Source organism: Halomonas sp. EF61 (assembly GCF_040147045.1).
GTDB lineage: Bacteria > Pseudomonadota > Gammaproteobacteria > Pseudomonadales > Halomonadaceae > Halomonas > Halomonas litopenaei.
In genome coordinates this window covers 1-57,168 of record NZ_JAMSHM010000002.1, presented here as the reverse complement: position 1 = coordinate 57,168, position 57,168 = coordinate 1, and the positions used below count along the sequence as shown (strand labels likewise).

The 57,168-nt window shown below is 64.9% G+C and carries 49 protein-coding genes (1 of these 49 only partly in view); 30 read left to right on the top strand and 19 right to left on the bottom strand.

From position 1 onward, the window contains the following. From NFI08_RS09300 to NFI08_RS09270, 7 genes are all read left to right on the top strand, one after another. A protein-coding gene (locus NFI08_RS09300) for a MotA/TolQ/ExbB proton channel family protein (RefSeq protein WP_222569344.1) crosses the window boundary here: on the top strand, positions 1–273 show its 3' portion. 267 nt of this gene lie to the left of the window's left edge; 273 of the gene's 540 nt are visible here — the last part of the coding sequence; its start codon lies beyond the left edge, outside the window; the stop codon is at positions 271–273. Beyond that, positions 266–676, top strand: coding sequence for an ExbD/TolR family protein (locus tag NFI08_RS09295; RefSeq protein ID WP_108132694.1), 411 nt, complete (start codon positions 266–268; stop codon positions 674–676). The genes NFI08_RS09300 and NFI08_RS09295 overlap by 8 nt, the downstream gene beginning before the upstream one ends. Next, on the top strand, positions 673–1,500 hold the full coding sequence (locus tag NFI08_RS09290) for an energy transducer TonB (protein ID WP_349588904.1): 828 nt from the start codon (positions 673–675) through the stop codon (positions 1,498–1,500). Before NFI08_RS09295 ends, NFI08_RS09290 begins: the two co-directional genes overlap by 4 nt. A gap of 45 nt (positions 1,501–1,545) precedes the next feature. Next, positions 1,546–2,760 (top strand): tetratricopeptide repeat protein, encoded by a 1,215-nt coding sequence (locus tag NFI08_RS09285; protein ID WP_222569346.1) that lies wholly within the window; start codon positions 1,546–1,548, stop codon positions 2,758–2,760. Between the two features lie 51 nt (positions 2,761–2,811). Beyond that, the gene (locus NFI08_RS09280) at positions 2,812–3,147 is read left to right on the top strand and encodes a hypothetical protein (protein WP_349588900.1); all 336 of its coding nucleotides are present in this window, start codon (positions 2,812–2,814) and stop codon (positions 3,145–3,147) included. A 100-nt stretch (positions 3,148–3,247) separates the two neighbouring features. Further along, positions 3,248–3,685 carry a copper chaperone PCu(A)C gene (locus tag NFI08_RS09275; RefSeq protein ID WP_349588897.1) on the top strand — a complete coding sequence of 146 codons (438 nt, stop codon included), beginning with the start codon at positions 3,248–3,250 and terminating at the stop codon, positions 3,683–3,685. A 137-nt stretch (positions 3,686–3,822) separates the two neighbouring features. Then, complete coding sequence (locus NFI08_RS09270) at positions 3,823–4,476, top strand: SCO family protein (RefSeq protein ID WP_349588894.1); 654 nt, start codon at positions 3,823–3,825, stop codon at positions 4,474–4,476. An 18-nt stretch (positions 4,477–4,494) separates the two neighbouring features. Here the strand turns inward: NFI08_RS09270 and NFI08_RS09265 are convergent, their stop codons facing one another. The 4 genes from NFI08_RS09265 to NFI08_RS09250 form a co-directional block, all read right to left on the bottom strand. Beyond that, the gene (locus NFI08_RS09265) at positions 4,495–4,743 is read right to left on the bottom strand and encodes a type II toxin-antitoxin system Phd/YefM family antitoxin (RefSeq protein WP_349588891.1); all 249 of its coding nucleotides are present in this window, start codon (positions 4,741–4,743) and stop codon (positions 4,495–4,497) included. A 115-nt stretch (positions 4,744–4,858) separates the two neighbouring features. After that, positions 4,859–5,104, bottom strand: coding sequence for an AbrB/MazE/SpoVT family DNA-binding domain-containing protein (locus NFI08_RS09260; RefSeq protein WP_213228654.1), 246 nt, complete (start codon positions 5,102–5,104; stop codon positions 4,859–4,861). A gap of 363 nt (positions 5,105–5,467) precedes the next feature. Continuing rightward, complete coding sequence (gene xthA, locus NFI08_RS09255) at positions 5,468–6,283, bottom strand: exodeoxyribonuclease III (protein ID WP_349588886.1); 816 nt, start codon at positions 6,281–6,283, stop codon at positions 5,468–5,470. After that, positions 6,283–6,546 (bottom strand): hypothetical protein, encoded by a 264-nt coding sequence (locus NFI08_RS09250; RefSeq protein ID WP_045993474.1) that lies wholly within the window; start codon positions 6,544–6,546, stop codon positions 6,283–6,285. Before NFI08_RS09250 ends, xthA begins: the two co-directional genes overlap by 1 nt. Positions 6,547–6,760: 214 nt before the next feature. Here NFI08_RS09250 and rhlB point away from each other — a divergent pair, with 214 nt between their 5' ends. Continuing rightward, on the top strand, positions 6,761–8,035 hold the full coding sequence (rhlB, locus tag NFI08_RS09245) for an ATP-dependent RNA helicase RhlB (protein WP_124804378.1): 1,275 nt from the start codon (positions 6,761–6,763) through the stop codon (positions 8,033–8,035). Between the two features lie 102 nt (positions 8,036–8,137). Further along, positions 8,138–10,285, top strand: coding sequence for an ATP-dependent DNA helicase DinG (dinG, locus tag NFI08_RS09240; RefSeq protein WP_108447691.1), 2,148 nt, complete (start codon positions 8,138–8,140; stop codon positions 10,283–10,285). Between the two features lie 181 nt (positions 10,286–10,466). Here the strand turns inward: dinG and NFI08_RS09235 are convergent, their stop codons facing one another. Beyond that, the gene (locus NFI08_RS09235; RefSeq protein WP_045993477.1) at positions 10,467–11,540 is read right to left on the bottom strand and encodes a 3-deoxy-7-phosphoheptulonate synthase; all 1,074 of its coding nucleotides are present in this window, start codon (positions 11,538–11,540) and stop codon (positions 10,467–10,469) included. Positions 11,541–11,841: 301 nt separating this feature from the next. Between NFI08_RS09235 and rpoE the strand changes: the two genes are divergently transcribed. From rpoE to acpS, 12 genes are all read left to right on the top strand, one after another. After that, positions 11,842–12,444 (top strand): RNA polymerase sigma factor RpoE, encoded by a 603-nt coding sequence (gene rpoE, locus NFI08_RS09230; protein WP_045993478.1) that lies wholly within the window; start codon positions 11,842–11,844, stop codon positions 12,442–12,444. A 276-nt stretch (positions 12,445–12,720) separates the two neighbouring features. Then, on the top strand, positions 12,721–13,461 hold the full coding sequence (locus tag NFI08_RS09225) for a sigma-E factor negative regulatory protein (RefSeq protein WP_253029485.1): 741 nt from the start codon (positions 12,721–12,723) through the stop codon (positions 13,459–13,461). 91 nt (positions 13,462–13,552) lie between these two features. Next, positions 13,553–14,656, top strand: a complete 1,104-nt coding sequence (locus NFI08_RS09220; RefSeq protein WP_162816352.1) for a MucB/RseB C-terminal domain-containing protein — start codon at positions 13,553–13,555, stop codon at positions 14,654–14,656. Continuing rightward, a complete protein-coding gene (locus tag NFI08_RS09215) occupies positions 14,653–15,078 on the top strand; it encodes a SoxR reducing system RseC family protein (RefSeq protein ID WP_349588879.1) in 426 nt (141 codons plus the stop codon). The genes NFI08_RS09220 and NFI08_RS09215 overlap by 4 nt, the downstream gene beginning before the upstream one ends. Positions 15,079–15,273: 195 nt before the next feature. Beyond that, positions 15,274–16,695 (top strand): DegQ family serine endoprotease, encoded by a 1,422-nt coding sequence (locus NFI08_RS09210; RefSeq protein ID WP_222516985.1) that lies wholly within the window; start codon positions 15,274–15,276, stop codon positions 16,693–16,695. Between the two features lie 206 nt (positions 16,696–16,901). Further along, positions 16,902–18,719 (top strand): translation elongation factor 4, encoded by a 1,818-nt coding sequence (lepA, locus tag NFI08_RS09205; RefSeq protein ID WP_286984907.1) that lies wholly within the window; start codon positions 16,902–16,904, stop codon positions 18,717–18,719. 93 nt (positions 18,720–18,812) lie between these two features. Beyond that, a complete protein-coding gene (gene lepB / locus NFI08_RS09200; protein ID WP_045993483.1) occupies positions 18,813–19,616 on the top strand; it encodes a signal peptidase I in 804 nt (267 codons plus the stop codon). A 57-nt stretch (positions 19,617–19,673) separates the two neighbouring features. Then, positions 19,674–20,363 carry a ribonuclease III gene (rnc, locus tag NFI08_RS09195; protein WP_045993484.1) on the top strand — a complete coding sequence of 230 codons (690 nt, stop codon included), beginning with the start codon at positions 19,674–19,676 and terminating at the stop codon, positions 20,361–20,363. Next, on the top strand, positions 20,360–21,259 hold the full coding sequence (gene era / locus NFI08_RS09190; protein ID WP_045993485.1) for a GTPase Era: 900 nt from the start codon (positions 20,360–20,362) through the stop codon (positions 21,257–21,259). Before rnc ends, era begins: the two co-directional genes overlap by 4 nt. Positions 21,260–21,338: 79 nt before the next feature. Further along, positions 21,339–22,037 carry a DNA repair protein RecO gene (recO, locus tag NFI08_RS09185; RefSeq protein ID WP_286984908.1) on the top strand — a complete coding sequence of 233 codons (699 nt, stop codon included), beginning with the start codon at positions 21,339–21,341 and terminating at the stop codon, positions 22,035–22,037. A 384-nt stretch (positions 22,038–22,421) separates the two neighbouring features. Further along, positions 22,422–23,225 carry a pyridoxine 5'-phosphate synthase gene (gene pdxJ, locus NFI08_RS09180; RefSeq protein ID WP_108132703.1) on the top strand — a complete coding sequence of 268 codons (804 nt, stop codon included), beginning with the start codon at positions 22,422–22,424 and terminating at the stop codon, positions 23,223–23,225. 84 nt (positions 23,226–23,309) lie between these two features. Then, a complete protein-coding gene (acpS, locus tag NFI08_RS09175; RefSeq protein WP_108132704.1) occupies positions 23,310–23,690 on the top strand; it encodes a holo-ACP synthase in 381 nt (126 codons plus the stop codon). A 29-nt stretch (positions 23,691–23,719) separates the two neighbouring features. On the opposite strand, the gene NFI08_RS09170 is transcribed toward acpS, so the two are convergent. Next, positions 23,720–26,638, bottom strand: a complete 2,919-nt coding sequence (locus tag NFI08_RS09170) for an ATP-binding protein (RefSeq protein WP_349588871.1) — start codon at positions 26,636–26,638, stop codon at positions 23,720–23,722. 149 nt (positions 26,639–26,787) lie between these two features. Here NFI08_RS09170 and cysM point away from each other — a divergent pair, with 149 nt between their 5' ends. The 5 genes from cysM (at position 26,788) to ppc (ending at position 35,007) form a co-directional block, all read left to right on the top strand. Beyond that, the gene (cysM, locus tag NFI08_RS09165; RefSeq protein ID WP_349588868.1) at positions 26,788–27,684 is read left to right on the top strand and encodes a cysteine synthase CysM; all 897 of its coding nucleotides are present in this window, start codon (positions 26,788–26,790) and stop codon (positions 27,682–27,684) included. Between the two features lies 1 nt (position 27,685). After that, positions 27,686–29,140 carry a TRAM domain-containing protein gene (locus tag NFI08_RS09160; protein WP_349588865.1) on the top strand — a complete coding sequence of 485 codons (1,455 nt, stop codon included), beginning with the start codon at positions 27,686–27,688 and terminating at the stop codon, positions 29,138–29,140. After that, entirely contained in the window at positions 29,133–31,391 is a 2,259-nt protein-coding gene (gene relA, locus NFI08_RS09155; protein ID WP_349588862.1) for a GTP diphosphokinase, read from the top strand. Before NFI08_RS09160 ends, relA begins: the two co-directional genes overlap by 8 nt. Continuing rightward, positions 31,388–32,278 (top strand): nucleoside triphosphate pyrophosphohydrolase, encoded by an 891-nt coding sequence (mazG, locus tag NFI08_RS09150; RefSeq protein ID WP_108447700.1) that lies wholly within the window; start codon positions 31,388–31,390, stop codon positions 32,276–32,278. The genes relA and mazG overlap by 4 nt, the downstream gene beginning before the upstream one ends. Positions 32,279–32,358: 80 nt before the next feature. Then, a complete protein-coding gene (ppc, locus tag NFI08_RS09145; RefSeq protein ID WP_045993191.1) occupies positions 32,359–35,007 on the top strand; it encodes a phosphoenolpyruvate carboxylase in 2,649 nt (882 codons plus the stop codon). 198 nt (positions 35,008–35,205) lie between these two features. Here ppc and NFI08_RS09140 read toward each other — a convergent pair whose 3' ends face one another. From NFI08_RS09140 to NFI08_RS09090, 12 genes are all read right to left on the bottom strand, one after another. After that, positions 35,206–36,441, bottom strand: coding sequence for a hypothetical protein (locus tag NFI08_RS09140; protein ID WP_162816354.1), 1,236 nt, complete (start codon positions 36,439–36,441; stop codon positions 35,206–35,208). Then, the gene (locus NFI08_RS09135; RefSeq protein ID WP_286985129.1) at positions 36,432–37,457 is read right to left on the bottom strand and encodes a hypothetical protein; all 1,026 of its coding nucleotides are present in this window, start codon (positions 37,455–37,457) and stop codon (positions 36,432–36,434) included. Before NFI08_RS09135 ends, NFI08_RS09140 begins: the two co-directional genes overlap by 10 nt. Further along, positions 37,454–40,195, bottom strand: coding sequence for a type VI secretion system Vgr family protein (locus NFI08_RS09130; RefSeq protein WP_108447703.1), 2,742 nt, complete (start codon positions 40,193–40,195; stop codon positions 37,454–37,456). The genes NFI08_RS09135 and NFI08_RS09130 overlap by 4 nt, the downstream gene beginning before the upstream one ends. 72 nt (positions 40,196–40,267) lie before the next feature. Continuing rightward, positions 40,268–41,335, bottom strand: coding sequence for a hypothetical protein (locus tag NFI08_RS09125; protein WP_162816355.1), 1,068 nt, complete (start codon positions 41,333–41,335; stop codon positions 40,268–40,270). Positions 41,336–41,344: 9 nt separating this feature from the next. After that, complete coding sequence (locus tag NFI08_RS22860) at positions 41,345–41,608, bottom strand: PAAR domain-containing protein (protein WP_108447704.1); 264 nt, start codon at positions 41,606–41,608, stop codon at positions 41,345–41,347. Between the two features lie 162 nt (positions 41,609–41,770). Further along, entirely contained in the window at positions 41,771–43,243 is a 1,473-nt protein-coding gene (locus tag NFI08_RS09120; RefSeq protein ID WP_108447705.1) for a sigma-54 interaction domain-containing protein, read from the bottom strand. A gap of 120 nt (positions 43,244–43,363) precedes the next feature. After that, the gene (locus tag NFI08_RS09115) at positions 43,364–44,956 is read right to left on the bottom strand and encodes a sodium:solute symporter family protein (RefSeq protein ID WP_108447706.1); all 1,593 of its coding nucleotides are present in this window, start codon (positions 44,954–44,956) and stop codon (positions 43,364–43,366) included. Continuing rightward, a complete protein-coding gene (locus NFI08_RS09110; protein ID WP_108447707.1) occupies positions 44,953–45,153 on the bottom strand; it encodes a hypothetical protein in 201 nt (66 codons plus the stop codon). Before NFI08_RS09110 ends, NFI08_RS09115 begins: the two co-directional genes overlap by 4 nt. Before the next feature lie 136 nt (positions 45,154–45,289). After that, positions 45,290–46,543 carry a M20 family metallo-hydrolase gene (locus NFI08_RS09105; protein WP_349588853.1) on the bottom strand — a complete coding sequence of 418 codons (1,254 nt, stop codon included), beginning with the start codon at positions 46,541–46,543 and terminating at the stop codon, positions 45,290–45,292. Positions 46,544–46,861: 318 nt separating this feature from the next. Then, positions 46,862–47,518: an outer membrane beta-barrel protein gene (locus tag NFI08_RS09100; protein WP_162816356.1), complete on the bottom strand. Its 657-nt coding sequence runs from the start codon at positions 47,516–47,518 to the stop codon at positions 46,862–46,864. Positions 47,519–47,895: 377 nt separating this feature from the next. Next, positions 47,896–48,909 (bottom strand): ketopantoate reductase family protein, encoded by a 1,014-nt coding sequence (locus tag NFI08_RS09095; RefSeq protein ID WP_108447710.1) that lies wholly within the window; start codon positions 48,907–48,909, stop codon positions 47,896–47,898. Next, on the bottom strand, positions 48,906–50,840 hold the full coding sequence (locus NFI08_RS09090; protein WP_222516997.1) for a DNA topoisomerase III: 1,935 nt from the start codon (positions 50,838–50,840) through the stop codon (positions 48,906–48,908). The genes NFI08_RS09095 and NFI08_RS09090 overlap by 4 nt, the downstream gene beginning before the upstream one ends. A gap of 206 nt (positions 50,841–51,046) precedes the next feature. On the opposite strand from NFI08_RS09090, the gene NFI08_RS09085 reads away from it, so the two are divergent. After that, positions 51,047–52,291, top strand: a complete 1,245-nt coding sequence (locus NFI08_RS09085) for an ABC1 kinase family protein (protein ID WP_349588847.1) — start codon at positions 51,047–51,049, stop codon at positions 52,289–52,291. A gap of 68 nt (positions 52,292–52,359) precedes the next feature. Further along, on the top strand, positions 52,360–54,201 hold the full coding sequence (locus tag NFI08_RS09080) for an SEC-C domain-containing protein (RefSeq protein WP_108447713.1): 1,842 nt from the start codon (positions 52,360–52,362) through the stop codon (positions 54,199–54,201). A gap of 218 nt (positions 54,202–54,419) precedes the next feature. On the opposite strand, the gene NFI08_RS09075 is transcribed toward NFI08_RS09080, so the two are convergent. Next, entirely contained in the window at positions 54,420–55,796 is a 1,377-nt protein-coding gene (locus tag NFI08_RS09075; protein ID WP_253556025.1) for an AmpG family muropeptide MFS transporter, read from the bottom strand. 215 nt (positions 55,797–56,011) lie between these two features. On the opposite strand from NFI08_RS09075, the gene rfaH reads away from it, so the two are divergent. Together rfaH and NFI08_RS09065 are read left to right on the top strand one after the other, a co-directional pair. Then, positions 56,012–56,554, top strand: coding sequence for a transcription/translation regulatory transformer protein RfaH (gene rfaH, locus NFI08_RS09070; protein WP_045994239.1), 543 nt, complete (start codon positions 56,012–56,014; stop codon positions 56,552–56,554). A 22-nt stretch (positions 56,555–56,576) separates the two neighbouring features. Then, entirely contained in the window at positions 56,577–57,083 is a 507-nt protein-coding gene (locus NFI08_RS09065) for an FKBP-type peptidyl-prolyl cis-trans isomerase (protein ID WP_349588841.1), read from the top strand. The last annotated feature ends 85 nt before the right edge of the window (positions 57,084–57,168 follow it).

The window sequence follows — 57,168 nt, the reverse complement described above, 5'->3', positions numbered from 1 at the left end:
TTGAAGCTTTTGGTCGTGATCTGCCCGCTGCTCGGACTGCTCGGCACCGTGACCGGCATGATCACGGTATTCGACAGCCTGTCCATGGCCGACAGCAACCAGGCCCGCGCCATGGCCGACGGCGTTGCCCGGGCCACCTTGCCGACCCTGACCGGGATGGCGGTGTCGGTGGTGGGGCTTCTGTTCATTACACGGCTTGAACATATCATTCGGCGCGAGGATCAGCGGCTGCACGACCGCCTTGCCCGCGCCGCGGAGGATGCACATGCGTAGACGTCGACTGTCCGCCGGCGCCGAAGAGGCCAGCGAGGTCAACCTGACCCCGATGCTGGACGTGGTCTTCATCATGCTGATCTTCTTCATCGTGACCACCAGCTTCATCAAGGAGAGCGGGGTGGAGATCGAGCGCCCCGAGTCCAGCGCCGCCTCTTCCCGTCCCGACGTCCAGGTGCTGGTGGCGATCACGCCGGAAGGCGCCTTGTGGGTGGACGGTGAGCCGGTGGACATCCATCGCGTCGGCACCACCGTCGCCGGCATGCTCTCCGAGGATGGTTCGGTGGTGATCCAGGCCGATCGCAACGCCGCTACCGGGGTGCTGATCGAGACCATGGACCGGCTGCGCGACGCCGGTGTCGACAAGGTTGCCGTCGCCGCCGAAAGGAGCTCCGACGCATGAGGCGAGTGGTCTCTCTGGCGGCGGGTAGCCTGCTGACCCTGGTACTGTTCGCCCTGCTGGCGCTGCTGGTGGTGCCACCGGAGGCCGAGCCTGAGCTGCGCGAGGAAATCACCCTGAGCCTGGCCGAGGCGGTGGCGCCCCAGGCCGAGGCCCCGGCGGAGGCCTCCGCTGCTTCGGCATCGGCGCCGCCACCTCCACCACCGGTGGCCGCCGCGCCGCCGCCGCCGAGCCCGGCCCAGACCGCTGTCAGCGAGATCCAGTTGCCGGACCCCGAGGTGGTACCGCCGCCACGCGAGCCCAAGGCGCTGGACAGCGCCTTGCCGGAGTTGACCGAGACGCCGCCAGAACCTGAGCCTGAGCCCGAACCTGAGCCCAGGCCCGAACCGAAACCCCGGCCGGAGCCGACGCCGCAGCCTGAGCCCGCACCGCAGCCCGAGCCCGCACCACAGCCATCGCCAGCGCCAGCGCCCAGCGTGGCCACCAATGCGACCAGCAACACGGGCAGCGCCAGCGCGGCAGGGGCCGGCGCCGCCGCGCCTGCCTCCAACGAGCCGGTGGACGTGGGCACCTCGGCCCGGGCCACGCGCAAGGTGCCGCCGGAGTACCCCCGCCGGGCCCAGCGTCGTGGGCTCGAGGGCTATGTGGTGATGCAATTTATCATCCGCGCCGACGGCAGCGTCGATCGCGGCAGCATTCAGGTACTCGAGGCCAGCCCCCGCCGGGTATTCGAGGACGCTGCGCGTCAGGCCATCGCCGGCTGGCGCTTCGAGGCGGCGTCAGGGCTTCGGCGGGCGCGTCAACGACTCGAGTTCCAGTTGAGATAGATGTCGAGATAGACATCGAGATAGCCACACAAGGGGTCGATCGCCATGGCAGTACTGTTGAAGACCACCCCGCTGGGGCGCTACCTGCAAGGCACTGGTGCCGCCCTGGCGCTGGGCCTGATGGCGGGTCTGGCCGGCGCACTGGCAAGTCCTGCGGCAAGCGCCGCGCCGACCCTGTCCGGTGGCATCATCGCCGACCTGAAAGGCCTCGAGCAGCGCCTGGCCGACGACCCGGCAGGGGTCGAGGCCAAGGCCGAGAGCCAGGCCGAGCGGCTCACCGGAGGCAACGCCTCGGACCGCTGGGCCAGGTCGCTCTACCTGCAGCTTGCCGCCGGGGCGGCGTCGGCCCAGAACCGGCCCGAGGAGGCCGCCGATCACCTGGCCAGCGCCCGCCGGATCGATGGGGTCGAGCAGGCCCAGCGAGATCGCTGGCTGCGCCAGGAGATTGAACAGCGCATCCAGGCGCAGCAACGTCAGCAGGCGAGAACGCTGTTGGAAGACTGGCTATCGCGCCACGAGGATGTCGAGGCGCTGTGGACCCTGGCCGAGCTGGCGGCCGCCGACGAGGACTGGGAGGCCGCCGCCGACGGGGTCGAACGGGCCAAGGCGGCGGACCCGCAGCCGAGTCAGGCGCGGCTCGATTTCGCCGGTGGCGTGATGCACAAGAGCGGTCGTCTCGATCAGGCCCTGGCGGCCCTGGAGGCGCGGCTTGCCACCGATCCTGCTGATGCCGATGCCTGGCGCCGGGCCGCGGCCATGGCCCAGCGCCTGGGTGATCCGGTCCGGGCCGCGGCGCTGTGGGAAGCCGGCTGGCGTCAGGGCGCCCTGTCCGGCAACGATGACCTTGAACGTCGCATCGAGCTTCACCTGGCCGCCGGTACCCCCGCACGCGCCGCCGAGCTGCTCGAACGGGCGCTGGCGGAAGGCGTCCTCGAGGATAGTGAGCAACGTCGCCGGTTGCTGGCCGAGGCCTGGTTTCAGGCTCGCGACCATGACCAGGCGCTGGACGCCTGGCAGACCCTTGCCGAGCGTTCCGACGCTGGCTCGGACTGGCTCCGGTTGGGACAGATTGCCGCAGGCTGGGGCCGCGAACAGACCGCGCGCGAGGCATTGAACCGCGCACTCGCCAAGGGCGAAGACGAGGCGAAAACCTGGCTGGGCGCGCTGTCCGCGGGCTCGCAGACGGGGCAGGGCGCGGCCGCTGAACCTGGCTCCGGCGCCACGGATTCACCTCGACCCTCCGATGAGGGCGCTGGCTGAGGCGGCTCGCTGCCTTGTGGCAAAAATGACCCTCAGCGTAGAATTCGCCCCATGAAGAATTCCAGAAGCCTCATATTGCTGGTCATCGTTCCCGCGGTGGCCGTGGTGCTGCTCGCGGCGGCCATCTTTGGCTCCCAGGCGATGTCCGACAGCCGTCTGGACGATGACGCGCGCGCCGCCCTGGCGGCGTCCCTTCAGACCTCGGCACCGATCGAGCTCGCCAACTTGCAGGAGGTGCGCTACGGCTATGGCGTGTGCGGCTCCTATCGGCTGGCATCGGACGAAGGCTTTGCCTCCTTCTATCTTAATACTCAGAGCGGCGAGGTGGAGCTGGACGTCAACTCCCGTCGTTTCAATACCCACTGTGGCCTGTCGGCGCTGTGCTGACGGTCTCCATCGACGGTGACCGGTGTTGGTCGGCGTTTGACGACTGACCCACCTTCGTCGACACAGGCTCGTGCCGGCACTTTCTCAAGGAGACGTTTTCATGCGCATGTTCAAGGGCACCCTGGTTGCCGGACTGCTGTCGCTGCTCGCGGCTACCCCGGTACTTGCTGCCGAGCTAGAGATCAGCGACGCCAGGCTGCGCATGCTGCCCGGCGACCGCCCCGGTGCCGGTTACTTCAAGCTCTACAATGCGGGCGACGAGCCGGCAGCGGTGGTCGGAGCAGAGACCGACGCCTACGCCTCGGTGGAGCTGCACATGAGCATGGAGAAAGACGGCATGGCCATGATGCACGGCGTCGAGCGCTTCGAAGTGTCCCCCGGCGAGACCCGCGAGTTCGCCCCCCAAGGTTATCACCTGATGTTCATGAAGCCGCAACAGTCGCTGAACATTGGCGATGACGTCGAGGTCCGCCTGATCCTCGAAGGGGATGAGCGCGTCGAGACGACCTTCGAGGTGGTCTCGCCGGCAGCGCTGTAACGACGCTCTTGATACAGCTGAGACTGCTGGGACAGTTAGGTCGGCAAAGTGATGTCGAGAGAACGGTGTCGGCAGAGCAGGGGCTGCAAAGTAGAGCCGAGACAACGGCCCATGAAATGAAAGCTACGAGGTTGGCAATGCGACAGGGCAGGACCGGCGGCAATGGCAGGGTGCAGAGAAGGGGAGCTGGTGCGAGCCAGGCAGTCGCCAAGGCTGGTGCGGTACTGCTGCTGACGGCTGCGATTTTTGCCCTTGCTGGCTGCGAGGACGTCAACTGGCGTGGCACCGACATCTCCGACGCCATGCCGGCGCTGGACTTCGAACTGATCGACGAGAACGGCCAGCCTGTCGATGAGGGTGACTACGCCGGCAAGACGACCCTGGTCTACTTCGGCTTCACCCACTGCCCGGACGTCTGTCCCACCGCGCTGGCGCGGCTGTCAGCGGCGATTCGGGAACTCGACGAGCCCACCCGCGACGCCGTCCGGGTGCTGTTCGTCTCGGTGGATCCCGAGCGCGACAGCCCCGAGGTGCTCGACGCCTATACCGAAGCCTTCGGGCCGCGGTTTATCGGCCTGACCGGCGACAAGGCGGCACTCGACGCTGTCACCAACCGCTACCGCGTCAGCTATCGTCTAGGCGAACCCGAGGCCGACGGCAGCTACGACGTCGATCATTCCAGCGCCATCTTCGCCTTCGATTCTGGCGGCGACGCCCGTCTGTTGATGCGTGACACCGACCCGGTGGACTCCATCGCCGCAGACATCCGAAGGCTGGTGGAGAAGGGGTAGGCGAGCGTCGACAGCGGATCAGCGCATCGCTTCCCAGTCGTCGGCATCCACCGCCGGGTCGAAGGGCGCATCGTAACGCAGGACGCTGCCCAGCAATTGCTCGAGGTCGGCAAGAACGGCGGCATCGTCGGGGTGGTAGCGACGTATCTCGACGCTAGGGTGTCCGCGCTCGTCGGTGACGATGACCGAGTCGCCGGTGGTTTCCACCTGGCGAAGGATGTGCATCGCGTGCGTCTTGAAGTGGGACTTCGATACGGTTTTCTTCATCGGGTCCCCCCTGTGGCCTTGTCGTGAGCAAGCTCGGCGTTGCGATGGGTTCTCGACCATCTCTCGGGCGGCTCTCGATCGGTTCTCAAGCGGTTCTCGATCGGTTCCAGGCCCGTTACAGATGAAACCTGTCTTCATCGACGATAACGCTGGGCCTTTCTTGCAGGAAATCCTCGTCGGCCCTCGGCAGGTCACGCAGGGAGCGCCAGGATGGCCGAACGGGGCGCAGCGTGATCACGTCTCCTTCCTTGGTGATCGCCAGCTCCCCAAGACCTTCATAGGCCATGTCGGCGGGAAGCTCGATGGTCTGCTTCTTGCTGTTCTGCTTCTTGCCGTTCTGGATGATTTTCACGGTACGCATGTTGCACCTCCTGCATGTGCGCTACCTGGGCAACGGTAGTCTCCTTGCAGGCCACTGCAAAGCAGATACCTTGCTTTATGGCGCAAGCCAAGGGGCACCTGGCGGACCGCTAGTGTGAACGGCGGTTTCGACAGAAGTGAACGGTGGCGAAGGGATCGGTCGGTTCGAGAGCTGGCTTGTGCAGGAGGGGCATCAGGAGAGGTGCATTAGACGATACCAGCGATATCAGCAAACGAGGGTCCTTGGATCAAGCGACCGCTGGTGCTGGTTCAGGGCGCTGGTTCAAGCCTCGGGTTTGAACACAAGGGCCAGCCGGTGGGCGGCCCTTGTTGCTGTTCGGGTGTCGAGACGGGGAGGGCGGCGCTAAAGATCCAGTTCGGTCCACACCGGGGCGTGGTCCGAGGGCTTTTCCATGGCGCGCAGGTCGTAGTCGATACCGGCGTCGGTGACGCGCTCGGACAGCGGTGCCGTGGTCAGGATATGGTCGATGCGAAGGCCCCGCTTGGGTTCGCGATCGAAGCCCTTCGAGCGATAGTCGAACCAGCTGAAACGATCGTCCACCTCGGGGTAGAGGCGGCGATAGCTGTCCTCGAGGCCCCAGGCCTTGATGCCATCCAGCCATTCGCGCTCGATCGGCTGAAAGCTGGTCTTGCCCTCGCGCAGCCAGCGCTTGCGGTTGGCCTCGCCGATGCCGATATCGATGTCGGCGGGCGAGATGTTGAAGTCGCCCATCACCGCCAGGCGTTCGCTGGGGGAGTGGTCCTCGTCGAGCAGGCGCTGGAGCTGGGCGTAGAAGGCGCGCTTGTGGGGAAACTTGGTCGGGTGCTCGATGTTCTCGCCCTGGGGGAAATAGCCGTTGTAGACCCATACAGGCTCGCCGTCGGCGGCGCGCAGACGCACGCCGATCATGCGGCGCTGGGCGTCTTCACCGTCGTCGGGAAAGCCATAGCGAACCTCCTCCGGGGCCTCGCGGGTCAGCATGGCGACGCCGTAGTGACCCTTCTGGCCATGGAAGTGCACCTGGTAGCCCATGGCTTCCACCGCCTCGCGGGGGAATTCACTGTCCTGGACCTTGGTTTCCTGCAAACCGATCAGGTCGGGCTGGTGGGAGGCGATCAGCGCCTCGAGCTGGTGCAGGCGTGCGCGGATGCCGTTGATGTTGAAGCACACCAGGCGCATTACTGCTCTCCCTTGTTGCTGTCGCTGTTACTGCTGTCTGGCCCCTTGCCTTCGGGGTGAATCTCGATCGACGGGGCGGCGCGCATGCGCTCCAGCCGGCGTGCGGCCTGGGCCTTGCGCTGCTGGCGCTTCTTGGCGGAGAAGCGCCGTGATGAGGTGACCTCATCGGGATTTTCGTGGCGCCACTGCTTGTAGTCCTTGCGCCGACCGGTACGGATGGTCACCTTGTCGGCCAGGGAACGGGTCTTCTTGCGGCGTGTCATGACGCGGGGCTCCTGTATTCAATGGGCACATTCTATCAGTGCGGGGCCGCCAGGACAGCCGCTAGACACGATTCGATGCGCATCGGGCAAGCCCAAACGGCCAGACGCTGGTACAATACCCGGCTTGAGGAAACTCGAGGGGGCCCTGTGCCGTTGCCTCGACGCTTTCCGCTTTCCTTCAACTTCTCTTCGAGACGGACACACAGCACAGCCTATGAGCGAGTCGGAACAGACCACCGCACCGGCCGAGAGCCGCAAGCCCAAGCGTCGTCGCCGCAAGCCGAGGCGCCGCCAGTCCAACTGGGATCTGCGCCAGTTTCAGGTGCCCGCCGTGGCGGGCAAGTGGCGGTTCCACGACTTCGATCTGCCGCTGCCGCTGATGCGCGCCATCCATGCGCTCGGGTTCGAGTACTGCACGCCGATTCAGGCCGAGGCCCTCACCCACACCCTGATGGGTGGAGACGTGGTGGGCAAGGCCCAGACCGGTACCGGCAAGACCGCCGCCTTCCTGATCTCCATGATGGCCTACTTCCTCGAGGAGGAGGTGCCGGATGGCCAGAAGCCGGGGACGCCGCGCGCACTGATCGTGGCGCCGACCCGCGAGCTTGCCTTGCAGATCGAGAAGGACGCCAAGGCCCTGGCGCGCTTCACCTCGCTCAAGGTGACCAGCGTCGTCGGTGGCATGGACTACCAGAAGCAGCGCGAGGGGCTTGCCGGCAACGTCGATATCCTGGTGGCCACTCCGGGCCGCCTTCTGGACTTCCAGCAGAAACGAGACATCGACCTTGGTCAGGTCGAGGTGCTGGTGCTGGACGAGGCCGATCGCATGCTGTCGATGGGCTTCATTCCCGACGTCAAGCGCATCATCCGCTACACGCCGAAGACCGAAGAGCGGCAGACCTTCCTGTTCTCCGCGACCTTCACCGAGGACATCCTCAACCTGGCCAGCCAGTGGACCCATCAGCCGGCCCACGTCGAGATCGCGGTCACCGTGGATAACGCCGCCGATATCGATCAGCGGGTGTACATGGTGGGCGACGAAGACAAGCAGCGACTGCTGGTCAACCTGCTGCAGCAGGAGTCGTTCGACCGGGTGATGGTGTTCGGCAATCGCCGCGATCTGGTGCGCAAGCTGCTGGACCTGCTGAAGAAGGCCGACATCAATGTGGCCATGCTGTCCGGCGATGTGCCGCAGAACCAGCGCATCCGCACCCTGGAGCAGTTCCGCGAGGGCGAGATTCAGGTGCTGGTGGCCACCGACGTGGCCGGCCGTGGCATCCATATCGAGGACGTCAGCCACGTGATCAACTACACCCTGCCCGAGGATCCGGAGGACTACGTCCACCGCATCGGGCGCACCGGCCGTGCCGGCGCCAAGGGCGTGTCGATCAGCTTCGTGGGTGAAGAAGACGCCTTCTCGCTGCCCGAAATCGAGCGCTTCATCGGCGACAAGCTGCCCTGCGAGCATCCGCCGGAAGGGCTTCTGTAAGCCCGTCAGGCGTTTGACGCTTGTACGCAGTCAGGGCCGGCCCAGCGCCGGCCCTTTGCGTCTCTTCCCCCTGTCCTTTTTCTCAATTGTCGTGGACCCGCCATGCTAGACGACGCCCTCAAGAGCGAGATTCAAAGCGCCTATCGTCGGGTGCTGGAGGCGCTGGAGCTGACCCCGCGCTACGGCCAGCGACTGATGATCGCCGAGATCTCCCGCACCCTGGCCGGCATCGAGACCGACGAGGATGGCAAGCGGGTGAGCGACGAGCACGTCTGCGTGCTGGAGGCGGGCACAGGTACCGGCAAGACCCTGGCCTACCTGCTGGCGGCGTTGCCGGTGGCCAAGGCGCGCGGCAAGCGCCTGGTGCTGGCCACCGCCACGGTGGCGCTGCAGGAGCAGGTACTGCACCAGGACCTGCCGTCGCTGAAGGCCCACAGCGGATTGTCCTTCGACTTTGCCCTGGCCAAGGGGCGCGGGCGCTACGTGTGCGTGGCCAAGCTCGACGCGGCCATGGACGGCGCCGAGGAAAACCCGACCCTGTCGCTGTTCGAGCAGAGCCTGGACGCCGCCACCGGCGATGACTTCAAGGCGCTGGTGGCTGCCATGGGAGACGCCTACGGCAACGGTCGCTGGGAAGGGGATCGCGATAGCTGGGGCGAGGCCATTGACGACGGCCATTGGCGGCGACTGACGGTGGATCACCGCCAGTGCACCAATCGCCGCTGCGGGCACTTCGGTGCCTGTGCCTTCTTTCGTGCTCGGCGCGACCTGGATCAGGCCGACGTCATCGTCGCCAACCATGATCTGGTGCTGGCGGATCTGGCGCTCGGCGGCGGCCTGGTGCTGCCCGACCCTGCCGACTGTATCTACGTCTTCGACGAGGGCCACCACCTGCCGGACAAGGCGATCTCCCACTTTACCCATCGCTTCAGCGTGGGCGGCGGGCTGCGCTGGCTGAGAAACCTCAGGGGCTCGCTGACCGAGCTGAATACGGCCCTGGGCGTGCAGCCGACTCTGGCGCGACTGCTGGGCGCACTGCCCACCGCGATGGAAGCGCTGGAGCCACGCCTGGGCGAGGTGTTTGCGCTGGGCCACCAGCTGGCCGAGCGGCCCCATGGGCTCAACGACGACGAGGACGGTGCTCAGCACCGCTTCGAGATGGGGCGTGTGCCCGAGGCCCTGCGGGCCCAGGCCGAGGCGCTGGTGGTGCCCTTCGCCGAGCTCTGCCGTCTGCTCGAGTCGATGACCGACATCCTGCGCGAGAGCCTGGACCCGGAGAAATCCACCGGCCTTGCCCGGGAGCAGGCCGAGGCCTGGCTGCCGCTGCTGGCGCTGCTGCACGGCCGGGCGCTGGAGGCCCACGCCCTGTGGCAGGCCTTTGCCGAGGGCGATCCGGCGGACGCGCCGCCGCGGGCACGCTGGCTGACCCTGGAGCGCTTCCAGGGCGAGCCCGAGCTGATCTTCTCGGCCAGCCCGGTATCTGCCGCCCATACCCTGGCGCGTTCGTTGTGGGGGCGCTGTCACGGCGCTGTGGTGACCTCGGCCACCCTGACCGCCCTGGGCCGTTTCGAGCGCCTGCAGGAGAGGGCGGGGCTGGCCAACCGCTATCGCTACCAGCGTCTGCCGAGTCCCTTCGACTATTCCCGAGCGGTGCTCAGCGTGCCCCGGGAGGCGGTGGACCCCGCCGACCGTGACGGCCACGAGCGGGCCATCGTCGACTTCGTCGAGGCTCTCGACGACAAGGAAGCGGTGCTGGTGCTGTTCTCGTCCCGGGCCCAGCTGCGCGGGGTGGAGAAGGCCCTGTCGCGGGAGCGTCGAGAGCGAGTGCTGGCCCAGGACCGTCTGCCCAAGCGCGAGCTGGTCAGCCGCCATCGCCAGCGTATCGACGCCGGCGAGGGCAGCATCCTGTTCGGTCTGGCGAGCTTCGCGGAGGGCATCGACCTGCCCGGCGACTACCTGACCCATGTGGTGATCACGCGGCTGCCGTTCGCCGTGCCGGACGACCCGGTGGGAGCGACGTTGGCGGAGTGGATCGAGAGCCAGGGCGGCAACCCGTTCATGCGCATCAGCGTGCCGGATGCCTCGATCAAGCTGGTCCAGGCCTGTGGTCGGTTGATCCGCAAGGAGGCCGACCGTGGCCGCATCACCTTGCTGGATCGCCGCGTGCTGACTCGCCGCTACGGCCGCGCGCTGCTCGACGCATTACCGCCCTTCGTGCGCGAGATCGACGGCGTAAGCCAGGCCGGCTGAGGGAAGCCGCGCCTCGCGAGCAGGCGTGATACACCGGCCAAAAACAAGGAGCCCGCCAACTTGGCGGGCTCCTTGCTGTCGTGGGCGTTGCTTCTGCAGGCGTCGCTGGCGCTGGGGATGATGGCGCCGCTGGCGCCTGGCGTCGGGGCCTTTCAGCCCCTTGTCCCGCACCAGGGACGAATCAATTCACCCGCTTTGCCAGCTCCGGGGCCAGGCGTTCGTTCATGCTGCGGAAGGCCTCCACGGTGGTGTCCCAGTCGATGCAGGCGTCGGTCACGGAGACGCCGTAGGCCATTTCGCTCAGGTCCTCGGTGATCTTCTGGTTGCCCCAGCCGATGTTGGACTCGACCATCAGGCCGATGATCGAACGGTTGCCGTCGAGAATCTGGTGGGTGACGTTGTCGAGCACCAGCGGCTGCAGGGCGGCGTCCTTGTTGGAGTTGGCGTGGGAGCAGTCGATCATGATGTTGGGCTTGACCCCGGCCTTCTTCAGCTCCTGCTCGGCCAGCGCTACGCTCACGCTGTCGTAGTTCGGCTTGCCGTTACCCCCGCGCAGCACCACGTGAGCATAGGCGTTGCCACGGGTGCGGATGATCGCCACCTGGCCCTGCTGGTCGATGCCCAGGAAGTTGTGCGGGTGAGCGACCGACTGCAGCGCATTGACGGCCACGTCGAGGCTGCCGTCGGTGCCGTTCTTGAAGCCCACCGGGCATGACAGGCCGGAGGACATCTCGCGGTGGGTCTGGGACTCGGTGGTGCGGGCGCCGATGGCCGACCAGCTGATGCAGTCCTGCAGATACTGGGGCGAGATCGGGTCGAGTGCCTCGGTGGCCAGCGGCAGGCCCAGCTCGGAGAGCTCCACCAGCAGGCGACGGGCGATGTGCAGGCCTTCCTCGATCTCGAAGGAGCCGTTCAGGTGGGGGTCGTTGATCAGGCCCTTCCAGCCCACGGTGGTGCGCGGCTTCTCGAAGTAGACGCGCATCACGATGTACAGGCTGTCCTTCACCTCGTCGGCCAGGCGGCGCAGGCGACGAGCGTAGTCCAGCGCGGCGTCCACATCGTGGATCGAGCAGGGGCCCACCACCATCAGCAGCCTGGGATCGGTGCCGTCGAGGATGTTCTGCACGGTCTTGCGGCCCTCGATCACCGTGGCCTCGGCCTCGGGAGAAAGAGGAATTTCCTGCTTCAACTGCTCAGGAGTGACGAGAACATCCTGGGCCAGGACGTTGAGGTTGTTCACCTGCTTGTCGGACATGAGGTCTACCTGTGTGTATCGTGTCAGCGCTGACGTTTCTGCGTGGCTCTACTATCCCTTGAGGGAGGGGTAAATTCAATCGCCTGAGGGAACCTTGTCGCGCACCCGATGTCGGAGCGGCGTCGAGAGATGCACTCAGAGAACGCTTGATGCGAGCCAAGGAAACAGGAACACTTGTGCCTTTTATCATGACGAGACCCATGACCTATACATCGCCGACAGGCGAAAGGTGGCACCCTGTTGCCAAGGGCCAGACCGAGGGTCCGGCGTCGTCAGCCCGACATCGTCGGGGAGGAGAGACATGACGCCCAAGGAAACGGACCAGCAGCTGGTGGCGCGCGCGCAGAAGGGCGATACCCGAGCCTTTGACCTTCTGGTCAAGAAGTACCAGCACAAGATACTGGGCCTGATCGGCCGCTATATCAGCGACCATGCCGAGGTGCAGGACGTGGCCCAGGAAGCCTTCATCAAGGCTTACCGGGCGCTTGGCAAGTTTCGCGCCGAGAGCGCCTTCTATACCTGGATGTACCGCATCGCCATCAACACCGCCAAGAATCATCTGGTGTCCCGCGGGCGTCGTCCGCCGGGCAGCGATCTGGATATCAATGACGCCGAGATCGTCGACATGAGTGGCCGGCTGGCCGATATCGAGACACCGGAGGCGTCCATCGCCAGGGACCAGCTCGAGGCGGCGGTATTCGAGGCGATCGAGAATCTTCCCGATGACCTGCGCACCGCCATCACCCTGCGCGAACTCGATGGTCTTTCCTATGAAGACATCGCCCAGATCATGCAGTGCCCGGTAGGTACCGTGCGCTCGCGCATCTTTCGCGCCAGGGAGGCGGTGGATCAACATATTCAGCCGCTGATGACGACCTCGCGAAACGCCGAGTCACTTTCCTGATTCGCTATCGCGAGCCTGCGAGCTGGTCGTGGGCGCAGGGGTGAGGCAGGGCGACCCCTTTTGTTGCCGAATTCCCCATTTTTTTCAAATTGGGATGAACTGTTCGCCAGATTGGGCGTCTTACCCAGTGACCGGCCCGATGCAATAATCAACGACGGTCGTCACCTGGCGCTCGAGCCGGTGGCGAGTAACCGAGAATCGGTGGCGGAACCTGGCGCATCTCCGGTGGTCTATGGAGCTGGAGGCGCGACGCTTCGTCGAAATGAGGTGTGGAGAATGAGTCTGAACGCACGGGAATCGCTTTCAGCCCTGATGGACAATGAAGGTGACGAGCTGGAATTGCGTCGAGTGCTGAAGTCGCTCGAGAGCGACCAGGACAGCGCCGAGAGCTGGCGTCGTTACCATTTGATGCGTGCCGCGCTGCGCCGCGAGACCGATAGTGACCCCTCGGTGGATCTGTCCGCCGGTATCCTGGCTCGCCTCGAGGATGAGCCTGCGCCGCAGATGGAGGCTGCCGCCGACGGCGCGGTCGCCAAACGCGGCGGAATGGGGCTCGCACGCGGTGCCGGTATTGCCGCGGCGGTCTCGTTGATGGTGATCAGCGGGGTTCAGTTCTACAACGGCGCCTTCGATGGCTCCATCGACGGTTCCGGTGCCGGTGTGGCCAGCAGCGGGGCTGCGGGTGGCGTAAGCGGCGGCGTAAATAGCGGCGCAGCACAGACAGCGTCCGCCGTGCCAGGTGCAGAGCTCGCCAGCGTAGCGGCGTCTCGGCCTTCGCTGATGGATCTGCCGATGTTTCAGTCCGGCACAGGCTCCAGCAATGGCCTGATGACCGTCGGCGCCCAGGTGGCCTCGCCGATGATGCTGTCGCCATCTGCCCAGCAGTCGCGGGTCAGTGACCAGGCGCAGGCCCAGTTGTTGCAGTCGTACCTCGATCGTCATGCCCAGGGGGCGGCCTTCAGCAGTGCCGACAACTGGATGCCGATGCTGCGCAGCACCCCGGCGGAAGCCCGTTGAGGTGATCGATCTGGCATCGAGATAGCAATGATCTGCTCGGCCCTGAGGGGCCGAGCGCATTCTCAGCAGTGCCTGTCAGGACATGATTTCTATGCCACATCAGGGGTCGCTTGCAGCGTTGGCCGGCTGGCTGACGCTTTCCCTTGTCTGTCTTTCTCTTCCCGCCCAGGCCGTTGCCGACCCTGGTGTCGACGCCGTAGCGGCGAACGCCAAGGCCTCGGCTGACTCGGTAGCTGACCCGAATAGTATCCAGAGCGTCTACGACTGCAGCGCCTTGACCGCCTTGTCACCCCCCGAGTCTCCGGGAGACTGGTTCGAGCGCAGTGTCTGGGCTTCCCATTGCTACCAGTATCAGGCGCGCGCCGTTCGCATCGTCGATGAAGAGGTGGTGACGCTGTCGGTGGCCCGCGACATCCAGCAGGGCGTCGAGCGCGATCGCCTCCACTTCCTCGATGGCCCCAGTCGCTCGCTGCTGCGAGAGGGGGGCGCCTTTCGCTTCGAGCTCGGTGATAGCCAGGGGGCGGCGCCGGCCTCTCCCCAGGCGCTGGTCGAGCACCTGTCGCGCTTCTATCGGCTGCGCTTCGACGGCGAGGAGAGAATCGCCAATCGTCACGCGATCCGTCTGGAGCTGTTGCCGCTTGACGCCATGCGCTACGGCTATCGCATCTGGCTCGACCGCGAGACCGCCATCCCCTTGAAGCGCACCCTGATCGACGAGCGGGGCCAGGTGCTGGATACCTTCCAATTGGTGGCGATGACGCCGCCGGAACGCTACGACGGCAAGGTGGAGCTGCGCCGGCCGCCGTCCTCGGCCAGGCTCGACTGGCGCGCAGGCTGGCTGCCTCGCGGCTTTGTTGCCCAGCCGCTGATGGCGATGGCATCCGACAGCGATGGGCCTCGCCGCCACAAGTTGTACAGCGACGGCCTGTCGACCATCAGCCTGTTCGTCGAACCGGTAGCGGGATCACGGGTACTAAGGCCGGGTGTCCATCGACTGGGCGCCAGTCACGCCGCGGTGCGCCGAGTGCAGCGTGAAGGCCAGTTGCTTCAGGTGGTGGCGGTAGGCGAATTACCCCCCAGCGTGCTGGTCAAGGTGGCCGAAACCCTTGAACTGGCCGAGGGGCAGTCGCAGGGTGTTAGCGATGGTGCGCGCCCTGAGGCGGTGAGCAATGTCCATCAGGAAGCGTCGTCATGAGCACCGACTGCGCGACCGCAGAGGCGCGAGTGGTGGGCTGGACGACCGCAGGGGTCAGGGTAGCGCTGGCGGCAACCGGCGGCTGCGGGCGCTGCGCTGCTCGGGGCGGCTGCGGGGCGCGTTGGCTGCTGCGCGGGAGCGACGATCGGCGTGAGCTCGAGATCGATACCGAGCAGCGTCCCGTCATCGGGCAGACGGTGACCCTGGCCCTGTCCCGGACGAGCCTGGTGCGCGCCAGCGTGCTGGTCTACGGCCTGCCGCTATGGCTGGCGCTGGGGGCGACCCTTGCCGCCAACGCACAGTCGCCGGATCACTGGTCGCTGCCGCTGGTGTTTATCGCGGGCCTGGCCCTCGGCGGCGTGGTGCTGCGCCGGCATCTGCGCCGCCGCGCCGAGGCGTATCGGCCCACCTTGGTGCCGTAGCCCCGTTGTGATAGCTCTGTTGTGATAGCCCTGTTGTGATAGCCCTGTGCCCGAGCACTTTGCGGGCCCTTGTCGCGTTATTTTGCCCGCTAATGACTGAACCTTTTGGCGGCGTGACGGTACTACAAGAAGCGACCCTCGAGGTTGCGTTCGATGCACTCTGAGTCCTATCTGAGTCTTACGCAGGAGCCTTGCATGAAGCCAATGACTCGCACCCTGTCCATGTGGATGACGCTGGTAGTGGGAATGGTTGTCGCCCAATCCAGCCTGGCCAGGGATCTTCCTGATTTCACCGAACTGGTCGAAGAGGCCGCCCCCGGCGTGGTCAACATCTCGACGACCCGGGTCACCGAGGGCTATTCCACGCCCTTCGGCGATTTCGGTGGCCAGGAAATCCCCGACATCTTCCGTCATTTCTTCGGTGATCGCTTCCCGGTGCCGCCCGGCGGAGGCGGTGGTCGCACCGAGGAGCGTCAGTCGTTGGGCTCCGGCTTCGTCATCGACGCCGACGGCTACATCATGACCAACGCCCACGTGGTGGAGGGCGCCGACGAGATCATGGTGCGCCTCAATGACCGTCGTGACCTCAAGGCCGAGCTGGTCGGGGCCGACGAGAAGACCGACGTGGCGGTACTGAAGGTCGATGCCAGCGATCTGCCGACGCTATCCCTGGGTGACTCCGACGATCTCAAGGTGGGGGAGTGGGTGGCCGCCATCGGTTCGCCGTTCGGCTTCGATCACTCGGTCACCGCCGGTATCATCTCGGCGATCAACCGCACCCTGCCGCGTGACGCCTATGTACCCTTCATCCAGACCGACGTGGCGATCAACCCGGGTAACTCCGGTGGACCGCTGTTCAACCTCGACGGCGAGGTGATCGGCATCAACTCCCAGATATTCACCCGTAGCGGTGGCTTCATGGGGCTGTCCTTCGCCATTCCGATCAATGTCGCCATGGACATCGCCGACCAGTTGCGAAGCGAAGGTCACGTCACCCGGGGCTGGCTCGGTGTGATGATTCAGCCGGTGTCCAAGGACCTGGCCGAGTCGTTCGGCATGGACCGCCCCGAGGGTGCCCTGATCGCCGACGTCGATCCCGACGGACCTGCGGCGCGTGACGGCGTCCAGGCCGGTGACATCGTGCTCGCGGTCAATGGCGAGACGGTGGAGCGCTCCAGCAACCTGCCGCGGTTGATCGGCCGTGTCGCCCCGGACAGCGAGGTCGAGTTGACCGTGCTGCGCGCCGGGGATCGCAAGACCCTCAGCGTCACCGTTGGCGACTGGCCCGAGGAACTGGCCGGTGGCAGCGGTCAGTCGTCCGGCAGCGCGTCGCCGGCACGCCTGGGTCTGGCGGTGCAGTCGCTGTCCGACGCCGAGCGTGACAAGTACGGCATCGACGCCGGCGTGCGGGTCAGCGACGTCGATCCGCGTGGCGTGGCGGCGGCTTCCGGTATCCGGCGTGGCGATATCATCGTCAGCGTCAACCAGGTCGCGGTGGAAAGCGGTCGCCAGCTTAGCCAGCTGGTGCGTGAGCTGCCTGCCGATCAGGCGGTGCCGGTCCGTCTGTACCGTGACGGTCGCTCGCTGTTCGTGGCGCTGCGACTGGCCGACGACTGAGGCGCGTCCCGCTGACCGACGACGCCCGAGGGCCGCCATGGCCCTCGGGCGTTGTCGTCCTGTGATATCGAATCGAGCCGCCGCAACGGCTTGGGATGCGCGGGGCAGGGGATGCCGGTACAATAGCGCCAACTTTTTTTTCCGCGTCATCGGGGCAGGGCGAGCCTGTCGCTGTCCGGTGCGTTCTCAAGATGGAATCATCCTGCATGTCTGATCCTGATAACCGCAAGGTAATCAATAATATACGTAACTTCTCGATCATCGCTCACATCGACCATGGCAAGTCCACCCTGGCCGATCGCCTGATCCAGAGTTGCGGTGGCCTGTCAGAGCGCGAGCTCAAGGATCAGGTGCTGGACTCCATGGATCTGGAACGCGAGCGCGGCATCACCATCAAGGCCCAGTCGGTGACGCTGGACTACCACGCCAACGATGGTGAGACCTACCAGCTCAACTTCATCGATACCCCGGGGCACGTCGACTTCTCCTACGAGGTGTCGCGCTCGCTGTATGCCTGCGAGGGCGCACTGCTGGTCGTCGACGCCGCCCAGGGTGTCGAGGCCCAGTCGGTGGCCAACTGCTACACCGCCATCGAGCAGGGGCTAGAAGTGTTGCCGGTGCTCAACAAGATGGACCTGCCCCAGGCCGACCCCGACAAGGTCGCCCACGAGGTCGAGGAGATCATCGGTCTCGACGCCACCGACGCCTGTCAGGTGTCGGCCAAGAGTGGTCTGGGCATCGATGCGCTGCTCGAGCGGCTGGTGCGCGATATTCCGCCGCCCAAGGGCGACCCCGAAAAGCCGCTGCAGGCGCTGATCATCGACTCCTGGTTCGACAACTACCTGGGCGTGGTATCGCTGGTACGGATCTTCGACGGCGTGCTCAAGAAGGGCGACAAGATTCGCATCCTGTCCACCGGACGTGACTGGCAGGCCAACGAGGTCGGCATCTTCACCCCGCTGCGCAAGGAGACCGACATCCTGCGCGCCGGTGAAGTGGGCTTCGTGGTGGCCGGTATCAAGGACATTCAGGGGGCTCCGGTGGGGGATACCATCTCCCACGCCAAGACGCCGGACGTCAAGCGCCTGCCGGGCTTCCAGAAGGTCAAGCCCCAGGTCTACGCTGGCATGTTCCCGGTCAGCGCCGACGACTACGAAGACTTCCGCGACGCGCTCGAGAAGCTGGCGCTCAACGACGCTTCGCTGGACTACGAGCCGGAAAACTCCGACGCCCTGGGCTTCGGTTTCCGCGTCGGCTTCCTCGGCACCCTGCACATGGAGATCGTGCAGGAGCGTCTGGAACGCGAGTACGACCTGGACCTGTTGACCACCGCGCCGACGGTGGTCTACGAACTGGGCATGAAGAACGGTGACGTCAGCTACGTCTCCAACCCGTCCAAGCTTCCGGACATGGCCGACGTCGAGGAGATGCGCGAGCCCATCGTGCGCGCCAGCATCCTGGTGCCCCAGGAATTCGTCGGCAACGTCATCAGCGAGTGCGAGCTGCGTCGCGGCACCCAGAAGGACATGCTGTTCCTGGGTAGCCAGATCCAGCTGACCTACGAATTGCCGATGAGCGAAGTCGTCATGGACTTCTTCGACCGGCTCAAGTCCATCTCCAAGGGCTATGCTTCGCTCGAGTACAACTTCGAGCGCTTCGAGGCGGCCAAGCTGGTACGCCTCGACGTGCTGATCAACGGCGACCGGGTCGATGCCCTGGCGGTGATCATCCATCGCGATCACGCCCACAGCCGTGGTCGTGTGCTGGTCGAGAAGATGAAAGAGCTGATCCCGCGTCAGATGTTCGACGTGGCGATCCAGGCCGCCATCGGTGGGCAGGTCGTGGCCCGTTCCACGGTCAAGGCGCTGCGCAAGAACGTGACCGCCAAATGCTACGGCGGCGACATGACCCGCAAGAAGAAGCTGCTCGAGAAGCAGAAGGCCGGCAAGAAGCGCATGAAGCAGGTCGGTCGCGTGGAGATCCCTCAGGACGCCTTCCTCGCCGTGCTCAAGGTGAACGACTGATGCCCCAGCGGCGGTCGATCCGTCCCGGTCTGACGCCGGGACGGCTTGCCCCTCCCTCAGATACCGACTTACAAGCCACCTGGAAACACTGATATGGACTTCTCCCTGCTGCTGGTGATCGCGGTCGCCGTCACCGGTCTGATCTGGCTGCTCGACCTGGTCTGGTGGCGCCCCCGGCGTCAAGCCGTCACCGCAGCTGCCGAAACCGGCACCACCGAAGGCGTGGATCTGTCCGCTCGGGAGCTTTCGCGCAAGGACCCCTGGCCGGTCGACTACGCCAAGTCGTTCTTTCCGGTGCTGCTGGTGGTGCTGGTGCTCAGAAGCTTCGTGGTGGAGCCGTTTCAGATTCCGTCAGGCTCCATGCGTCCGACGCTGGAGGTCGGGGATTTCATTCTGGTCAACAAGTTCACCTATGGCCTGAGGTTGCCGGTGGCCAACACCAAGATCCTCGATCTGAACGAGCCGGAGCGGGGTGACGTCATGGTCTTCCGCTATCCCCAGGACCCGGCGGTGAATTTCATCAAGCGCGTGGTGGCGCTGCCCGGCGATACCCTGCGCTACGTCGACAAGCAGCTTTACGTCAACGGCGAGCCAGTGCCCAAGACGCTGCTCGACGACGCTCCGGAGAGCGCGCCAGGTGAGCTGCTGTTCTCCGAGCAATTGGGCGAACATCAGCATCAGATCTACAATAATCCCCGCGATCGCGGCCCGCTGGTCCACGACGTCGTGGTGCCCGAGGGCATGTACTTCGCCATGGGCGATAACCGGGACCACTCCAATGACAGCCGCTACTGGGGCTTTATCCCGGAAGCCAACATCGTCGGCAAGGCCTTCGCGGTATGGATGCATTGGGACGGTGGACTGCCGAGCTTTTCCAGCGTGAGGACGATCCCGTGATCGCTTCAACGCCGCTTGGTTCTTCCATCGTCAGCACAAAGAGTTAACAGGAGCGTCGTGAGCAATTCCCTGACCCCCTTCAGTCGCCGCATCGGCCATGAATTCCAGGACGCGAGTCTATTGGAACTGGCCATGACCCACCGCAGCTTCGGTGGGCGCAACAACGAACGCCTCGAGTTTCTGGGTGACTCGATCGTCAACTTTGTCATCGCCGAGGCGCTGTTCGAGCGCTTTCCCGAGGCCCGTGAAGGCCAGCTTTCGCGCCTGAGGGCGCGCCTGGTCAAGGGCCAGACCCTGGCGGAGCTGGCCCGGGAAATGCGCTTTGGCGAATGCCTGCGCCTGGGTTCCGGCGAGATGAAAAGTGGCGGCCATCGGCGTGAATCTATCCTCGCCGACGCCGTCGAGGCGGTGATCGGTGCCATCTACCTGGACGCCGGCATGGACGCGGTACGCACGCGGGTGCTGGCCTGGTTCGAGGAGCGCCTGGCGCGCATCGACCTCAAGCAGTCCCAGAAGGACCCCAAGACCCGCCTGCAGGAGTTTCTGCAGTCCCGTCAGGCACCGCTGCCTCGCTACGAGGTGACCTCGGTGGAAGGCGAGGCCCACGCCCAGACCTTTACCGTGGAGTGCCACGTCGAGATGCTCGACGAACACACCGTCGGCACCGGCGCCAGCCGCCGCCACGCCGAACAGATGGCCGCCGAAAGCGCCCTGCAACGCCTCGATCCCAAGGGAGTCAGCGCATGAGTCAGACCTGTGGATTCGTGGCCATTGTCGGCCGTCCCAACGTCGGCAAGTCCACCCTGATGAACCGTATTCTCGGACAGAAGATCTCGATCACCTCGCGGCGGCCGCAGACCACCCGCCACCAGGTGCTGGGGATCAAGACCGAAGGCGACGCTCAGGCCATCTTCGTCGACACCCCGGGTATCCATATCCTCGGCAAGGACCGCAACAAGGCGATCAACCGCTTCATGAACCAGGCGGCGGTGCAGGCCCTGCGGGACGTGGACTGTGTGGTCTTTCTGGTCGACCGCACCCGCTGGACCGAGGAAGACCAGATCGTGCTGGACCGCCTGGCCAACGTCGAGGCGCCGGTGATCCTGGCGGTCAACAAGGTGGACCGCCTGCAGGACAAGGCCACCCTGCTGCCGTGGTTGGCTGAGCTCGGCAACAAGCGTGAGTTCGCCGCGGTGGTGCCGATCGCCGCCCAGCACGGCACCAATGTGCCGGAGCTCGAGGCCGAGATCGACAAGCACCTGCCCGAGGGGATCCACTTCTTCCCGGAAGATCAGGTCACCGACAAGAGCATGCGTTTTCTGGCTGCCGAAATGGTACGCGAGAAGGTCATGCGCCAGCTCGGCGACGAGCTGCCTTATCAGATGACCGTCGAGATCGAGGAGTTTCGTGACGAGGCCCGGGTGGTGCACATCAGCGCGCTGATCCTGGTCGAGCGTCAGGGCCAGAAGAAGATCCTGATCGGCGACAGCGGCGATCGCATCAAGAAGATCGGCCGTGAGGCACGCCTGGATATGGAGCGGGCGCTGGACAAGAAGGTCATGCTCAACCTGTGGGTCAAGGTCAAGCGTGGCTGGTCCGACGACGAACGCGCCCTCAAGAGCCTCGGCTACGACCTCGACTGAGCCGTTCCCCCGCGCCCCGGCAGGATCATCGACGACGATGGTCCTGTTGTGATCCTGTTGCCCCGACGTCGGGATCCCCATGCAGCCCCAGCCCGCCTTTCTGCTCCACAAGCGTCCCTACCGCGAGACCAGTGCATTGGTCGAACTGCTGACTCTGGACCACGGTCGTGTGCGCGCCGTGGCCCAGGGCGTGCAGCGTCCCGGTAGTCGCGCGCGCAGTCAGATGCAGCCGTTCGCGCCCCTGCACCTGACCTGGCAGGGCGATCGCGAGCTCAAGCGGCTGCGATTGATCGAGTCCCGTGGCCCGGCGGCAATGCTCGCCGGCGAGGGGCTGCTGTGCGGTCTCTACGCCAACGAATTGCTGACCCGCCTGCTGCCGGTGGAGTTGCCGGTGGGGCAGGTGTTTGCCTTCTACACCTCGGCGCTGGACGAGTTGGCGACGCCGGTCTCTCGCGCTGCGGCCCTGCGTCGGCTCGAATTTGCGCTACTCGATGCGCTGGACGCCGCACCGCGTTTCACCACGCCCGACGGTGGCGGCCTGGATCCCCAGCGGCGCTACCGCTTCGAGCCCGGCAGCCGGGCCTTTGTCGTCGCAGAGCGCGGCATCGACGGGCGCACCCTGCGTCTGCTGGCCGGGGCCGACTGGGGCGAGGCCGGGCTCGCCGGGCCGGCCAAGGCGCTATCGCGTGCGGCCCTGGCGCCGCTGCTGGGCGACCGGCCGCTGCGCTCCCGTGCGCTGATGGTTGCCATGGCTGAGCGGCGCCGCCAGGCGCGCTGACCCTTGTCGCCCTGGCGCCGCTGCTGGGCGACCGGCCGCTGCGCTCCCGTGCGCTGATGGTTGCCATGGCCGAGCGGCGCCGCCAGGCGCGCTGACCCTTGTCGCCCTGGCGCCGCTGCTGGGCGACCGTCCGCTGCGCTCCCGTGCGCTGATGGTCGCCATGGCCGAGCGTCGCCGCCAGGCGCGCTGACCCTTGTCGCCCTGGCACCGCTGCTGGGCGACCGTCCTCTGCGCTCCCGTGCGCTGATGGTCGCCATGGCCGAGCGTCGCCGCCAGTCGCTCTGACGCTTCAGCGCGCTGATATCGCCTGGCCGCGGGTGACCGCCGGCCTGTCGGCGGTGCTACCATAGGGCTCGTCTTTCATCCCCATGACGGAGAACCCTGATGCATCCCCCTCGACTGCTGCTCGGCGTCAACATCGACCATATCGCGACCCTGCGCCAGGCCCGCGGTACCCGCTATCCCGACCCGATTCAGGCGGCCCTGGTCGCCGAAGAAGCCGGCGCCGATGGCATCACCGTCCATCTGCGGGAGGACCGCCGTCATATCCAGGAACGCGACGTGCGCCTGCTGGCCGAGGTTCTCAACACCCGCATGAATCTCGAGATGGCCGTGACCGAGGAGATGCTGGCGCTGGCCGAAGAGGTACGTCCGGCCCACGTCTGTCTGGTGCCGGAGAAGCGCGAGGAGCTGACCACCGAAGGTGGCCTGGACGTGGTCGGCCAGTTCGACGCCATCGAAGCCGCCTGTCGCCGACTGGCCGCCGTGGGGGCAGAGGTATCGTTGTTCATCGATCCCGATCCGGATCAGATCGCCAGCGCCAGGCGCGCCGGTGCTCCGGCCATCGAGCTGCACACCGGCGCCTTCGCCGAGGCCGATAACGACAGCGATCGGGCTCGCGAGTACCAGCGCATCGTGGCCGCCGCCGAAATGGGCGTCGAGCTCGATCTGATCGTCAACGCCGGTCACGGCCTGCACTACCACAACGTCGAGGCCATCGCCGCCATCCCCGGCCTCAACGAGCTCAATATCGGTCACGCCATCATCGCCCGGGCGCTGTTCGTCGGCCTCAAGGAGGCGGTGGCGGAGATGAAGCGACTGATGCTGGCCGGCTACGAGGCGGGGCTGGTCGCGGCCATCGACGAATTTGAGCAAGAGCACGAGCATGAGCACGACCATCAGCACTGAAGTGTCGCCGATGTCAGCGCCGGCTCGAGGAGGCCTGTCAGTCGGGACCTTGCCCGGGAATACCGGGTCTGTCGGAGCCCTGGCATGATCCTCGGCATCGGCACCGATATCGCGCGGATCGAACGCTTCGATGCGGCCATTGCGCGCCATGGCGCGCGCTTCGCCGAGCGCATCCTGGGGCCGCTGGAAGCCGAGCGCTACACCGAGGCGCCACGGCCTTCGGCCTTTCTGGCCAAGCGCTTCGCCGCCAAGGAGGCCTGGCTCAAGGCACTGGGCACCGGTCTTCGCCATGGCATGCGCTGGACCGAGATACAGGTGGTCAATGATCCCCTGGGGCGGCCGGAGCTGGTGGTCTCGGGGGAAGCGCTACGTCTGGCCGACCAGGCGGGCGTCGGCGCCTGTCACCTGAGTCTCAGCGACGAGAGCGATGTGGCACTGGCCTTCGTGGTGCTCGAAAGGCGTTGATAGTTGCGAGCGATAGTTGCCCGCGTCGGCTAAACCGGTCCCTTCAGTGGGGTTTCTCCGCTGTCCTGCTGCCAGCGCTCGACCTGGGTCATGGCCTGCTCCAGGGTGGGCAGCAGCGGACGAACGCCGTCGATCCCGCGTGAGCGAAGTCGGGTCTCGAGGGTTTCCACCAGCAGCGCCATGCGCGGTACACCGCAGTAGCGGCAGGCACCGTTGAGGGCGTGGATGCTATCGAGCAGGGCCTCTTCGTCCTCGGCCGCCAGCGCCGCCTCGATCTCTCGACGGGTCTCGTCCAGCGATGCCCCCAGGCTCGCCAGCAATTGCCTGGCCAGCGCTTCGCGCCCACCCGCCAGGCGGGTGCCCAGGGCGATGTCGATGTCGGGCAGGTCGTTGCCCTGGTCATCGCTGTTGTCACGGGTCTGGCCCTGGTCCTTGCCAAGGTTCTTGCCAAGGTTCTTGCCAAGGGCCTTGCCATGGGCCTGGTCTCGGACGGCCGGCTCGACCGAGTCATCAGCGTCACTGGCGTCCTGTCGATACTTGTCGGTGACCGGTGAGTTCGGCGCCGCGGTCGTCTCCGTCAGGCCGCTGCCCAGCCTTTCTCTGAGCAGGCGGTCGAGGCACTCGGTGTCGAGTGGCTTGATCAGCACATCGTCCATGCCGCTTTGCAGAAGCGCTCGGCGCTGGTGTTCCAGCACGTGGGCGGTCACCGCGATGATCGGTCTCTTCGCCCAGGCGGGGCTGAGTTGGCGGATCGCCTGGGTCGTCTCCACACCATCCATGCCACCCATGCGAATATCCATCAGTACCATGTCATAGAGCTGCTGCTGGGCCAGCGCCAGGGCTTCTTCCCCACTGGTGGCCAGGGTCACGCGACGCTCGGGGCCTTCCACCAGTTCTCGCAGCAGCAGGCGGTTGGTCTCACTGTCATCGACGATCAGCAGGCTGGCCATAGAGGTTTGCGTGTCCGGCGAAGGCGGCGGGGTCGGCGAGTTGTTCCACTGGGGCGGTGCAGCCGGGGCCGCTGTCGACGTCTCGTCGGGCACATGGGACTGGCGAGACGGTAGCGCCGGCGGGGTCGTCGGCGCAGGCAGGCTCGGCCTGTGGCGAGTACCGGCGAGGGCGCCCTCCACCGCTTCCGCCAGGGTCTGGCGAGCCAACGGTTTGGACAGTACGCTCGAGCCATCGGGCAGACCCAGTCCGGGCACATCCGGAAGTCCTGCATTGATCAACAGCAGGGTGGGGCAGTTGCGCTGCCTGAGTCGTGCGCGCAGCTCACCTATGCGGCCCTCTTCGAGCTCCTCGATGGCGATGGCTTCCAGTGCCAGCGCAGCCTGCTGAGGGCTCGCCACAACCCGGGCGTCCCACTGTTCGAGCATATGCAAAAGGGCCCTGCGGGTGGGGCCGTGGGGTTCCTCGACAAAGATCGAGGCCTGGTCGAGCGCCAGTTCGGGCGCACGCACCTGGCTTGCGGTGCTGGTCAGGGGCAGGGTGAAGTGGAAGGTGGAGCCGTGGTCGAGGGTGCTGTCAACGCCGATGGTGCCGCCCATCTGCTCGATCAGCTGCCGCGAGATGGCCAGCCCCAGGCCGGTGCCGCCGTACTGGCGACTGTGTCCGGCGGTGGCCTGGCGGAAGGCCTGGAACAGCCGTCGCTGCTGGCTGTCACTGAGGCCGATGCCGGTATCGCTGACGCTGATGCGCAGGGTGAAGCGCTCGTGGCGGGACTGTTCGACCATGACCCGCACGATGATCTCGCCGCGGTCGGTGAACTTGATGGCATTGTTGACCAGGTTGGTGATGATCTGGCGCAGTCGCAGCGGATCACCGGTGATTTCCGCCGGTACGTCGTCATAGATCAGGCTGAGCAGCTGCAGGCCCTTCTGCTGGGCCAGTGGCGCCTGCAGCCCCAGCACCTCGTCGACCAGCGACTGGAGGTCCACCGGCACCTGTTCCAGTACCAGACGACCGGCTTCCAGCTTGGAGAAGTCGAGCACATCGTTGACCAGCGACATCAGGTTGTCGCAGGCCCGTTGCACCTGGTCGAGCCACTCGCGCTGACGCGGGTCCAGCGACGAGCGCCCCAGCAGCCGGCAGAAGCCGATGATGCCGTTGAGCGGCGTGCGGATCTCATGGCTCATGTTGGCCAGAAACTCCGACTTGACCCGGTTGGCCTCCACCGCCTGGCGATGGGCCATGTCGAGCTCGATGTTCTGCACCTCGATGGTCTCCATGGACTCCTGAAGTTCCGAGGTGGCGTGTTCGATTTGCTGCTGCAGGTCTTCGCGCGCCCGCGCCTGGTGGTCGATCAGGGCGTTGACCCGGCGCCCCAGCTCGGCCAGCTCCAGCGGGTGGTCCAGCGGCAGGTGGTGGGGCTGGCGGCCGGCGGCGAGCTGGTCGAGCAGGTGGGCGATGTCATCCAGCGGCTGGGTCAGTCGGCGGCCCAGGGTGAAGGCCACCAGAAACAGCAGAAGGCCGCAGACCAGCAGGATCATGGCGCCCCTGGCGATATCGCTGTAGGTGGCGAGCAACAGCAGCGAGGCGTCGATATCGAGGATCAGGTAGGCGCCGTCCACGGCAGTGATCGGCGTCGTCAACACCCACTGGCGATAGTGCTGGGTCAACAGCCCCTGGCCGGGAGCCTCGACGTTCAGCGCTTCGGCCCGCAGTCGACCGAGTTCAAGCACCACCTGATCCTGCTGCACCAGGCGCAGGGCACGGACGCTGGGGATATCCATCAGGCGATTGGCGGCGGCCTGAACGCCGGCGATATCGTCCAGCGACAGGGCTTCGCCCAGCTCGGGGGCCACCAGTCGGGTGGCGGTAGAGAGGTTTTCTTCCATGGCGGCCTCGCGCAGGCCATGGTCCTGATACAAGGCGAGGCTGATCGCCAGCCCCAGCAGCAGCAGCGGCAGCCCCACGAGGGCTAGCATCAACCGTGTTCTCAAACTCATAGGCGCTGCGTTCCTGGCCGGGAATAGGCGCGGACGAAGAGCGGCCACCGCCGCCTCGTACGTCTCCATGTCACCCCATGGGACCATGCCTGTCCAGTGGCGAGGGGCGTCGATATAATGGCGTCAGATGACGTTACAAGGAAAGTCTTATGGAATTCCCCTACCTCGACCAGCTGGTCGGCAAGACTCCGCTGGTCCGCCTCAAGCGCATCAGCGCCGGGCGCAACAACGTGCTGCTGGCAAAGCTCGAGGGTGACAATCCGGCGGGCTCGGTCAAGGATCGGCCGGCCCTGTCGATGTTCGACGAGGCCGAAAAGCGCGGCGAGATCGCTCCCGGCGACACCCTGATCGAGGCGACATCCGGCAATACCGGCATCGCCCTGGCCATGGTCGCGGCGATGAAGGGCTATCGCATGGTGCTGATCATGCCGGAGAACGCCTCCAGCGAGCGCAAGCAGGCCATGGCGGCCTATGGTGCCAGGCTGATCGAGGTCAGCAAGGAAGGCGGCATGGAAGAGGCCCGGGACCTGGCCGATACCATGGTCGCCCGCGGCGAGGGCAAGTCGCTGGACCAGTTCGCCAATCCCGACAACCCGCTGGGTCACTATCGCACCACCGGCCCCGAGCTGTGGCAGCAGACCGACGGTCGGATCACCCACTTCGTCAGCTCCATGGGGACCACCGGCACCATCATGGGGGTGTCGCGTTACCTGAAGGAGCAGCGCGGCGACATCGAGATCATCGGCCTGCAGCCCGAGGACGGCGCCAGCATCGCCGGGATTCGTCGCTGGCCCGAGGCCTACCTGCCGAAGATCTTCGAACCCCAGCGGGTCGATCGGGTACTGGACATCGGCCAGCACGAGGCCGAAGAACACATGCGCCGACTGGCCCGGGAAGAAGGAATCCTGGCGGGGGTGTCCTCGGGGGGCGCCCTGGCCGGGGCGCTCAGGGTGGCCGAAGAGGTCGAGAACGCGGTGATCGTGTTCATCGTCTGCGACCGGGGAGATCGTTATCTCTCCACCGGTCTGCTGGCGCCGGAGTCCTGAGGTGGCTGGACTGGGAAAACGCCGTCCGCCGCGTCAGCGCTCCGGTGTCTCGGGGCTTGCTCACAAGCGCCCGTCGGACACTCGCCGGGCCTACCAGACCGACACGTCCGATGAGCTGCCCGACGAGCTCGAGATTCAGGGGCTGTCCCACGATGGCCGCGGGATTGCCCGTTCGCCCGCCGGCAAGACCCTGTTTGTCGAGGGGGCCTTGCCCGGCGAGCGGGTCAGGGTGGCGGTGCATCGCACCCGCAAGCGCTACGACGAGGCCCACCTGCGTGAGCTGATCGAGGCCGCGCCGACCCGGGTGACGCCGCCCTGTCCCTACATCGAGCGTTGCGGCGGCTGTGATCTGCAGCATCTGGAACTCGACGCCCAGCGTCGTCACAAGGCCGTCGTACTGTCGGAGCTGCTGGCCCGTCAGGGCGTCGAGGTCGACCTCGAGCGCATCGAGGTGCTGGCCAGTGATGACGTCGCCTATCGCCGCCGCGCTCGGCTGGGCGTCAGGGTCGATGCCGACGGCGGCATCCATCTGGGCTTTCGCGCCAGGCGCAGTCACCGGCTGGTATCGGTGGAGAGCTGCACCGTTCTGGTGCCGGAGCTGTCGTCGCTGCTGGCACCGTTGCACCAGCAGCTGGCGAGCCTCGAGGCGCCACGCCAGGTCGGCCATCTGGAACTGCTGGCCAGCGACGGCCAGGTGACCCTGGTGATCCGCCAACTGCGCGAGCAACCCGCGGACCTGGCACGCTGGCGTGAATGGGCCGATGAGCGAGGCATCGCCGTCGGCGTGCTGGCAGGCCGTGAACAGGTGCGCTTCGAGTGGCTGGTGACCCCGCCCCGAGGACTCCAGGTGACGGTCCCGTCGGCGCGTGGCCCGCTCAGCCTCGGCGTCGGACCGAGCGACTTCCTGCAGGCCAACGCCCAGGTCAACCAGCGCATGATCGAGACCGCGCTGGATTGGCTGGGGACACCTCGCCGGGTCGATGAACCCCTGCTGGATCTGTTTGCCGGGATCGGCAATTTCAGCCTGCCGCTGGCGGCGTCGGGCTACGCGGTTAGCGCGGTGGAAGGCTCGCCGGAGATGACCGCACGCCTGGCCGACAATGCCGCGGGCGCGGATCTGGACGTCGCTGCCCTCCAGGGCAACCTGCATGACGAAGGGCAGGTGGCGAGGCTGTTGCGTACCCATGATGCCGAGGTGGTGGTACTGGACCCACCAAGGGAAGGGGCCGAGGCGCTGTGCCGGGCACTGGCCAAAAGTACGGTGTCCCGGGTCTTGTATATTGCCTGTGATCCCGCCACGCTTTCTCGCGATGCGGCACACTTGTTGCAGGGAGGTTATCGTCTGCAACGGGTCGCCATGGCGGACATGTTCGTGCACACCTCGCACCTCGAGTCGATGGTACTGTTCGAACGCCAGGGGCCGTCGCCACGCCAAGGAGTCAGGAAAGATGGTTAAAGTGCGGGAAGACCAGCCGTTGACCGCGGATGGTCGGGTCGATATCGATCAGTGGGTCGCGCGGCTGCAGGACGACGTCAAGCTGGCCGACGCCGATGAACTGGTCGAGGCCTGCCAGCTGGCGCAGTCGCTGGAGCAGGCCTCCGAGCGGCCCCACAAGTCCTGGTTGAAGGACGGCTCGAGCTTTCGCATGGGCCTCGAGATGGCCGATATCCTCGGTGAGCTGCGCCTGGATCAGACCGCCATCGAAGCCGCCGTGCTGTATCGCGCGGTGCGTGAGAACCTGATCAAGCCCGAGCAGGTGGCCAAGCGTTTCGGCCGCGAGGTGGCGAGCCTGATCGAAGGCGTGCTGCAGATGGCCGCGATCAGCAATACCCAGGCCACCACCGCCGGCCTGCAGCAGCAGGATCAGCAGGACAACCTGCGCAAGATGCTGGTCAACATGATCGACGACGTCAGGGTGGCGTTGATCAAGATCGCCGAGCGCACCTGCGCCCTGCGCCAGGTGCGTGATGCCCCGCGCGAGAAGCAGGTGCGGGTCGCCCGCGAAGTGTTCGACATCTATGCCCCGCTGGCCCACCGCCTGGGCATCGGCCACCTCAAGTGGGAGCTCGAGGACCTGTCCTTCCGCTACCTCCACGAGGACGACTACAAGACCGTCGCCCGGCAGTTGGCCGAGAAGCGCCTGGATCGCGATCGCTACATCCAGGAGGTGGTGGAGACCCTGAAGTCGCTGATGTCGGCCCAGGGCATCCACCAATTCCAGGTGGACGGTCGGGCCAAGCACATCTTCTCCATCTGGCGAAAGATGAAGCGCAAGCGCATCGACTTCTCCCAGGTCCACGACGTACGCGCGGTGCGCATCCTGGTGCCCACGGTGCAGGACTGCTACACCATGCTCGGCATCGTTCACTCGCGCTGGCACACCGTGCCCGATGAGTTCGACGACTACATCGCCAACCCCAAGAAGAATAGCTACCAGTCCCTGCATACGGCGGTCATCGGCCCCGAGAACAAGGTGCTGGAAATCCAGATCCGCACCTTCGCCATGCATGAAGAGGCCGAACTCGGGGTCTGCGCCCACTGGCGCTACAAGGGCCACGATACCAATGCCCGCAGCGACAGCTACGAGGAAAAGATCGCCTGGCTGCGTCAGGTGCTCGAGTGGCACGAGGAGATCGGCGAATTCGGCGACCTGCGCGAGGGCCTGACCAGCGACGTGGCGCCGGATCGCATCTATGTGTTCACCCCGGACGGTCACGTCATCGACCTGCCCAGGGTCGCCACCCCCATCGACTTCGCCTACCGCGTGCACACCGAGGTGGGCCACCGCTGTCGCGGCGCCAAGGTCAATGGTCGCATCGTGCCGCTGACCTACAAGCTCAAGACCGGTCAGCAGGTCGAGATCCTCACCGCCAACAAGAGCGCCCCGAGCCGTGACTGGCTCAACCCCAACCTGGGCTTCGTGCGCACCTCCCGGGCCAGGGCCAAGATCCAGTCCTGGTTCAAGCACCAGGCGCGTGACCAGAACCTGGAAGAGGGCAAGGCGCTGTTCGAGCGCGAGATGAAGCGTCTCGACGTCCACGACATGGACCTCGCCACCCTGGCCCAGAAGGTCAACTACGCCAATGCCGACGACATGTACGCCGCGCTTGGTGCCGGCGACCTGCGTATCGGTCAGGTGCTGCACCAGGCCCAGCAGCTGTTCGGCGACAGCGACGAGCAGGAGCACCTCGACCGGCTGCTGGCCAAGCCGCGTCAGAAGCCGGCCAAGACCCCGGACGGCGAGATTACCGTGCTGGGCGTCGGCAACCTCAAGACCAACATGGCCAACTGCTGTCATCCGGTCCCCGGCGAGCCGATCGTCGGCTTCATCACCCAGGGCCGTGGCGTGTCGATCCATCGCCAGGACTGCCCCAACATCCTGCAGCTCAGGGTCGACGAGCCCCAGCGGGTGATCGAGGTGGAGTGGGGCGCGCGCTCCAGCAGCCAGTACCCGGTGGATATCGAGATCCAGGCCTGGGACCGCTCCGGTCTGCTGCGCGACGTCACCGCCGTGCTCGGCCAGGACAAGGTCAACGTGCTCTCGGTCAACACCCTGACCAACACCGACGACGGCATCGCGCGCATCTCGATCACCGCCGAGGTGGACGGCCTGGAGACCCTGGGCCGGCTGTTCTCCCGCATCCAGCAGCTGCCCAATATCATCGAGGTCAAGCGCAAGCGCGGTCAGGGAGGGCGTCGCACATGAGCCGGCGCTATTCCATCGATGACCTGCTGACCCTGATGTCGGTGCTGCGGGACCCCCAGCAGGGCTGCCCCTGGGACGTCAAGCAGCACTGGGACACTATCGTCCCCCACACCCTCGAGGAAGCCTACGAGGTCGCCGACGCCATCGAGCGACGCGCCTTCGACGAGCTGCCGGGGGAGCTCGGCGACTTGTTGTTCCAGGTGGTCTACTACAGCCAGTTCGGCAGCGAGGAAGGGCGTTTCGATTTCCATGACGTGGTGCACACGCTGACCGACAAGATGCTGCGTCGCCATCCCCACGTGTTTCCCGAAGGCACCCTTGAATCCCGCCGCCAGGGCGTCAGTGCCGCCGAGGTCGAGACCCGCCAGGTCCACTCCCGCTGGGAGGCGCTCAAGGCCGAGGAACGGGAAGGGCGCAGCGGCCCGCAGCAGGGCGAGGCCGAAGCGGTGGTTTCTGTCTCGGCGCTGGATGACGTGCCGCGGACCCTGCCGGCGCTTAGTCGCGCCGCCAAGCTGTCCAAGCGCGCGGCCCGGGTGGGCTTCGACTGGCCGGACACCGACGGGGTGCTCGACAAGCTCGAAGAGGAGCTGGGTGAGATTCGCGAGGCGCTCTCGGCCGGGGATCGCGACCACGCCGCCACCGAGGTGGGCGACCTGCTGTTCGCCACCGTCAATCTGGCGCGCACCCTGGGCGTCGACCCGGAAGCCTGCCTGAGAGGCACCAATCAGCGCTTCGAGAGCCGCTTTCGCCATATGGAGCGGTCCCTGGATGCCCAGGGCACGCCACTCGGCCGGGCCTCGCTGGAGCGCATGGAAGAGCACTGGCAGCAGGCCAAGCGTGCCGAACGCGCCGAGCCGTCCGATCCGTTCGATCCGACCATGGACTGACGAGGCCGGCCAGACCCTATCGATAACAAGGCGGGGCCGCACGCTCGGGACCCGCTGGACACCACACCCAAGGAGACCCCATGAGCCACGATCTGCACGAATCCTTGCGCGATAACGTCCGCATCCTCGGCGACAGCCTGGGACGCACCATCGCCGATGATCTCGGACCCGAGTTCGTGTCACGCATCGAGACGATTCGCGGACTGGCCAAGCGGGGCCGCCAGGGCGAAGAGGCCGGCCAGCAGGAGCTGATCGAGTACCTGCGCCGGCTGCCGGAGAAGGACCTGCTGCCGGTGACCCGGGCGTTCAACCAGTTCCTCAACCTGGCCAACATCGCCGAGCAGCACTACCGTGCCCGCTTTCGTCGGGTCGAGGACTACAAGCCGGGGATGCAGCCGGTGCTCGGTGAGCTGCTCGAGCGCGCCCGGCGCGAGGGCCACTCGTCGCGCACCCTGGTCGAGACGCTGGCCAACATGCGCGTCGAGCTGGTGCTGACCGCCCATCCCACCGAGGTCATCCGGCGCACCCTGATCCAGAAGTACGACGCCATCGATGACTGCCTCAGCGCCATCGAGTCCTCCAGCGAGTACCCCGAGCGTGCGGCCCGGGCCAAGGGGCGGCTCGAGGAGCTGATCAGTCAGGCCTGGCACACCGACGAGATCCGACACGACCGGCCGACCCCGGTGGACGAGGCCAAGTGGGGCTTTGCGGTGATCGAGAATTCGCTGTGGCAGGCGGTGCCGGACTTCCACCGGGACCTGGATAACCTGCTGCTGGAAAGCGCCGGCGAGCGTCTGCCGCTGGACGCCGCGCCGCTGCGTTTCGCTTCCTGGATGGGCGGCGATCGCGACGGCAACCCCAACGTCACTGCCCGGGTCACCCGGGAGGTGCTGCTGCTGGGCCGCTGGATGGCGGCGGACCTGTACCTGCGTGATCTCGAGCAGCTCAAGATCGAATTGTCCATGTGGAGCACCAACAGTGCCCTGCGTGCCGAGGTCGGCAACGTCGCCGAGCCCTATCGCGAGCTGCTCAAGCGTCTGGTGGCGAAGGTCGAGGCCACCCGCGACTGGGCCAAGGCCGAACTCGACGGCAAGAGCTATGACGGCGGGCCGATCATCGAGACCCGGGACCAGCTCTATGCGCCGCTGCTGGCCTGCTACCGTTCGCTGTGCGACGTCGGCCTGGACACCATCGCCAACGGTGTGCTGCTCGATACCCTGCGCCGTGTGGCGGTATTCGGCGTCACCCTGACCAAGCTCGACCTGCGCCAGGAGGCCAGCCGCCACGCCTTGGTGATGGAAGAACTGACCCACGACCTGGGCCTGGGCAACTACCGCGAATGGAGCGAGGAGCAGCGTCAGGCCTTCCTGCTGGCGGAGCTCGAGTCGACCCGGCCGCTGATCCCGCGGCGTTGGGAGTGCTCCGCCGAGACCCGTGAGACCCTGGACACCTTCCAGGTGGTCGCCGCCGAGCACGGCGAGGCGCTGGGCACCTACATCATCTCCATGGCCGCGCAGCCCTCGGACGTGCTCACCGTGGCGCTGTTGATGAAAGAGGTGGGGGGCCGTGTCGGCATGCCCATCGCACCGCTGTTCGAGACCCTGGACGACCTCAATCGCGCCGGCGACGTCATCGATCGGCTGCTGGCGCTGCCCGGCTACCGCCAGTTCGCCGGTGATAGCCAGGAGGTGATGATCGGTTACTCCGATTCGGCCAAGGACGCCGGCCAGCTGGCGGCGGCCTGGGCCCAGTACCGCGCCCAGGAGGCGCTGGTCGATGTCTGCGAAAGCCACGGTGTCGACCTGACCCTGTTCCACGGCCGCGGTGGCACCGTGGGCCGTGGCGGCGGTCCGTCCCACGCCGCCATCCTGTCCCAGCCCCCAGGCTCGGTGAACGGCAGCCTCAGGGTGACCGAGCAGGGCGAGATGATCCGCTTCAAGTTCGGCCAGCCCGATATCGCCCTGCGCTCCATGGAGATCTACGCCTGCGCGGTACTGGAGGCGTCGCTGCTGCCGCCGCCCAAGCCCAAGCCGGCCTGGCGCGACGAGATGGACCGCCTGGCCGAGATCGCCCACGGTGCCTACGTCGGTGTGGTGCGCCAGGACCCCGATTTCGTGCCGTACTTCCGTGCCGTCACACCGGAAGGGGCGCTCGGTCGCCTGCCGCTGGGCTCACGGCCGACCAAGCGGCGTCAGGACGGTGGCGTCGAGACCCTGCGCGCGATCCCCTGGATCTTCGCCTGGACCCAGATCCGCCTGATGCTGCCGGCCTGGCTCGGCACCGGCGAGGCCTTCGCCACCCGCCTGGCCGAGCCCGGCGGACTCGAGGTGCTGCAGGAGATGCGCGAGCAGTGGCCGTTCTTCGGCACCTACCTGGACATGCTCGAGATGCTGCTGGCCAAGGCCGACGTGGAGCTGGCCGCCTACTATGAGCATCGCCTGGTGGACGAGCCGAGCCTGGAGGCCCTGGGCAACCGCCTGCGCGAGCGTTTCGGCAAGCTCAACGAGGAGCTTCTGAAGATCCTCGATCAGCAGGAGCTGCTCGAGAAGACGCCGCTGATTCGCCAGGCCATCGAGGTGCGAAACCCCTACATCGATCCGCTGCATGGCTTGCAGGCCGAGCTGCTGCAGCGTAACCGCGACGCCGACGGCGCCATCAGCGCGGACCTGTCCCGCGCCCTGATGGTGACCATGGCGGGGATCGCCGCTGGCCTTCGCAACACCGGCTGACGCCACCGCGAGCGATACCCTGAACACCCAGCGCCCGGCCAGATGGCCGGGCGCTGGCGTCTTGGGTGGCCCGCACATACCGGGTACCTCGGTGGGGAACTTGTGTGGGCGTCTGCATAGGCATGCATCAGGCGTGCAACAGGCGTGCAGTACGAGGCCGTCTTTTCACAAGCCTTCCCAGGTGTGGTCCGTGCCCCGTCATGGGCGCCTTCTCGATGTCGAAAAAGGAAGGTCCCGATACAGATAACCGCTAGTCCCATCAAACCAGACAGGCCCGGTGGCGGTTCCATTGTTCAGCCGTTCCCAGCTACGACCATAATCGTGGCTGACGTAGGAAACGTTGTAGACGGGTAAATCTCCACGTTCGTTCTTGAAGCTTCTACCATTGATGACGATGAGGCCGCCCGGCCCGGTAACGAAATATTCCTGGCCAAGATTGGTATTGGGTTGAGGTCTAAACAAGGTAAAGACACCAAAATCGTGGAGATGCTCGAAGTCCTCACCATCCCAGCGTAGTACCTGAGCGGAGCGTGAGTCGCTGCCTCGCTCTGGCCGCTCCCCTTCGAAGGCCAGGATCAGCAGGTCGCCGTTGTCCAGAAAGCGCAAGCTGCGAATGGCGTAGCCTTCCAGGCGGGCAACTTCCCGCCAGCCCTGAGTACCGGTGTTGTCCGCCGACAGTCGATATATCGGACTGTATCCCGGTTTTTCGCCCACCGCGGGGAAGTAGCCGCTGAGGAAGATATCGTTGGTGGTAGGCTGATGAATAAAGCTCTTTAGTATATATCGATTGAAATGATCGAGCCGCGTGTAGCCTGTGGGCAGGTGGCGTTCTGTCCAGGTATGCCCACCATCGTATGTCTCGAAGAAGATGCTTCTCTGGTCTGGCAGAAGATAGCCGTGACGTTGATCAATAAACAGTGGTTCATAGTGATAAATGGGATCGGCATCATCGGATAGCGCCGGCATGGACCGTGGCTCGAAGCGGCCGCTAGGTACCTGAATATTGTATAGCTGGAAATCCTTATCCAGATGGTCTGCTGGATTGCTACCGATGACGACGGAATAGACCATGTTGTCGATCAAGCGGGATCTTGCTGTAAAGGCGTACTGTAGGTCGTCCCGTTGATTGGGAAGAAAGTTAAAGCTATTCTCGACGGTGTTAAGCGTGAAAGCTCTTGCCGGTTGGTCGAGATTGATAGGACCCGTATATTTGTCAGTTTTTCTACCGAAGAATAAGGTGGCATCGGGCAGGATCATTCTTTCTGTTGTGTTATAGGTTTTTCTCTCGGCCCTTTTCATATACTGCGTGGGTAGCTGCGGGATGTCGAATTCTTCCCATGGATCAAAAAGGTTCATACTGTCTCCAACCCAATATACAACGGTGAGTCCCAAGATAGCCGCAGCGACTTTATTTTTTGTTTTTTTCAGTACCATGATGTCAGTCTCTCGATCGCTTTGTCCATCAGCTCGTTGGCGCTTTCCCTGGCGCGATCCCATGTCGTGGAGAGATTCTCTCCGCCTCTCTCTATCAGCTCTGGAAGTACTTCTTCACTGACCTTGATGACCTGATCCCATGTGTTGGGATCCAGAAACTCCTCAACATTCGGCATGGTACCGATCTTCATCAGATCACTCAGGGGGAGATCGGCAAGGCCGGCGTCGATATAAGCGTCAACATGGGTGGCAAACGCTACATCACGAAATATTTCACTTTCCAACTCTAGCTCATAGGCCATAATTCCAATGGTAATATCATCGTTATTTTGAGAAATGATGATATCTGTTGAGCCGGGAATCATGTTCTTCTGAATGGCTTCATCCAGGTAGACTTGCAAGTTGGATCTGGCCTGCGCCATCCACTGCTTACCTTTAGGACTCAATCGTGGCAGCAGGTAGGCAGCGTATCGACTACAGTAGTAGTAGCCGTAGTGGGTATAGTAGTCGGGGGGAAGGTGCCCACACCCCACGTGACGTGCCCAGAAATTGCCGTAGCGTGACCACCCCACGATACACTCGGGATCGAGTAGTTCGTCATGGTGCTTTAGCACCCTCTCCACGATGATCCTGTCTTTCAAGCTCCTGCTCAGTACATTTTCAGAGTTGTCGGTGGACGGCCCAAACACGACATCACGCAGTGCATAGTAGACGTCATCGACGAGAATTAAAGTTTCAAGGAACTCATCGAGTCTTACGCCGGTCTTGTCGACACCATCTTCCTGTGGGAAGGAAATCGGTGGAGCATCCTGCGGGCCATTCTGACGAAGGTAGCGAAGTTGGCCAAACATTAGCGGTTCGTAATAATAGTTGCATTGGCCATAAATGCTGTCGCTGGCGCGGGGGACCTGTTTATCACAGAGGGTGGTCGCGACCCTGGTTGGGCGTCGGGAGCCATTGGTGGTCAACATCGTATTTGCGCTGCCGGTAACGCGGAGAGTGTCATGGTCGCTCATGGCCGATTTTTTCCCAGTATTTCGATGGAGGCGCTTTCGGGGACTTGTGAATCCAGAATACTGGTGTTTCCTGCCTCATCGGAAATACCCTCCATCACGGATCCATCGGCCTTGGTAATGCGGTAGCGCATGTTGCTGGCGGCGATGTCAGTGTCTTGCCAGTGTAGGGTGAAGCGTTTTTCGTAACTGCCCGTACCTTCGGGAAAGTCCTTGAACGTGTGGGCGAGTCCGGTAGGGCCACTGAACGTCTTGTTGGCACCCTTGATGTCGATACGTTGTGGCGCATGGATCTCGATATTACCGTCGGCAAGTCGGATATAGGCGTCACCGCTGGTCAGCAGGATGTGTTTCTTGCCGGCTACAATGATGGCATCGTCGGTGGAGGAGAGTCGCAAGGCGTGCTTGGCTTGAAGCTCCATCTCGTCCTGCTGTGCCTGGATATCCACGCGACCGCCGGCGGCGATCAGCTTGATGCCTGCACGATGAACAAATAGTGAAAGCTTGTCCGCGATGCTGGCCAGCAGGCTCTTTCCAGTGGCGATATTGACATCCTCACCCGTAGAGATCGTCATCTGTTGAGCGCTATGGAGATGTGTGCTGGCCGGCGTGGTAGTAGCGATACCATCCGGGGCACTGATCAGGACAAGGGCATCGTTGAATCCGGGAGTTTTCCCGCGACCACCACTACGAATGGCTTGCTGGGTATCGCCTGCACCACGGTGATCATGGCTGGTGTTGCCTTCAGTAGCTTCACCTTCGCCATAGCGGAAATCTGCGTTGCGATGGAAGTCTTCAAGAGCGTCGGTGCCGGCTAGAGCCTCGGCGTCGTGATGTTTGGCAACGTCTGACAGGGTCTTGTTGAGCTCGTGGGCGTTCTTCAGCTGCTCCCAGGCGTGTTCGGCGTCGAGCTGTGCACCTTGGGCTGCGGGTTGCCCCCAGCTGGAGAGGTAGAGTCCGTGCCGAGCACGAATAGCACCATAGGCATCGGTGCGAAGTTCAAAGCCGGTACCTCGACGAAGGCCCCGGGTGTTTTGCTGGTGGTCTATCAGGTATCCCAGGTTGAGTTGGGTGTCGGACTCGCTACTGGCGAGTTGGGTACGCAACTGCCCCGTTGCATCGTCCATCACCATTTGGTTGTAGCCACTTCCACGGATTTCCTTGGTTCTAATCCCGCTCATGATTCCAGTTGAATGCCAACGAGGCTGGTGGCCGCCGTAGAGTTGTCCCAGGACCACTGGACGGTCGAGATGCTGGTCCATGAAGCCGACCAGGACTTCCTCGCCTGCGCGGGGAATATTGACAGAACCCCAGCCGTTGCCGCTGCTGGCGTGCATGACTCGAAGCCAACAGGAACAGAGGGCGTCATCAGGGCTTAAACGGTCCCAGTGAAATCGAACATGGATGCGGTTTAGACGGTCGGTGTAGACCTCATGTCCGGGAGGGTTTACCACTACGGCGGTCTGCAAGCCGATGTCGGGTCGCCTGTGATCAGGAGGGCTTCGGAAGGCAACGTCCTGGCGCTGGCACTCGAGCCTACTCAGGAAGAAGCCATGGCTCAAGGCACGTCGATGATGCGCTTCGCTATCGTCACCGTCACCTGGTAGTTGCTGGCGAGCTTCCTCCATCAAGCTACCAAGGCCGCCTGGGGCATCGCGCCTTTCATAGGCGATGGGGAGGTTACTTTCTGCGAACAGCTCGACGTCGATAACGCTGAACTGTCGATCTTCGGGTTGCCGGGAATCGAGTACGGGGTGGTCGCTCAGGGTGAAGCGCTGGCCGGCGGCCAATCGGCGGATGCCACCTATAGCCACGGCCCTGTGGCTTTCAGCTTCCTGTTGCTCCATACGCGTGCGCAGTAACCGAGAGGCGTACTGGGGATGGTTCCAGGCGTATTGCCCTTGATAGGAGTACCGCTCAAGAGCAGATAGAGTGGTACTGCCTGGCAAGGCCGGCTCGATGTGCTCAAGTGGATGCTGATGGTAGCGATAGTTGCGGCTGACGAAGTGGGTCTGACTTGAGTGTAGCCGATGTTGCTGGCACCACTGGACGATACTGTCCTCTGTCTGAGTGGAAGACTGGGTGTGAAAACGTATCGTAGATTGGGATGATTCTGGCAGTGTCCTCACGTCATCGGTGAAGACAATGGTGTGGTCCTCGCTGTCGTGAACGACGTACCAGAAAATGCCCTCATGTTCGCACCAACGCTGGACGAAGTTAAGGTCGCTTTCATTGACTTGGGCGAGATAGGTGTGGGTGGTGTAGTCGTGGCGTAGGTCGAAGCGATAGCATCCGTGTGCTTCTGGGTATCCCTCGAAGATGTTGGCAAGTACATCAATGATGGTGGTGTCCATCCAGATGCGGCAGTCTTCGCGGTAGTTCAGCAGTGCAATCCATGGTGCAAACACTAGCTGCCAGTCATGTAGACCTCCATCGGCACCGAGATAGCTCAGTGATTGGACAAGACCGTGTCGGTACGCTTGGTTGCCGTCTTCAAGGCGGATGGCAAGGCTGACCGGATGGCCGATCAACTTGCGTTCATCGATGCCAGCATCGTAGCTGATCAGGTCCAGAGTCCAGTAAGGGATGCGGCCGAGCCGTTCTTTTCCATGCAGGCGGTGGGCAAGCAAGCGGTTGGCGCCCAGAGGACTGGTAAATCGTAGCAGGCGGCCATTTTGGGTGGTTTCCACGACGAATTGATCGATTGGGGGTGGTGAAGAACAGTACGGTTCGTCGCTCATAGTGGGGGGCTCCTTGCCAATCATCCGCGTGACCTCTGCGACGGCTTATTCAATTCAAGCTTTGAAGTTTTCTCAGTGCGAAGGTGGCCCAGGGCTCACTATGGCAGTGATGGTTTGGGTATCTTGGTGAGTATCCAGCAGTAGCACCGGACCTTGACGCTGCTTTGCCAGGTGACAAGCAATGACCAATTGCACCACCGGACTGGCATCATTGAGTGATCTCGCGATATTCCTGACCGACCACAGATCGCTGACAGGGTTGAGGTCAGGAGACAGGTGTTGGATGTAATCGATCAGTTGGTCCAGGCGTTGGCCCGAAGGGTCTCCGTCCCAAGTGATAGCGCAAAGTCTAGCGGTCTCGGAGACTTGATCGAGTCCTTGAGAAGGTGGCAGGAGGGCGGCGAGTACACTCTGTGACTTAGGCGGCGAGTTACTGCGGGATGCATGTTGGTGACGTTCAGGTCGTCTGAGCGTTACGCCCAGGGACGGTGCGGTCATAGGCTCTTCGTTGGTCGCGCGTGCTGGCACCCGTCGTAGCCATAGCGTTGCGACTACGTCACTGGTAATCGAATGGGGGGGCTCAGAGGGTGGCGTCGGAGCGAGCATAATAAACTGGTGCAATGCGCAGGTATCGGTGCTCGAGGAAAGCGTGTCTTCCAGCCAGTTATCAAAGGTACTGGTAGTGACTTCCAGCCCCCTTTTTGGTTGGTTCTGGATGGGCCAGATGGCCAGAACATCATCGAGCCATTGGGTGGCAGTCACGCCTTCGGGGCATTGCAGGATGATCCGTGCGTCCGCCCAGCCAGGTGGGGAGGTGGTAAGTCTCGGCAGCAATAGCTGCAGCAGTTGGCGTGAGCGTGAGCGTTGCTCCAAAGGGACGTTTTCTATCCCTCGCATAGGTGCCACACCGACATGATGTCTCTGGTCATCCCGAATTAGACTGTCGGGCACCACCTTGTCAGCTGCTGACGCCTCCTGGGTGATCAAGATGGTATTGATGTCGTCTTTGCCGCAGAGTAGCCAGGCATCGTCAACGATCAGATGCCGTGTATCCAGCGACAGGAGCGCTGCCTGTTCTGCCTGAGCGAGGGTACTGCGGCGTGGTCTCAAGCGGTCGTAGAGAGACGATCTATCGTTCACGTTGCCCCCTTAGATGATGCCGGTATCTGTTGACGAGGCAATCAAGGTGGCACCGCAGGAGCAGCGGTCGCCATGGCGCGCGACAGGTTTGCCATCCACGAGTGTGGTGTCATCACCGCTAGTGATGAAGGCTACTGAATGTCCGTCTGTTGGGCAGCTGACACGGTCGCCGACGCGGGCGACATGCCTGCCATTGACAAGGGTGGTGGCAGCACCCTCTAAGACGATGCCTCCGTGGGTCGTGCGATCCCCTTTCAAAACAATTGGTTGCATTAATCGAGCATTCCCGCGCTAAAGAAAAAAGGTGATAGACCAAATATCCGTCTGAATGCCAAAGGTACTAGAAGAAGCCAATGTTTAAGAAGTCGCTTATGTAGTAAGAACTGTGCGATCGCGCGTGTATGACGCGGAGATGGCGCTTTTGGAGTAGGAAGGTTATCGATTGTCCGACCGATCACGCTTGAGCCGTCGCATCAACCAAGACTGGCTGACGCCAAGGTCCTGGGCTGCCTTGCGGGTGCTGCCGGCGCGGGACAGAGCGTCATCGATGGCCTGGCGTTCGATCTCGGCCAAGCGCTCGGGCAGGGGGCGGGAATCGTCCAGCGGCAGCGACAGAGCACCGTCGCTTTGGCCGTCGTCTTGCCAGGAGCTCTTGCGCGAGCTGTTGAGGGAAACGCGGTCGGCAAGGCTAGCGGGCACAAGCTCCGGGTGGTCGAGGGCGAGATCGTCGATGCCGATGGTGTCGTCTTCACAGAACACGCTGAGGCGCTCGAGCAGGTTTTCCAGTTCTCGCACGTTGCCGGGCCAGGAGTGGTGGGTCAGCGCTCTCAGCGCGTCGCGCTCCAGGGTGATACGGCGCTTGTGGCGGCGGGATATCCTGGCCAGCAGCTGATTGGCCAGACCGGGGATGTCCTCGGCGCGCTCGCGCAGCGGTGGGATCTCGATGGGCACGATATTGAGTCGGTAGTACAGGTCGGCGCGGAAGCTGCCATCCCGCACCCGGGCGGACAGGTCGGCGTTGGTGGCGGCGACGATGCGTACCTCGGCCTTGCGCGGCTTGCCGCCCAGCGGGTGGTACTGACGTTCCTGAAGTAATTGCAGCAGTTTGGGCTGCAGCGTCAGCGGCAGTTCGCCTATCTCGTCGAGAAACAGGGTGCCGCCCTCGGCCAGGGCCACGTAGCCGACCCGCCCGTCGCGATGGGCGCCGGTGAAGGCGCCGCTCTCGTGGCCGAACAGCTCGGCTTCCAATAGGGCCTCGGGGATCGCCGCGCAGTTGACGTGAATCAGCGGCTTGTCCGAGCGCGGGCTGAACTGGTGCAGGCGATTGACCAGCCAGCTCTTGCCGACGCCGGTCTCGCCGCTGAGCAGCACCGTGGTGTCACTGGCGGCGGCGCGCTCGAGGCGCTCCAGACACCGGCGATAGCGTGGGCTGCGGCTGGACGAGGCGGGGCTGGCCTCCGTTGCTACCTGTTCCTGACGGATGCGCTTGAGCTGATGCATGACGTGATCGAGCAGCGCCTGGGTGGTGTCCGGCGAGCGCGAGGCCAGTACGTCGCGGTCCAGGTTGCGGGCCTGGACCAGCACCGCATCGGGTTCACCGGAAGGGTCGCCGCCCAAGTGAAACAGGCTGCCGTTGACCAGGTAGTCCTTGCCGCGATAACGGTGGACCACGCTGACCGGTCGCTGCTCCTCGATCACGAAGCGGGTGACCGAGGGCGAGAATACCCCTTCCTCCTCGAGCCGGTAGACGTCGCTCTGGTAGAGGTGCTCAGCGCTGGCATCGAGCTGTGACAGGCTCGCCTGGTTAACCCACAGCGGGCGTCCCTTGAGGTCGGTGATGAAGATGCCGTCCTCGAGGGCGTTGAGGATGGCCAGTAGCTGTCGGGGCATGAGTGGGCCGTGGTTCATCGAGGCTCCAGGCAGGGTCCAGAACGTCAATGGTGTGCCGGGAGCGCGTGTTAGTAAAGCCAGGCCGGCGCCTCACGGCGCCGGCCTGGTGGATCAGTGACAGCAGCGGTGACGGTGGGCTCAGGTCCCCAGCTTGCTGAACAGATAGCCCCACAGCGCGCCTGCGATGATCACGAACAGCACCATGATGCCCCACACCTGGCGGTATTCGCGCACCAGTTCGCGGGCGCCATCGGGACGGGCCAGGATGTCGCGGATGGTGGTGTCGGACAGTCGCCTTGCACGAATGTCGTCGAATACCTTGAGCTCGTACTCGGAAGGCTGGCTCTTCAGTCCCACCGCGATCAGCGCCAGGGTGCCGAGCAGGATGGCCACCTGCAGGTTGTCGATATGCAGCGGCAGGCTGATCAGGCCGTGGCGCTCGAGTTCGCCCACCACGATGAAGGTGATCGAGCCCACCAGCATGCAGGCCAGCGCGGCGTTGGCGTTCATCCGACGCCAGTGCATGGCGGCGACGATGGTCGGCAGCCAGGCCACGGCAAAGATCGCGCCGGCGTAGATCGAGATCCAGTAGATGCCCGCCGGGCGCGAGATCGCCACGGCGCACACTACCAGCGCTACCACCGCCTGGGAGATGCGGCCGAGTACCACGCCCTTGCGTTCGCTGACCTCACGGTCGAACAACTTCTCGTAGAGGTCGCGGGCCAGGGCGAAGCCGGTCAGCACGAACAGTGTCGAGGCGGTGGACATGATCGACGCCATCAGGCCGGCCAGGCCGATACCGGCCAGGGTCGGGTTGGTGTGTTCCATGAAGCCGACGATCATGGCGCGGTCGGTGGGCTCGATGCCGGGCTGGATCACCTGCATGGCGCTGGCCGCCAGAAACACCAGCAGCTGCATGGCAGGGGCGAAGAACACGCCGATCACCGCCACCTTGAGGATGACGAAGTCGTTCTTGGCCGGAAAGACGCGGGACACCAGCGCCGGGGTGCAGGCAAAGAACAGGATCCACACCAGGAACTGGGAGATCGACCAGCCCAGCGGGCGGTCGTTGGCGCCCCCCACGGTCCAGAAACCGGGCAGGGTCTCGCCGAGGCCCTTCATCGCCTCGAAGCCGGCGTCGCCGATCAACATCGGTGCGATGACGAAGGCGATGGCCAGCATGGTGAAGAACATCATGGTGTCGGTGTAGACCACCCCGTACATGCCGGACAGCGAGCAGAACGCCAGCAGCGCCAGGGTGAAGGCGACGATGATCACCGGGAAGGGGATATCGATGATCTCGGCCAGCACCAGGCCGGCGCCGATCAGCTGGATGATGCCGTAGCCGAGCAGGCCGATCACCATCAGGATCAGTGCGACCACGCTGACCCACTTGTTGTTAAAGCGGTAGTCGAAGAAGTCCATCATGGTGCGGCAGTTCAGCGCCTTCAGCTTGCGACCGATGAACACCACCGCGATCAGGGTCCCGACCCAGGCGCCGAAGGAGCCCAGCGCCGCGATCACCAGCGGGCCTTCGCTGTAGGAGATGCCGGCGATCCCCATCAGGGTCACGGCGCTGAGGAAGGTGGCGGCCAGGGTGCCGACGATCAGCAGCGTCGAGCCCTGCTCACCCATGACGTAGAAGTCGTCCTTGTTCTTGATACGGCGTGCCAGCAGGGCCGCCACCGCCACGTAGGCGGTCAGTACGATGGCGAAGATGGCCAGGGTCATGACAGGTCTCTCAGGTCAGTTGAAGTCTTGTTGTGGTTGGTGGTGTCGGCCGAGGAGGAAGCCGCCGCCTCGTCCTTCAGGCGACGAATGGTCGGCCGGTATTCGCGCAGCAGGATGACGCCGACGATGACCACCGACAGGGCGGTGGTCAGAAAGGCGTTGGCAAACAGCAGCAGCACATGGGAGTTGATGTCCATAAGGTATCTCTTGTTGTGAATGGCCTGAGCGTCCGGGGAACGAGTCGGCTGATCGGGCAAAGGGCCTTTGATGCTATTTCGACTCGATGAATCGAAATCGATTCATTGTGAGTTGTTCAAGGCGCTGATGGCGATCTCAGTCGCGCTCGGCGCGTGCCAGCACCGCGTCGCACAGCAGTTGGGTGCCCAGCGCACAGTGCTCAGGCTCGGCGTATTCGGCCTCGTTGTGGCTGATGCCGTCGCGGCAGGGCACGAAGATCATCACCGTGGGGGTGACGTGGGACAGGTGCACGGCGTCGTGCCCGGCACCGCTCATCATGCAGGGGGCATCGAGCTCGCGCGCCTTGACGGCCTCGCGCAGGGAGTCGATCAGGGCGTCGTCGAAGGGGGTGACCGGAGAATGCCAGCGGCGCTCGAACGTCAGCTCCACGCCCTCGACGTCGGCGGCGTCCCTGGCCAGACGTTCCAGTTTGGCATCCAGTGCATCGAGGCGTTCGTCGCTGACGTGGCGCAGGTCGAGCAGCAGGCGGACCTCGCCGGGGACCACGTTGCGCGAGGGCTCGACCACCTGGAAGTCGCCCACGGTCAGGCGCGCAGCGCCGTCCGGATCCGCCATGACGACCTCGCGCATGCGCTGGATCATGGCGGTGGCGGCGAGCAATGGGTCACGGCGATAGCTCATCGGCGTGGGGCCTGCGTGGGCCGACTGACCGCGCAGGCTCAGGTCGTACCAGCGGATGCCCTGGACCCCGGTGACGATGCCGAGGGGATGGCCCTGCTCCTCGAGCACCGGGCCCTGCTCGATGTGCAGCTCGAAGTAGGCGTCGAGTTCGGGTTCGCCCAGGGGCAGATCGCCGGCCTCACCGCAGGCCGCGATGGCCTCGCCCAGGGTGACGCCCTTGCTGTCGCTGGCGCCGAAGAAGGTCGCCTCATCGAGGCGGCCGGTCCAGACGCCGCTGCCGCCCATGGCCGGGGCGAAGCGGCTGCCTTCCTCGTTGGTCCAGACGATCAATGACAACGGTCGGCGGGTGGTGATGGCGTTGTCGTGAAGGCTGCGCAGCACCTCCAGGCCCGCCAGTACCCCCAGCACGCCGTCGAAGCGTCCGCCCAGCGGCTGGGTGTCCAGGTGGCTACCCATGGACACCGGGGGCAGGTGGTCCTCGCGTCCGGCACGCCGGATAAACAGATTGCCGGCCTTGTCACGCTGCCAGGTGCAGCCCAGCGCCTCGACCCAGTCCAGCAGCAGGCGGCGCCCATCTGCATCTTCAGGGGTCATGGCGAGGCGGCGGCTGCCGCCGTTGGGGGAAGGGCCGACCTCGGCCATCTGCATCAGGCTGTCCCACAGGCGGTTGGCGTCGATATCGATGGAGCGGTGGGGGATCGATGACATGGCAGGAGATTCCTTGTGATTTGGTGTTATGCCAAACCACAAAGCTATTCTCATGCCGTATTCAGAAAAATGTCTTTAAAACAATCGCATAAAGATGAGATATGGCGCAAGGCGACGTCAAAAGTCACTGCGTGTAACGCGAGTGAGTCGATTTCGACTCGGTTTGCCGGCGGGGCTAGGCTCAGTCCGAAAAGTCGACGAGCGAAGGTTAGACAAGGCAAAAATCGGTGAGACAGCGCAGTTTACGGGGTGTAAATGAGCATGTTGATCCGATTTTTAACGCCGTATTACCGAGCGCAGGCACTTTTCAGACAAGCCCTAGAAGGGGAGGTGGAACGAGGCCGTAATCATATTCAGATGCTCAAGCTCGGGGTCATTGACCTCCTCGAACTCGACCTGGCCGATCCAGCTGCGGGTCATCCAGCGGGCCCCGAGACCCTGGACCCGGGTGGAGCCACTGGTGGAATCGAAGGTGTTGCGACCGGTGACCGGATCGCTGACCCACTGGGCCATGCCGGTCTTGCCGTAGACGCCGAAGTGGCCGACACGGAAGCCGGCGACCAGGCTGCCCCCCAGGCTGGTCACGTCCTGGACATGCTGGCTGTCGCTGGAAGACATGGGTACGTCATCGCTTTGTCGATAGCGCAGCTCGGCCCCCAGGTCCCAGCCGGTTTCCTGCTGTGGCGCCATGCCGGCGGTCAGGCGGAAGCCGGAGGTGTAGCCGTCGGGGGTGTGGACCTTGTCGCCCTGCACCAGGACGCCGCTGTCGAGCCTGACGATTTCCTGGCCCATGCCGGAGAAGGCCGGGGTGGCCGAGTGGGCAGCGTCATTGTCGGCCAGCGGGTCGGCAGCGTCTTCGCTCGCCAGGACAGGGGCCGAGAAGGCGGCAAGGGTCAGGGCCGCAAGCAGGCCCGCCAGCAAGGTGTGCGACGTGGGGCGTCGAGCGGGGAGAGAGGGCAAGCGACAAGCAGTCATCATGGTTGTCCTGGCGGAATAGCCTCCGCGGGTGGCACCTGATCGATCATGCTTCGGTTTTATTCAAGGGCTCGGCTCTCAATTCTAGACTCAGCCAACTTAAATCTCAGCAACCTCAGCTCTCACCTTGGCTCTCAATCTTGACGCGGCTCATTTTGAACGAGTTTTGAACGAGGCTGATTGAGAACACGGCGCAGTGTGAACGCAGCTCGTAGTGAACATGGCTCACAAAGGCAAGACCGTATGCAGGGACACGGACTTGTTCGAGGGCCGGCCCGGCAAGGTGATTCGAGTCGATATTCAGGTGGGAGTCGAATCACTGCCAACCGTTAAAATAGCAATCGCTTTTGTGTACCGCCAGCCTGGGCTTGCTCGTTTCAGGCATTCAGAAAGCGCCAATGCGCGTCGAGCTGGGGGCAAGGGAGGCCCAGGCGTGTGGCGGCCTCGCGCAGCGGGCCGAGGATGGCGTCGTGTTCGGTGGGCCGGCCTGCCTCGATATCCTGCAGCATCGAGGCACGGTTGGCGGCGGTCCGCTCGATGACCTGCCAGACCAGGGCGCGCCAGGCGCGGTTGCCATCGTTGACGTCGTTGGCAGCAATGTTGATGGAGGGAACGTCGATGGCGGGAGCGGGAATCTCCAGTGCCGCCAGTATCTGCGCCACCTCGTCGACGGTGGCGTCGACCATGTCGCGGTAAGGATGCCCGCGCAGCTCGCCATTACGTAGTCGGTAGCGTGCCACCAGGGGGTTGATGGCGGCGTTCACCGCCAGCTTGTGCCACAGCCGGGTGGCGATATCGTCCACCGCCTCGGTGGCCAGGCCGGCGGCGCTCAGGGTGGTGGCCAGCGAACTGGCCAGGGCTTGGGTCTGGAGGGCTTGGGACTGGAGGGCGTGAGTCCGGAGGGGTTGGGTGTGGGGGCCGTGGCCTTCGCCTGGATGGCCGTCGAGGCCACCGTCGAGATGACCGATGACGGTCTGACCCTGGCCGGCGTGGACGACGCTGTCGTCCGCCTTGATAAAGGCGCCCTCGGTGGTGGAGGCGCACAGTACCGGCCCGCTCCAGGTATCGGTCAAGGGTCGCTGCACGCGCAGCCCGTTCTGCCACAGCACCAGCGGTGTGGCGGCAGGCAGATGGTCGACCACCGCAGCGAAGGCTGCCCTGGCGGCGTAGGCCTTGGTGGTCAGCATGACCTGGTCGACATCGACGCAGGCAAGGCGTGGCTCGGTGGTGGTGGCCAGTTCAAGGCGCTGGGTCGTGCCATCTGGTGAGGTCAGGGTCTGGATCGTCGGCAGCGGTCGTCGCCCCAGCAGGCGCACGCTCTGGCCGCCAGCGGCAAGCCGACAGGCCAGCAGGCGGCCGATGGCGCCGGGACCAATGATCAGTGTGGTCATGTGGTGCTGCCTTTACGGGAGGGGCGGCGTTTACGCCCGGCGCTGCGGCGTGGCGAGTTGGTGCGGCGGCCTCGCTTGCTGGCGGGGCCGGCTTCCGGCGACTCGCCCTGGGCGGCGCCGAGGGCGGCACTCAGCCGCTGACTGTCGGCGCTGCCCACCAGCGTGCGAAGGTCCTCGACCAGCTGGGCGACGAAGGGTTCCGGTTCGGCCTGGGCTTCGGCGATGCCTTCCAGCCGCTGTTCCCACAGGGCGGTGCGCTCCGGGCGGCTGACCGCTTCGGGCAGCGAGTGGATCAGACCCACCCCCAGGCGTGTGGCGCGCAGCGCCTTGGCCTTGCGCACCAGATAGCCGCGCTCCAGCAGCGTCTCGATGATGCCGGCACGGGTGGCCTCGGTACCCAGACCGTCGGTTTCCCTGAGGGTGCGGCGTACCTCGGGGTCCTCCACGTAGCGGGCGATATTCATCATGGCCTTGATCAGGCTGGCATCGGTAAACGGCTCCGGTGGGCGCGTCTCGCGCTGTTCGACCTGGGCCTCCAGTGCCTGACAGGCCTCACCCTCGACCAGCGCCGGCAACGGCGGTGGCTCGTCACGGGTGGTGAACAGGGGCTTCCAGCCGGGCACCAGCAGCGTCTGGCCGGAGGCCTGGAAGCGCTCGTCCAGCAGGCGGAACTCGGCCTTCACCTCCTGGGTTTCCAGCGCCGGATAGAACTGGGCCAGCACGTTGCGCGCGATCAGACGGTAGACGTCGGCTTCCTGACGCGACAGGCGCTCGGCAACGAAGGGTTTGCCGGTGGGTGCCAGGGCGTGGTGGGCACCGACCTTGGCGTCGTCGAAGGCGCGTGAGCGAAGCCCCATGTCGGCGTTGGCCAGCCAACCGGACAGGGTGGTGTCATCGCGACAGGCGCTGGCCAGTTGGCCCGGCAGGCTCGCCAGGTGTTCACGCGGCAGGTAGCGGCAGTCCGAGCGCGGATAGGTGATCAACTGATGGCGCTCGTAAAGGCGCTGGCAGATGTCCAGCACCGCCTTGGCCGAGAGCCCGTGGCGGCGTGCCGCATCGACCTGCAGCGCCGACAGAGAGTAAGGCAAGGGCGGCGGCTGGCGACGACGACGGGAGTCCACGCTGCTCACCTGGCCTTCAGCACCCGGCAGGCGCTCTGCCAGCGTCTGAGCAGGAGCGGCGTCGAGCAGCCGACCGCGCTCGTCCAGGCGATGGGACTCGCCGGGGACCCACCAGGCCTTCAAGGTGCCGGCGCCGACGCGCAGGTGAGCCCACAGCACATAGAAGGGGTAGGGCGTGAAATGACGGATCTCCTCATCGCGGCGCACCACCAGGCCGAGCACCGGCGTCTGCACGCGCCCGACCGACAGCACGCCATCATGGCCCGCCTGGCGGCCGATCAGGGTCCAGGCGCGGGTCAGGTTGATGCCGTACAGCCAGTCGGCGCGGGCGCGGGTCTGGGCGGCGCGGTAGAGCGGGTAATACCTGGCATTGTCCTCGATCCGCCCGAGTGCTCGAGCCACCGCAGGCCGGTTGAGGTCGTTGATCAGCAGACGCTGGACGGGCCCCTTCCAGCCCAGGTGCTCGATCACCTCCTGGACCAGCAGCTGGCCCTCGCGGTCGGGGTCGCCGGCGTGCACCAGTTGGCGTGCCTGTTTCAGGCGCGCACGAATCACCGACAGCTGACCGCGGGCCTTGGGCCTGGGCACCAGCTTCCACTGACCGGGCACGATGGGCAGGTGGTCGCGTCGCCAGGGCTTGAAGGCCGGGTCGTAGGCATCCGGCGGCGCCTGCTCCAGCAGGTGGCCGAGGCACCAGGTGACCTCAGTGTCGCCGACGGACAGGTAGCCGTCTTTTTTCTGTGCTGCCCCGGGCAGCGCCTCGGCGATGGAGCGAGCCAGGCTCGGTTTTTCCGCAATGATCAATCGCATAGCGCACCGGTGCGGGTGAATCGTCTGGATATTCTTCCAGTATGTGTGATGAGATGCCAGGTGTACCATGGAGTGAAAAGTGTACAAGTCCTATATCATTTTTGTGTGCAGATGCGGGTAAGGTGACCGTCTTGTGACGCGCTATCCTCCCGGTGAGGCCAGCGTTGCCAGCATCTTGCAGGGCGCCCGTACGGGCAGGAGGCAGCATGCGTCAGTCAGGCCGGACACGCCGGATGCTCGGGTTGTCCGCTCGTACTGGATCGACCCTGCTGCGCTCGAGAATCGGCGGCAAGGCCGATTGGCAGGCGCTCGGCGAGTCGCTGTTTGAAGGCCTTTCCGAGCTCAAGGGGCCGGCGATGAAGATCGCTCAGGTCATGTCCCAGTGGGATGACCTGCTGCCCCCGGCCCTGGCCGAAGAGCTTGCCCGGCTACAGAAGGATGCTGCTCCGGCGCCCTGGGCCGAGATCAAGGTGGCGCTTGAGGCAGAGCTCGGCGACCTCGATGCCCTGTTCGGCGAGATCGAGCCCGAGCCCTTTGCCAGCGCCTCCATGGGACAGGTGCATCGGGCCCGGACCCGGGACGGTCGTACCCTGGTGCTCAAGGTGCAGTACCCGGGGCTCGATCGGGTGCTGGAACAGGACCTGGTGCAGGTCAGAAGGCTGCTGCGACTGGGTCGCTGGCTCAAGGTGTCCCAGGCACGCCTCGATGCTCTGTTCGACGAACTCGCCGATGGACTGCGGCGCGAGCTCGACTATCGCGCCGAAGCGGACGCACTGGAGCGCTACCGGCGGCGCTATGCCGATCACCCCGACCTGGTGATGCCGCAGCCCGTGAAGGAGCTCAGTGGTCCAAGGGTGCTGGCGATGGAGTATCTGCCGGGGACGCCCCTGCGTGACCTCGAAGGTGCCGACGATGCCCTGCGGCAGCGGGTGTCGCGCACCCTGGCGGACTGGATCACCGAGGAGCTGTTCACCCACCACGAGTTGCACGCCGATCCCCACGCCGGCAATTTTGCCGTCGATGAACAGGGCCGGCTGGTGGTGTATGACCTGGGCGCCGTGATCGCGGTCCCCCGGGAGCGGCTGGCCGGTCTGGTGGCGCTGCTTGGGGCAACCCTGGACGGCGACCCCATGGCCATGGATGAGGCCGTGCGCGGGCTCGGCGGTCGACAGGGAGAGGGCGCGCCGCTGGCGCTGTATCGCGAATCCGCGGAAGCGGTGTCGCCGCTGTTCGCGCCCGGTGAGCAGGACTTCGGCGATGTACGGGTGCATCGGCGTCTGCGCGAGCTGAGCCCCCGGGTGTGGGGCGCGCTGGACCGCCTGCAGCCCCCTGCCGGCATGCTGTTGCTGGCGCGTACGCTCAATGGTCATTACTGGAACCTGGTGCGGCTCGAGGGGCGCCTGGACATGCATTCACGGAGTGCACAGTTGCTGGATGCCTACGCCGTCTGAGGCGCGGGTCTGCCCAGCCGGTGCATGCACTGTTAGACTGTGCCGTTTTCAATTTCGGGGAGATAGCGATGCTGGCGTTATGGGTGGATCAACTGCTGGGTTTTGCCGCGGGCGCCCTGGCAGCCATTCGGCAGGATGAACGCTATCCGAGCTTGATGAGCTGGGCGCGCGAGGAGGGGCCTGCCTGCGTGGGCGGTGACAAGGCCCTGGCCCAGGCGCTGGCTCCCGAACTGTGGTCCCAGACGCCCCTGGCACGTCTCGACTTCGCCTGTGAAACCCTGGCACGCCCTGGCCGCAACGAGCCTTGCTGGTGCGACTCTGGACGCAAGATGAAGCAGTGCTGCGGCGCCGTCAGCCTGCCCGGTCACCTGCCGCCTCATCTGATGTGGATGCTGTCGCTGAGGGAGTGGAAAGGGGAGACGCTGAAGGCTGCCCTGGCCAGTGGTCGCGCCCCTGCCCAGGCGCTATTGGAGGCAGGGCTGATCGCCGCCGAATCGGGCCAGCGAGGACGTGCCCAGCAGATCCTCGAGTCACTGTTCGACAATGCCGACTGGGAGCGCCTGCCGGAACAGGCCGAGCCCGCCTTCGAGATCCTGCTGGACCTTTTCCAGGAGCGCGGTTTCCACCGCAAGCGCGAGGCGCTGCTGGACGAGGTGCTGGAGCGGGGACCGATGTTCCTGCGTGGCGTGGCGCTGGAGCGGCTGTGTCTGATGCACCTGGACAACGACGATCTCGACAGTGCTCGCTCGGCCTTCGTGCGTGCCCAGCAGGCCCTTCCCGATTCGCCGACCCTGGCCTATATCGAGGCCATGCTGCTGCTCCACGAAGGTCACGACGAGGAAGCCATGGAGCGCTCGCGCTTCTGGCTACGGCGGCTGACCCGCCAGGGTGATCTGGACCCCGACCAGCTGCAGTTCCTGGCGGACCTGGCCGACAACCCCGGCGCCACCCTGGCCGATCAGCTGCTGTGCGCCGAAGAGGATCTCGGCGAGCCCCTGGTGGGCCTGCAGACCCTGCTGGCGGAGTTGCCGCCGCCCCCGCCGATCAAGGTGGTGGAGGAAGATGGGCAGTTGCTGTATCGCTCCACGGCGCGGGAGGACACGCTGTTCGCCGCCTTCCAGGAGGGTTTCCAGGTCGACGTGGACCCTGATGCGCCGATGGGCTTTCTCGGAGATCCCTGGTTCAATGCCGCAGCCTGGTTGCCGGCGCTGTGCGCCAACCCCGAACAGCTTGATTCACCGGCGGTACTGCAGTCGGTGTCGCTGGCGCTGACCAGCCGTTTTGGCAGTCTGCCGTGGATGGCCCCGAGTCTGTTCGAGCCCCTGGCCGAGCGTCTCGAACGCTGGCTTCTGCAGATTCGTCAGAGTGGCGACGGCGCCTTCCAGTGGGACCAGGAAGACAACGCCCAGCTTCTGCGGGCGGGGCTTGCGCTGGTGGTGGGCATGGAACGCGGCTCCCGCCAGCACTCGCGGGAACTGGCCGAGCTGCTGCTGTCGCTGGACGAGCAGGACAGTCTGGGGCTGCGCGAGCTGGTGCTCGACCAGTTGCTGCGCGAAGGCCGCGACGACGAGGCGCTGGAGATCAGCCGCCAGGCCCTGGAGGTCGGTCCTGCCGATGACGAGACGCCGCTGCTGGGCATGTACATGGGGCAGGTGCTGGCGCTGTACCGACTGGGCCAGCTGGACGACGCGGCCCTGGCATTGGAGAGCGCCCAGCGCCACAACGCCCACGCGGTGGCGCTTCTCTGCAGCGACAACCCCAAACGTGGCGCCATCCCCGGCAATGGCCAGCTGGCCGAGCCCGGCACCCGCGCCGAGGCCTGGCAGTACCGTACCCTGATGCGCGATCAGTGGCGCAGCACACCGGGCGCGCTGGCCTGGCTTGAGGAGCGCAGCGGACGGCGCGGTTGATCGCAAGCCCTGTTCAAGGGATGCACTACAAGGCGGGCTCAGCAAGGTGGGATTGGTCACGTGCCTGCGCTGGATAACGGCTCCGGCTGAGCCTGGGGGCGCGTAGCGCCGAAGTTCTACTCAGACCCCCAGGTACGGGGCCAAACGCTGAAGTACCATGGAAAAAGAGGGCCGACAATGTCGGCCCTCTTTTTGTGATGCACACTGCATCGATGGCGTCATGGCTTGTCGAGGCTGACGGCGTGATCCCCTGGCTCGCGCACATGGTGTCGCCAGACCCACAGCGCCATCAGGATGGCCGGTACGCCCAGCGCCGAGGCCAGCACGAAGAAGCTCGGGTAGCCCATTCCCTCCACCACCAGGCCGCCAAAGCCTGACAGGAACTTTCCGGGCAGCGTCATCAACGACGAGAACAGGGCGTACTGGGTGGCGGTGTAGGCCCGCGAGGTCAGGCTCGACAGGAAGGCGATGAACACTGCGCTTGCCAGGCCATTGCTGAGGTTGTCGCCGACGATAGTGAGCACCAGCAGCGAGTGCTGGGCGCCACTGAGCGCCAGCCAGGCGAACATCAGGTTGGTCAGCACGGTGGCCGTAGCGCCGAGCACCAGGATGCGTCCGATGCCGTAGCGCACCACCAGCACCCCGCCGACCAACCCACCGACGAGACTCATGATGACGCCGAACACCTTGGTCACGGTGGCGATGGTGTCGAGGCTGAAGCCCAGGTCGACGTACAGCGGATAGGCCATCGAGGCCATCGCCAGGTCGCTGATGCGATAGATGCCGATAAACAGCAAAAGTCCCAGTGCGCCCAGTCCGAAGCGCCCGAAGAAGTCGAGAAAGGGGCAGACCACGGAGCCGATCAACCAGGCGCCGGTGCGCCGGACCCATGCGGGCCGGCCGCGGCTGGCGCGCAGGAAGGCGCGCACCCGGGGCTCCTTGGCCAGGCGACTGGCCAGCGGTTGGCGCGGCGGCTCGGGACGCAGCAGTACGGTGATCATGCCCACCGCCGTCAGTGCCGCCATGCACTGGTAGGACACCTGCCAGGAGAAGGCCGACGCCAGATACAGCGCCCCTGCACCGGCCATGATCAGGCCGCCGCGATAGCCGATGATGTAGGTGGAGGCCATCGCCGCCTGGACCTCGTCCTCGGCCGACTCGATACGAAAGGCGTCGATGGCGATGTCCTGGGTGGCCGAGCCGAAGGCCACCATCAGCGCAAACAGCGCCACCGCGCCGAGCTGGGAGGCCGGGTCGAGTGACGAAAGGCCCAGCAGGCCGCCCATGATCAGCGCCTGGCCGGCAAGCATCCAGCTGCGCCGCTGGCCCAGCAGGCGGGTCAGCAGCGGCAGGCGGAAGGCGTCCACCACCGGTGCCCAGAAGAACTTTATCGAGTACAGCAGTCCAATCCACGAGAAGAAACCGATGGCGGCGACCTCGACCCCGCTGGTACGCAGCCAGGTGGTCAGGGTGGAGAACACCAGCAGAAAGGGAAGGCCCGCAGAAAAGCCCAGAAACAGCATGGCCAGCACGGGTAATCGCAGGTAGACGCGCAGGGCGTCGACCCAGGGATGCTGGCCGGACGAGGTGGGCATGGATAGCCTCCTTGCAGTTGGTCGGCCACAGGCCGCCTTCCGAATGGTAAAATGCGCGCAACATCTCGGTGCGGCTCGACGAATTGTTGCAAAGCCGCAGGGGCGATACCAGCGGTGATCATCAAGGGTCGTCGGCAACGCACCGGGAACCGCGTCAATGACAGGCGATACTGCCGGCTTGGTGGCTGGTGGTGGTTGAGTCTGGAAGGAGTCACATGAGTCACAGCAATATCGAGGCGGGCCTGGGGGGCGATGCCACCCCGCGCTGGTACGTGGTCCAGTGCAAGGGCGGAGAGTCGTTCCGGGCCGCCGAGCATCTGGCCAACCAGGGATACGAGCTCTTTCATCCGGTGCTGGAGGTGCAGAAGAAGCGCCGCAACAAGCTGACCTGGGTCGAGGAGCCGCTGTTCCCCTACTATCTGTTTCTGCGGCTCGACCAGGTCGAGAGCAACTGGCGCCCGATTCGCTCGACCCGCGGAGTGTTGAAGATCGTGACCTTCGGGCTGTCGATGCCGGTGCCGGTCAGCGATGAGCTGATCGACCTGCTGCGCCAGCACGGCGAAGCCAAGGACGACGATCCTGGCCAGCTTTACTTCCGGGCCGGAGAGTCGGTGGAGATCACCGACGGGCCTTTCAAGGACCTCAAGGCGGTGTTCGAGAGCCACAAGGGCGAAGAGCGGGCGATCGTGCTGCTCAACATGCTGCATCGCCAGCAGCGCCTGGAAATGCCCGTCGCCGCGCTCAAGCGCCAGGACTGATGTCGACCCCAAGGAGCCCGAGATGAGAATTTCTCCCCAGTGTGTGGTGCGTCTGCACTATATCCTGAGCAACCAGCAGGGCGACGTCCTGGACGATTCCTGGAAGCGCGATGAGCCGCTGGAGTATCTGCACGGTCACGGCAACCTGATGGAAGGTCTCGAGCGCGCCCTGGTCGACGCCGAGGTCGGCAGCCGCCTCAGCGTCACCCTGTCCCCGGCCGAGGCCTATGGCCTGCGCGACGAGTCGCTGGTGCGCGAGGTGGGGCGCCAGGCCTTTCCCGGCACCGATCTGCGCCCCGGCATGTGCTTTCAGACTCCCGGCGATGCCGGCCCGCAGATCGTCAGCGTGGTGGAGGTCAAGGAGGACAGCGTGGTGGTGGACACCAACCATCCCCTGGCCGGGGAGACCCTGTCGTATCGCCTCGAGGTGCTCGATATTCGCCAGGCCACCCGCGCCGAACTGGCCAAGGGGCACCCGCTGCCGCCCGGCACCGAGGCCTCCGAGGTGGAGGACCGCAAGGTCCTCTAGGGTCCCGGCAGTGGTAGCTGGAGGCGCTTTCGCTGAAAGGGTGCCACAGACGACGAAAAAACCGCCCTTGGTAGGCAGGTTTTTC

What these genes read in the sequence shown, in the direction of transcription:
- NFI08_RS09095 (WP_108447710.1), bottom strand. Translation starts at nt 48,909, where the DNA reads ATGACCACACTGATCATTGGTCCCGGCGCCATCGGCCGCCTGCTGGCC.
- NFI08_RS09295 (WP_108132694.1), top strand. Translation starts at nt 266, where the DNA reads ATGCGTAGACGTCGACTGTCCGCCGGCGCCGAAGAGGCCAGCGAGGTC.
- NFI08_RS09120 (WP_108447705.1), bottom strand. Translation starts at nt 43,243, where the DNA reads ATGAACCACGGCCCACTCATGCCCCGACAGCTACTGGCCATCCTCAAC.
- NFI08_RS09285 (WP_222569346.1), top strand. Translation starts at nt 1,546, where the DNA reads ATGGCAGTACTGTTGAAGACCACCCCGCTGGGGCGCTACCTGCAAGGC.
- NFI08_RS09080 (WP_108447713.1), top strand. Translation starts at nt 52,360, where the DNA reads ATGCTGGCGTTATGGGTGGATCAACTGCTGGGTTTTGCCGCGGGCGCC.
- NFI08_RS09265 (WP_349588891.1), bottom strand. Translation starts at nt 4,743, where the DNA reads ATGAAGAAAACCGTATCGAAGTCCCACTTCAAGACGCACGCGATGCAC.
- NFI08_RS09100 (WP_162816356.1), bottom strand. Translation starts at nt 47,518, where the DNA reads ATGACTGCTTGTCGCTTGCCCTCTCTCCCCGCTCGACGCCCCACGTCG.
- rhlB (WP_124804378.1), top strand. Translation starts at nt 6,761, where the DNA reads ATGAGCGAGTCGGAACAGACCACCGCACCGGCCGAGAGCCGCAAGCCC.
- NFI08_RS09275 (WP_349588897.1), top strand. Translation starts at nt 3,248, where the DNA reads ATGCGCATGTTCAAGGGCACCCTGGTTGCCGGACTGCTGTCGCTGCTC.
- pdxJ (WP_108132703.1), top strand. Translation starts at nt 22,422, where the DNA reads ATGCATCCCCCTCGACTGCTGCTCGGCGTCAACATCGACCATATCGCG.
- NFI08_RS22860 (WP_108447704.1), bottom strand. Translation starts at nt 41,608, where the DNA reads ATGCAACCAATTGTTTTGAAAGGGGATCGCACGACCCACGGAGGCATC.
- lepB (WP_045993483.1), top strand. Translation starts at nt 18,813, where the DNA reads ATGGACTTCTCCCTGCTGCTGGTGATCGCGGTCGCCGTCACCGGTCTG.
- NFI08_RS09115 (WP_108447706.1), bottom strand. Translation starts at nt 44,956, where the DNA reads ATGACCCTGGCCATCTTCGCCATCGTACTGACCGCCTACGTGGCGGTG.
- NFI08_RS09105 (WP_349588853.1), bottom strand. Translation starts at nt 46,543, where the DNA reads ATGTCATCGATCCCCCACCGCTCCATCGATATCGACGCCAACCGCCTG.
- NFI08_RS09290 (WP_349588904.1), top strand. Translation starts at nt 673, where the DNA reads ATGAGGCGAGTGGTCTCTCTGGCGGCGGGTAGCCTGCTGACCCTGGTA.
- lepA (WP_286984907.1), top strand. Translation starts at nt 16,902, where the DNA reads ATGTCTGATCCTGATAACCGCAAGGTAATCAATAATATACGTAACTTC.
- NFI08_RS09250 (WP_045993474.1), bottom strand. Translation starts at nt 6,546, where the DNA reads ATGACACGCCGCAAGAAGACCCGTTCCCTGGCCGACAAGGTGACCATC.
- rfaH (WP_045994239.1), top strand. Translation starts at nt 56,012, where the DNA reads ATGAGTCACAGCAATATCGAGGCGGGCCTGGGGGGCGATGCCACCCCG.
- NFI08_RS09085 (WP_349588847.1), top strand. Translation starts at nt 51,047, where the DNA reads ATGCGTCAGTCAGGCCGGACACGCCGGATGCTCGGGTTGTCCGCTCGT.
- dinG (WP_108447691.1), top strand. Translation starts at nt 8,138, where the DNA reads ATGCTAGACGACGCCCTCAAGAGCGAGATTCAAAGCGCCTATCGTCGG.
- NFI08_RS09140 (WP_162816354.1), bottom strand. Translation starts at nt 36,441, where the DNA reads ATGGTACTGAAAAAAACAAAAAATAAAGTCGCTGCGGCTATCTTGGGA.
- NFI08_RS09220 (WP_162816352.1), top strand. Translation starts at nt 13,553, where the DNA reads ATGCCACATCAGGGGTCGCTTGCAGCGTTGGCCGGCTGGCTGACGCTT.
- NFI08_RS09170 (WP_349588871.1), bottom strand. Translation starts at nt 26,638, where the DNA reads ATGAGTTTGAGAACACGGTTGATGCTAGCCCTCGTGGGGCTGCCGCTG.
- NFI08_RS09235 (WP_045993477.1), bottom strand. Translation starts at nt 11,540, where the DNA reads ATGTCCGACAAGCAGGTGAACAACCTCAACGTCCTGGCCCAGGATGTT.
- NFI08_RS09225 (WP_253029485.1), top strand. Translation starts at nt 12,721, where the DNA reads ATGAGTCTGAACGCACGGGAATCGCTTTCAGCCCTGATGGACAATGAA.
- NFI08_RS09260 (WP_213228654.1), bottom strand. Translation starts at nt 5,104, where the DNA reads ATGCGTACCGTGAAAATCATCCAGAACGGCAAGAAGCAGAACAGCAAG.
- ppc (WP_045993191.1), top strand. Translation starts at nt 32,359, where the DNA reads ATGAGCCACGATCTGCACGAATCCTTGCGCGATAACGTCCGCATCCTC.
- NFI08_RS09130 (WP_108447703.1), bottom strand. Translation starts at nt 40,195, where the DNA reads ATGAGCGACGAACCGTACTGTTCTTCACCACCCCCAATCGATCAATTC.
- mazG (WP_108447700.1), top strand. Translation starts at nt 31,388, where the DNA reads ATGAGCCGGCGCTATTCCATCGATGACCTGCTGACCCTGATGTCGGTG.
- NFI08_RS09065 (WP_349588841.1), top strand. Translation starts at nt 56,577, where the DNA reads ATGAGAATTTCTCCCCAGTGTGTGGTGCGTCTGCACTATATCCTGAGC.
- NFI08_RS09215 (WP_349588879.1), top strand. Translation starts at nt 14,653, where the DNA reads ATGAGCACCGACTGCGCGACCGCAGAGGCGCGAGTGGTGGGCTGGACG.
- acpS (WP_108132704.1), top strand. Translation starts at nt 23,310, where the DNA reads ATGATCCTCGGCATCGGCACCGATATCGCGCGGATCGAACGCTTCGAT.
- era (WP_045993485.1), top strand. Translation starts at nt 20,360, where the DNA reads ATGAGTCAGACCTGTGGATTCGTGGCCATTGTCGGCCGTCCCAACGTC.
- NFI08_RS09090 (WP_222516997.1), bottom strand. Translation starts at nt 50,840, where the DNA reads ATGCGATTGATCATTGCGGAAAAACCGAGCCTGGCTCGCTCCATCGCC.
- NFI08_RS09075 (WP_253556025.1), bottom strand. Translation starts at nt 55,796, where the DNA reads ATGCCCACCTCGTCCGGCCAGCATCCCTGGGTCGACGCCCTGCGCGTC.
- cysM (WP_349588868.1), top strand. Translation starts at nt 26,788, where the DNA reads ATGGAATTCCCCTACCTCGACCAGCTGGTCGGCAAGACTCCGCTGGTC.
- relA (WP_349588862.1), top strand. Translation starts at nt 29,133, where the DNA reads ATGGTTAAAGTGCGGGAAGACCAGCCGTTGACCGCGGATGGTCGGGTC.
- recO (WP_286984908.1), top strand. Translation starts at nt 21,339, where the DNA reads ATGCAGCCCCAGCCCGCCTTTCTGCTCCACAAGCGTCCCTACCGCGAG.
- NFI08_RS09280 (WP_349588900.1), top strand. Translation starts at nt 2,812, where the DNA reads ATGAAGAATTCCAGAAGCCTCATATTGCTGGTCATCGTTCCCGCGGTG.
- NFI08_RS09210 (WP_222516985.1), top strand. Translation starts at nt 15,274, where the DNA reads ATGAAGCCAATGACTCGCACCCTGTCCATGTGGATGACGCTGGTAGTG.
- NFI08_RS09270 (WP_349588894.1), top strand. Translation starts at nt 3,823, where the DNA reads ATGCGACAGGGCAGGACCGGCGGCAATGGCAGGGTGCAGAGAAGGGGA.
- NFI08_RS09110 (WP_108447707.1), bottom strand. Translation starts at nt 45,153, where the DNA reads ATGGACATCAACTCCCATGTGCTGCTGCTGTTTGCCAACGCCTTTCTG.
- xthA (WP_349588886.1), bottom strand. Translation starts at nt 6,283, where the DNA reads ATGCGCCTGGTGTGCTTCAACATCAACGGCATCCGCGCACGCCTGCAC.
- NFI08_RS09135 (WP_286985129.1), bottom strand. Translation starts at nt 37,457, where the DNA reads ATGAGCGACCATGACACTCTCCGCGTTACCGGCAGCGCAAATACGATG.
- rpoE (WP_045993478.1), top strand. Translation starts at nt 11,842, where the DNA reads ATGACGCCCAAGGAAACGGACCAGCAGCTGGTGGCGCGCGCGCAGAAG.